Here is a 57,671-nt window from a genome sequence, read left to right as displayed (position 1 = left end):
AAATAACGGAATGTAATAATTAAATTCATCAGCCTGAACATCAAAAGAATAATACATTAACCCATGGAAAATAAGCAGCATTAAAAACCCCGGTCCCCAGATATACCGTATATTTTTCTTCTGCAACACCATGCAACAGGCAATAATGACTCCCGCAACCAACCCTGCAAGATTGAAAATATTAATATAAGAAATATGAAACGGATCCAGATGCAGCTCTGCAGCAAAGTAATTATTGACAATCCCTGATGCAAACCGACAGATATACATCACAAAAAGGATCAGCAGACCTACTTTAAAATTTCTGTATTTGAAAACACGCAAATCGACATAAGGTCTTTTGATCGCCTGCTGCCGGAATATTGATATTCCTGCCAATCCAACAATCCCGATGATACTTCCCAGAATCCTGTTATCCTCAAGCCAATAGTATTCCTGACCAAAAATGGTTATATATCCGATAAGGACCAACATAGCGCTGAATAATCCAAAGCTTTGCCAGTCGAGTTTATAGAGATGAAATCTTGCATGGGTTCTGTAGTTGCTCATTGCAAGAGTCAGGAAAATAAGTCCCGGAAGGTATGAGAAAATCGCAGTTTTATAAACAATATTAAAGTTGTAGGAATCAATAAGATCTGCGGTAATCAGATTATTGAATGGTAAAGCACAGATCAGAATCCCGAAGAAAACTGAAAAACTGATTTCTCTCCCTCTCTCGCTGTTCAGTCTCGTAAAAATAAGAGTAAGCGAAAGGTTTACATTCCCGGCAAACAACATTCCCTGTATAAAACGGATAGGAAATAAAATATAAATTTCACGGGTAGAATAACATATCAGGCAGGCAAGAATCTGTAAAGTGGTAAACAGAAGAAAATATTCCTTTGCAGCCAGAAAACTGAAAAACCTTCTTTCCAGACTATAAAATCCTACATAACCTGCGTAAAACAATGCTACAGAAAACTGAATATCCGCAGGCTCGCTTCCGTAATATCCGGCAGCAGCATTCACATTGGCCAGCGGAAGAAAAAATATAATAATTCCCGGCAGCGTCATTGAGAAAAGAATGATTTTAACAAGCCATTCCGGAGCCCATTTTTTAAAATAAGGCATCTGTCTTTTAACCATTGGAATGCTTTTTATCAGCGTATACATTCACATTCATTCCTACCTTCAGAACATCGATTTCTCTTCTTTGTCCATCGACTCTGATTCTTACAGGAATACGCTGTACAATTTTGACATAATTCCCGGTGGAATTATCAGGAGGAAGCAATGAAAAGCTTGATCCTGTGGCAGGAGAAAGGGAAATAATTGTTCCCTGGAATTCTTTGTCCGGATAGGAATCTGCTACAATTTTCACGTGGTCTCCAATGTGCATATCTCGGATCTGAGTTTCTTTGTAATTGGCTACTACCCATTTATCCGTTTCATTATTGACAATAAATGCCAGCGTTTCCCCTGCATCAATCATCTGCCCTACTTCTACAGTTCTTCGTCCCATTCTTCCGTCATAGGCCGCTGTGACTGCTGTATAGCTGACATCCAGTTGGTGACGGTCCAGCAATGCCTCCAGTCTGGCAATTTCTGCCAGAACCACTGTTTTTTCTGCACGGATATCATTAATTTTAGATACCGAAGCGGCGTAAGTATCCTGTGAAGACTTGTAGTCACTTTCATTGACAGCCAATGTTGCTTTCACATCTTCAAGACGCTGTTTAGTCGCAGATTCTTCATCATAGAGCTTTTTATACCGGTTATAATCAAGCTGCTGTTTCCAGACTTTTGCTTTACTGGCATCTACCTGGGCCATTGCTGCTGCTGCTTCCTTCTCTGTTGTACCTGTAGTACTTTCCAGCACTTTCAGCTGGGCACGGGCTTTCTGAAGAGCTGCCTGAGTCTGCTTTTCCTGAAGGATATATTCACGGTTATCAATAATCAAAAGAGTATCCCCTTTTTTTACTTCCTGATTTTCCTCAAACTTTACCGCTACAATAAATCCTCCGGCTCTTGAAATAATAGGATTCACATATTCCTGCACCTGTGCATCGTTGGTCTGTTCATAAGCATAGTAATTTTTCAAGGTAAAACCGCCCCAGACAGAAAGTGCGGCAACGATGACAACTGAAATCCATCCTGTGATCTTCGTGATCATTCTATCGGTGGGAGTATATTTTTTTTTCATTGTATTATAAAACGCCTGTAATGTTTTGTAGTAAATAATAATTGTTCTGTGCCATGATTTTGGCGGCTTCCAGCTCAAATTTTGTCTGAAGCAGCTGTATATCTGCATCCAGCAGTTCTGTAATAAGTGAAGTCTGGCTGAAGTACGTATTCCTGATAATACGTGCATTTTCTTTTGCCTGAGCGACATTAGCTTCTGCAACTTTGATCTGTTCCAAAGCTTCCTGATATCGCAGATAAGCTTCTTTTACCTGTTGTCTTACTTTATCCTCCGTATCCTTGTGAACTTCCTCTTCTTTCTCAAACTCCAGCCGGGCTGCCTTTACTTTATGGGTATTGTGGTAAAGGGAGGAGATGGAAAATGAAGCTTTAATCCCAACGATTCCCAATGAATACCAATAAGGATTGTAGGGATAAAGGAAAATCTGTGGATTGGCATAATAAAATTCACCGTACATCCCAATTTTAGGCCTTACATTAGCTTTTACCTGTTTCAGTTTGATCATACTCAGTTCTGTCTGCTGTTCAGAAACATGGTAATCAAAAGAATGTTCTAAAGCCAGTTTGAGATAGTCATTATATGTTGTATTCTCATTCCACTGATTAAAAGGTGCTTCAGGAATAACAGTCTGCTCATCCGGAATTCCAAGAATAATATTCAGCTTCTGCATCGCGATAAGGATATCATTTTCTATGGTCACCAGAGCCATTTTTCGTTTTGAAAGCTCTAGCTCAATCCTTAAAACATCACTTTTTAAAACCACTCCGTTTTTATAAAGGGTCTGTATTTCTTTCAGCTGTGTTTTCTGATCAGTGATATCCTGTTTGATAAGATCTCTGAAGATTAATGTTTTCTGTAATTCAAGATAAAGCGCTGCCGTTTTGTAATGAATATCTGAAACAGATTGTTCTTTCTGAATATCCTTAATTTTCTGAAGCGTCTGATTTTCCTTAATCTTAAGGTTCAGTTTGTTTCCGTTATAAATATTCAGGTAAAAATCCGCTCCGGCTCTGTAAAGCGTATGGATGACTTCATGCTGGGTGGGTTTGGAAAAAATTCCGTTTTCATAGATAGGAATGTTGGAAGCTTTTTCTGCAGAACCTTTAACTTCAATTTCCGGGAGACGTTCTCTTCTGGCGTCTTTTACTTCGGCTTCGGCAATGTCTACATTGATGGTATTGATTCTGATATGACGGCTGTTTTCTTCCGCTTTTTGCCATGCGTCTTTTAGGGAGAGTCGTATGGTATCCTTTACTGGATTGCCGGGCTGGGCTGATATCGTGGAGGAAATTCCAAGCATCAGCAATCCGGCGACATAAATTTTCATTTGAATTTTTGAATTATTGCACTGCAAATTTATTGGCAATCCGGAAATTTTATTTATCTAAAATAGTCAACTTTTACATGATTCCGGCCAAATGATTATATTTGTATTTTCATTGGTATTCTAAACTTTTGTATGGGACTCATTGCTGCACTTCCTGATATTGATAAAGATGACAAAAGTGTATTTGTCATGCACGAAAAATCCGAAAAACTGATTCCTTTTCACAAACACACGAAAGGACAGCTGAGTTATGTGGAAGGTGGTATCGCCTATATTACGATTGATAACAGAACTTATGTGGTTCCGGCAAGGCACTTCTTCTGGATTCCGCAGGGAATGGAACATATTTTAGAGATCGGACATACAGCAACGGTTCTGCGCTCTCTCTATTTTTATGCTCATGATGATGCTTCAGATCCTTTCTATGGCAGACTGGGGATCTATCCTGCCTCAGAACTTCTGATCCAGATGATTAAATATTCTGAAATCTGGGATGAAAAACATGTTACTGCTCAGGATGAAAATTTCGAATTTTTAGTTGCTCTAAAAAAAATCCTTCCAAAAACCCATCAACAGCCCTTACCTATTATTCTTCCGGCAACCCATAATAAACAGATGATGCGGATTGTATCATATCTGGAATGGAATATCAGTGAGAAACTTACACTGTCTAATGTCAGCAGCAGATTTGGTTTGAGTGAGCGTTCTCTATCCCGTCTTTTCAAAGCTGATATGGATATTTCTTTCCTTCAGTATTTAAAAACATTAAGAATTATCAAAGCCATTGAATTACTTTTGAATACAGACAAACCGATCAATGAAATTGCCGATGATGTGGGCTATAGCTCTATCAGTGCCTTCAGTGATACCTTTCATGAATTTACCCAATCAAGACCATCAGATCTTAGAAAAAGTAATAAAGCTACCCAAAATATGATAGGCTAACCCTTCTGGATGATCTTCATCAGATTTAGAAAAAATAAAAGACTTATTTATCTTTTATTAAAAATATCTTTCTATCTTTGTCACATAAAACTCAGTACAATGTTTTCAAAAACCTGTGAATATGCCTTAAGAGCTTTAATCTATATTGCCCAGCAGTCTAAAAATGACAGCAGGGTCGGGATTAAGGATATTTCAAAAAGCATTCATTCGCCGGAACATTTTATTGCCAAAATTTTACAGGACTTAAGCAGAAAAGGTTTTGTGCAGTCTGTTAAGGGACCGAACGGAGGTTTTTATATGGATCAGAAAAATCTGAACACTTCCATTGCTGATATTGTTAAAGAAATTGACGGTGATAAGCTTTTCTCCGGTTGCGGACTTGGACTTGAACAATGCTCGGAAACGCATCCATGCCCTCTTCATGACCAGTTTAAAAGCATCAGACAGGATCTTCGTATTATGCTTGAAACTTCAAAAATACAAGCATTTGTAGATAACCTGGACTTAAAACTGACCCATTTAAAGGTGTAAAAAAAAAATTTAAAACAATAAAAGATAAAAAGGTATTTATATATTAATTTAATCATAAAGTAATGCATACAGAAAATATTGAAAAAATGTCCGGACACTGGTTATTAGCCAGAATTGGTAAAAAAGTTTTACGTCCTGGCGGTGTTTTCCTGACTCAAAAGATGTTGTCGATGCTGGACATAACACCTGCTGATGATGTAGTGGAATTTGCGCCTGGTCTCGGTTTTACAGCACATCTTACGCTCGAAAAAAATCCTCACTCTTATACAGGGATTGATGCTGAACAAAATGCTGTAGATCATCTGAACAAAAAATTTAACCATACTTCTGCCCTGTTTCAACTGGGAAATGCAGCACAGAGTTTTTTGCCTGGGCAATCAGTCAGTAAAGTGTATGGAGAAGCCCTACTGAGCATGCATGCAGATCACAGAAAAGCAGAAATTATTCAGGAAGCTTACAGAATTTTGAAACCGCAGGGATATTATGCCATTCATGAGCTGGCTTTAAGACCGGATCATCTGGACAGTAATGTTAAGCTGGATATTCAGAAAGAGTTGGCATTAGCCATTAAAGTCAATGCCCGCCCGCTCACTGTTTCCGAATGGACAGGCTTATTAGAAAAGCAAGGATTTACTATTTTGAAAGTTGAAACTGCCCCCATGCATCTCTTAGAACCTGATAGGATTATAGATGACGAAGGGGTCACCGGAGCCATTCAAATAGCTAAAAATATATTATTCAATCCCTCTATCAGAAAGAGAGTTTTTCAAATGAAAAAAATATTCAGAAAGCATGAAAAAAATATGTGCGCAGTCACTATTATTGCAAGAAAAGAATAATTTTTGAAAGTGAAAAAATAAGGTGATAAAAGTCAGAATAAATAAAGTCAAAATACTCTTTTTTCATAAAAATAGATTCTATATTTGTACTGAAAAAAAGAATTAAGTACTCAAAACCAATACATTCTGTTGGTTATCTGCAATTCAGAATTGATGTAATTGCATACCTATTGTAAGTATTAATCACAACAATGTAAAAGACCTTTCTCATTATTGATTTTTTAAAATCAATTCAATAAAAGATAAAAAGGTATTTATATCCTAATAATAAAATAATGAAACTGCATGTAAAAAATCCTCTTGTGCTGATGATGCTTTGTCTGATGACTGGTATTTTTATCACCATCAGTTTTCTGGAAACACCTATGAAGTTTCAGGTCACCGGAATGACTCTTCCTGTAGCGCTTGAGCTGGGAATGATGATGTTTGGAATATCCACCAAAATACAGTTCATTTTTCTTATTCTGATCACTGGAGTAATGTTCATCAGCCGGAAAAGTTATACAAAAACAGATTTTATGATGGTTCTCCTTGTATTGATTATTTTGCTGCTGGAAAACTTCTGGTTGCTCCCTGTTCTTGACACACGGGCTCAGTTGCTATCCGCAGGAAAGCCAGTTCCGTCTTCAGAAATGCATAACTATTTTATCTATGCAGAATCTGTTAAAGCGCTCTTTCTGTGTATCATTATAGCATTGCAATTTACCAGACAAAAAGCAAATGCTGAATAAATTCTGATGGTATTTATCCGGCAAAAAGATTCAAATCATTAATACTCGCATTATGAAAAAGACCCTATTATTTACCGCAGCTTTATTGACGGTAATAACTCTCAGCGCCTGTAAACAGAGTTCTTCAGGAGATACCTCCGATATCACCAATACCGAAAACATCAAAACAGATGGAACAAGTGAAGAATTAAAAATGCCAGCTCCACCCTTGGTTCCGGCACCTGTAGGAAACCGCGCGGCTAAAAAAATTATTGTAAAACTGGAAACAATAGAAAAAACAGGTGAACTCGCAGATGGAACAGAATATAATTTCTGGACTTTCAACGGAACAGTTCCGGGAAGTTTTATCCGCGCAAGAGTTGGAGATGACATCGAACTTCACCTTAAAAACCACGAAAACAATACCTTCCCACACAATATAGACCTTCATGCCGTGAATGGACCTGGTGGCGGAGCTGAAGCAACATTTGTAGCTCCCGGCAAAGAAGCTGTTTTTAATTTTAAAGCATTAAATCCCGGACTGTATGTTTATCATTGTGCTACGGCACCGGTAGGAATGCACATTGCCAACGGTATGTATGGACTCATTCTTATAGAACCTGAAGGTGGTCTTCCAAAAGTAGACAAAGAATTCTACATCATGCAGGGAGATTTTTATACCAAAGGAAAATTCGGGGATAAAGGACTGCAGGAATTTGATATGGATAAAGCGATTGCTGAGCATCCCGAATATGTAGTCTTCAACGGCAATACAGCCTCCCTTTTAGGCGATAAAGAACTCCAGGTAAAAACAGGGGAAACAGTAAGGTTTTTTGTGGGAAACGGCGGCCCGAACCTGACCTCCTCATTCCATATTATCGGGGAAATTTTTGACAAAGTGTATATAGAAGGAGGCAGTAAAATAAACGACAATGTACAGACTACCGTTATCCCTCCCGGAGGAGCATCAATAGTAGAATTTAAAGCAACAGTTCCCGGAGAATATGTGATTGTAGATCATGCCATCTTCAGGGCATTCAACAAGGGAGCTTTAGGTAAGATTAAGGTAACCGGACCGGAAAATCCGGCAGTGTATAAAAAAAGTCAGTAATGAATTGAGATTCATTGGATTTCAAAAAAGAAACAATGAGAACTGTTGCAATTATTTTATGTTGGTTTATTTGTTCAGGAATGATATCCTGTTCTGAAAAGATGAAAAATCCTGAGGGTAAAACCTATGCACAAAAGCAATTAAACCTGATTGTCAGCCAGAAAAAAATGATAAAAATACAAGGTGGAACCTATAAAGCATTCGTAGGAAAAGATTCAGGAAGGATTGTAAAAGTACAGACTTTCTATCTGGATGACAGCCCTGTTACAAACAGGGAATATCTTGAGTTTCTTAAAGCAAATCCTCAATGGACAAGAAGCAAAGTAGTAAGACTTTATGCAGACAGCAATTATCTGAAACACTGGAAAAGCGATTATGAAATTCCGGAAGGAATAAGTCCGGATGCTCCAGTCACTAATATTTCATGGTTTGCAGCTGAAGCCTATGCAAAAAATACTGGAAAAAGGCTCCCCGATATTGATGAATGGGAATATGCTGCATTAGCTGATCAAAAAACGACAAATGCCTCTGAAGACCCTGCTTTTACCGATTATATTCTGAAAGCCTACCAAAAAAAGGATAAAAACAAACAACCTATAAAACAGGAACCACCCAATTATTATGGAATCTACAATATGTACGGAATGGTTTGGGAATGGACTTATGACTTTAATTCAGTAATGATGAGTGGAGAATCCAGGAAAGACAATACGGTGAATGACAACCTTTTCTGTGCCGGAGCAGCAGTAACTTCTTCTGATTTAAGAAACTACGCTGCCTTTATCCGGTACGCATTAAGAGGAAGTATAAAAGCAAATTACTGCCTTAATAATCTCGGATTCAGATGTGCTAAAAACAAAAATTGACCTTTATGAAAAATATAACCCTGATAGTACTGGCCCTGATCATGATATCGTGCGGTAAGAAAAATGAAGAAGTAAGCCCTGATTCTATCTATAATGTACAGACAAACTGGGAAAAACAGGATGGTAAAAACATTAAATTCTCAGATCTGAAAGGAAAAGTACTGGTAACCGCAATGATTTTCACTTCCTGCAAAACAGCCTGTCCGAAAATGACCGCGGAAATGAGAACCATTTCCCGGAAAGTAGGAAAAGTAGATCCAAAGGATATTCAATATGTATTAATCTCCATTGATCCGGAAAATGATACTCCAGAAGTCATGAAGAGATACCTGTATATGAACAGGTTTGATGAAAAAGAATGGACTTTCATCCGTGGTAGTGAAGAAGATACCCGGGAACTGGCCAATATAATGGCTGTAAAATATAAACAGATCTCTCCTATAGAATTCTCCCACTCCAATATCATTACAGTGTATTCAAAAAAGGGAACTCTGGCTTTTCAAAAAGAAGGTTTAGATAGCAGTTACGAAGCTATTGTACACGAAATAAAAAAACAAATACAACTTTAAATGGATAAGATTATGAAAAAATTACTTGTAACAGCTGCGCTGTTTTCACTTGCTGTAACTTCATGTTCAGATAAAAAAGATACAGATCCCATTCCTCAGGCATCAGAAACCAATGTAATGCTGGAAGAGCCTAAACCTCAGGAAGCAGCCCCGGCAGCCGCTCCTCTTTCGGGAGCTGATGCAGAAATCACAGAAGGAAAATCCCTTGTAGAAGGAACAGACTGTTTATCATGTCATAAAATTGATTCAAAACTTGTTGGCCCCGCCTATCAGGAAGTGGCAGCAAAATACAAAGAAGCAGATGTTGATATGCTTGCACAGAAAATTATTGACGGCGGTAAAGGCAACTGGGGAGAAATTCCTATGACACCTCATGCAGGATTAAGTAAAGATAATGCCAAACTGATGGTAAAATATATCCTGTCCCTTAAGAAATAGGTAAAAAAATTTAAAATAATAAAAGACAAAAAAGTATTATATTATGAATACAAGAACAGACTTTATAGGAAATATGGTTGCTGAAGATTTCAGAACGGCCGCAATTTTTAAAAGACATGGCATTGATTTCTGCTGTAAAGGCGGAAGAACAATTGAAGAAGCCTGCAGCAATAAAAAACTGGCTCCGGAAAAAATTTATGAAGAACTGGAAGCCCTGCCAAAAAATGAAGGTTCTTCAATTGACTTCAACAGCTGGCCTCTCGACCTCCTGGCTGATTATATTGAGAAGACCCACCATCGTTATGTAGAAGAAAAAACTCCCATTTTACAAGCTTTTCTTGATAAATTATGCAAAGTTCACGGAGACAGACATCCTGAATTATTCGAAATCAATACCATCTTCAATGAATCTGCACAAGATCTGGCCGCTCACATGAAAAAGGAAGAATTGATTCTGTTTCCATTTGTAAGAAATATGATCAAGGCAAGAATATCCGGTGAAGCTCTGCCCCAGCCTGCTTTCGGGACCGTTGAAAACCCTGTGAATATGATGAAACATGAGCACACGGTGGAAGGTGACCGCTTCAGAAGAATCGCTGAAATTACGGATGAATATCTGCCACCTGCAGATGCCTGCAACACCTATAAAGTAGCTTTTGCCATGCTTCAGGATTTTGAAAATGATTTACATCAACATATTCATCTTGAAAATAATATCCTTTTCCCAAAAGCAATCCGACTGGAGAAAGAATTTGCTGTTGAATCTTAAAAACTAATACAGAATGACACCTAAAAAACTTTGGATATGGCTTGCTGTAGTAATGGTTGCTTCGTTTGCTGTTCTTATTTTCTATGGAACTGAAATTTACAGAAAAATCCCCCCGATTCCTGAGAAAGTAGTAAGCACAGACGGAACTGTGATCGCTACCAAACAGGATATCAAAGACGGGCAGAACGTGTGGCAGTCTATTGGAGGACAAACGGTAGGAAGTATCTGGGGACATGGTGCTTATATTGCTCCGGACTGGACGGCAGATTACCTTCACAGAGAATCTGTTCTGCTGCTTGATGAGCTGGCGAAAAAGGATCATAAAGTTTACAAAGAACTTCCGGATGATGAACAGGCTAAATATCAGGTATTGCTTAAAAAGGAACTTCGTACCAATACCTTTAATGAAAGTAAAAATGAAATTGTATTCTCTCCTGAACGGGCAGAAGTACAGAAACAGCTTTCACAGTATTATTCAAAATTATTCATGAATGATACTTCCATGGCTCAACTCCGTGATCAGTACGCCATCCCGAAAAATACCATCAAAGATACTGATAGAATGGCTAAGATGAATGCCTTCTTCGCATGGAGCACATGGGTATGTATCACGGAAAGACCAGGAGATGATGTGACCTATACCAATAACTGGCCGCATGATGAACTGGTAGGAAACGTTCCTCCGCCCTCACTGCATTTATGGTCCGGGTTCAGTGTATTGCTCCTGTTGGGATGTGTGGGTCTCCTGGTATTTTATCATGCAAGAAATAAGGAAGAGGAAATCAGTGAAACACTTCCGCTGGAAGATCCGCTGCGAAATATGAAGCCTACTCCTTCCATGAAAGCTACATTAAAATACATCTGGGTGGTTGCTTTACTTATCCTTGTTCAAATGCTTGCAGGAGTTGTTACCGCTCACTATGGTGTAGAGGGAAGCGGGTTTTATGGCATTCCTCTGGATCAGTTTTTACCGCAGTCGGTTTCCAGAAGCTGGCATGTACAGCTCGCGATATTCTGGATTGCTACCTCATGGCTCGCCACAGGACTGTATATTGCTCCCGCAGTTTCGGGACATGAACCAAAGTATCAGAAACTGGGAGTGAATATATTATTCGGAGCCTTACTGATTGTTGTATCCGGATCTTTAACCGGGCAGTGGCTTGGTGTTATGCAAAAGCTTGGGCTGGTAGACAATTTCCTTTGGGGACATCAGGGGTATGAATATGTAGAACTGGGAAGAGTCTGGCAGATCTTGCTGCTGGCTGGCCTTATTCTATGGCTGGTTTTAATGGTTAGAGCCCTTCTTCCGGCATTAAGACGTAAAGATGATGACCGTCATTTATTGACACTGTTTACCCTTTCAGCCGTAGCTATTGCATTATTTTATGGAGCAGGATTAATGTATGGCAGACAAACCCATATGGCTATTGCAGAATACTGGAGATGGTGGGTAGTTCATCTTTGGGTAGAAGGTTTCTTTGAAGTATTCGCAACCGTAGTCGCTGCATTTTTATTTACAAGATTAGGATTATTGAGATTAAAACATGCCACCAATGCGGTATTGTTTTCTACCATTATTTTCCTTGCCGGAGGTATCCTTGGAACCTTCCATCATCTGTACTTCAGTGCAACGCCTACTGCTGTATTGGCATTGGGAGCCACTTTCAGCGCCCTGGAAATTGTACCGCTTGTATTGATTGGGTATGAGGCGTATCAAAATTATCAGTTGAGTAAATCAACGAAATGGATTCAGGCCTACAAATGGCCGATCTACTGTTTCATAGCCATGTGTTTCTGGAATTTTCTGGGAGCGGGAATCTTTGGATTTGCCATCAATCCTCCTATTGCATTATACTATATTCAGGGATTAAATACCACCGCTGTACACGGTCATGCTGCCTTGTTCGGTGTATATGGAATTCTGGGGATAGGATTAATGATGTTTGTTCTGAGAGGACTTTATCCCGACAGACAATGGAACGACAAATTAATTGGCTGGGCTTTCTGGATGATTAATATCGGACTGCTGGTCATGGTAACGATAAGTCTTCTTCCAATCGGTATTATGCAGTCTGTAGCCTCTATAAAAGAAGGTTACTGGTATGCACGTTCTGCAGAATTCATGCAGACAGACATTATGCACTTCCTGAGATGGATGCGTGTTCCGGGAGATATTTTACTGGCTGCAGGTGAGCTGCTTCTGGTAATTTTCATCATCGGACTTAAATTGGGTTGGTCGTTGAAAGAAAAACGTTAGCATTCTTTATTCAAGCCTCATGAGTTAACTTGTGGGGTTTGATTATTTTAAATAAAAATTCATGAAACGTAATGAAAATATTGTCCCCCTTTCCAAAGATCATCATTTCGGGCTTCTCTGCAGCTGGAAAGTAAGACAGGGACTGAAAAAAGAAACTGAAGTTTCCCGGATCAGAAATTATATCCTGTATTTCTGGAAACAGCATCTGAAGCAGCATTTCAGAGAAGAAGAAGAAATTCTGTTTCTTTATCTTGAAGATGAATATACAATTCGTATACAGAAAGAACATAGAGAAATTGAGGATATTATTTCAGCAATGAGTTCCTCAGAAAATACAGATCTTATCTCAGATTTTGCAGACCTTCTGGAGCAGCATATCCGTTTTGAAGAACGTGATTGGTTTCCCCATCTGGAGGAAAAACTGGATACTTCTGCTCTTGAGAAAATAGGATCCGGACTGCAAGAAATTCATAACAAAGAACAGGACGATTATGAAGATGAATTCTGGAAATAAACCTGCAGTATATTAAAAAGCCTTTAAACATTAAATTTAAAGGCTTTCTCATTATTATTTATTGTGTTACACTGATCATCGCATCTCTAATTTCAATTTCTTTTTTCCTTGAATATGCAGAATCAAACGGCTCCATGACATTGAATAAATATTGATAAAAAGGAGCGATCTGGCGTACGTTTTCAGCTGCCTTACCCGCTTTTTCTTTGCCCATCTGTTGAAGTCCCTTTATAAAAACACTGAATTTCTTATCTACAGGATCTATTGATTTTAAAAGGTAAGCATGGGCTTTTTCATTCTGACCCAAAGTTTTATAAGCATCTGTAACAGCTGCAACAACAAGCGCATACTCCATCGGTTTTGATCTCATTTGTCTTTTGGCTGCTGACTTAAATGAAGGAGAAAGATTTTGATAATAATCATATTCTTCAAATATTCCTTTTTTGAGCTTTTCTGCCAACTGAAGTCCTTTCTGTTCCTTTCCTGCAACAATATATCCGTTCACCATAGCACTTAATGAACGCGGGTCATTGTATTTCTCAACAGGGATTTCTTTTGCGGCAAGATCCAGTAACTCCAGCGCTTTAGCTTTCTGCCCGCTTACTACAAGTGCTGATACGGCCCTGCTTACTGACGTTCTATAGCCCAAAATATTGGAAGTAGCCGTTTCATCATAATGAATACTCAGATCTTTAAAATTTCCCCATCTGAAATTTTTCACCACCTGGTAAAGAGAATTGGGATCCACCCTTCCTTTATCTCCATCCGGACTCTGAGGAGTATGAATAGGAACCAGCCTGTAGCTGAAGCCATCAAACTGAAGATATTCATCCAGATAAAAGATATTTTCGCTGTCATACATTCCTCCTGACGAGAAATTGACAGGCCGTTTCCACTCGAAATTGGCCAGCATATCCAGCATCATCAGATTGCTTTTGTAAAGAGTATTGGCTTCATAGTTGATCATAATCCTGTCTACTGCTTTTGGAAGATCTTCCTGGGTAATAATTCCCGATTTCACTGCATTTTCTTTGTTGACTGGAAGGATAAATTTGCTCACCGGAAGAATGTTGTATTTTTCATATTGCTTTTCTCCAAAATACATCTTCAGCAATTCATCTTTTTCGGATGATTGTAATTTCAGGAATTTCATGGCATCCTTCAGGGTCATTGAATCCTCAGTCAGGTATTTTCTGAATTCCTGGAAAGCAGTATCCGGAGCTCCCTGTTCTTTCAGCATCTGGAAAAGTCCTTCCCAATCATCTTTTTTCATCAGATAGACCTGATCATTAACGCCATCTCTATATTCTTCATGCGTTAATTCACCCGGAATTCCCATGGCATTGTAAGTTCTTCTTTTCATCTGATCAATATTCCATGGAGTGGCTAAAAGGGTAAAGTTGACCGTTTTCACATCATCCCTGAATCTTTCTGTTTCCTGAATGGCCCAGACCGGAAAAGTATCATTATCGCCATAAATAAAAATAATATCATCTTTAGGCAGCGATCGTAAAAATGACCAGGCATAATCGCGGGCTGCTGTCTTCTTGCTTCTGTCATGGGAAGTATAATTCTGGAATCCCATCATAAAAGGAATTCCCAGCAATACAACTCCCAGCATTATATTGACCGCATTGGATTTAATCTTAGACTGAGCAAGCCAAAGTATTGCTCCTGCTCCCAGACCTATCCAGATGGCAAAGGCATAGAATGAGCCTACCATAGCATAATCTCTTTCCCTTACTTCAAACGGTTTTACTCCGGTGTAGAAAACAATTCCTATACTTGTCAGAACAAACAGCGAAAGCATCGCATAAAATCTTCCGAAGTCTCTGTTCAGCTGGAAAAAGAAACCAATCAACCCCAGAATCAATGGTAAAAAGAAAAATCTGACGGTACTTTCATTTTTAAATTGGGCTGGCATACGATCCTGGTCGCCCAGCAAAGCATTGTCAATAAAAGAAAATCCTGAGATCCAGTTCCCATTGGTATTTTCCATATGTCCCTCAAGATCGTTCTGTCTTCCTACAAAATTCCACATCAGATACCTTACAAAGTAATATCCGTTCTGAAATGATATAAAATAATCCATATTCTGAGCAAAAGACGGGCGCTGCACCTTGATCAAATCATAAGGTTTCACTTTCAGATAATCTTCTGCCGTGATAGAATCGCCTTCATATTTTGCTCTCAGTTCTTCGAAAATCCTTTGTGCTTCCGGATTGTCTGCAACGTCTTCGTTATCGTAATTGAAAGTAAAATCTGGAGCTCCGTACAAAGAAATATAGTTAGCCATCACCTCTTTATCTTCATTGAACATTCTTGGCATAAAACTGATGTGAGACTTATTAAAAACATAATTGAATCTTTCTCCGGTTTTTCTGTAAGTTCCGGTTTTTTCATCTTTTTCGTAAATATCTCCGGTGATGTCTCTTTTGTAACTTCCGTCTTCATCTTTTTCCATTCCGTTTTTATCAAGAAATGCGGTGTAATTCTGTCCGTACATGGTAGGCCAGTCACCGTATTATGCTCTGTTATAGTAATCTCTCATTCCAATGGCTGTATCGGGATCATTAAGGTTCATTGGAGGATTAGCATTAGCTCTGATGGGAATTACGAGCCAGCATGAGAATCCAATAATCATATAAACAAGGGATAAAACTGCAGTCTGGTATATCTTCTTTTGGGTTTTTCCAGCATACTTAATAAGGAGATAGCTTATTACAGCCATAACAACAAATGCCACAATTGTTCCTGAATGGAAAGGAAGTCCCAGCCCGTTCACAAAGAAAATTTCAAGCTTTCCGAACATTGTCATAATCAAAGGGAAAATAATCTTGAATACGAAGGCCAGAATTCCAAGCGTAATCAAATTCGCCACTATAAAACCCTTCCACGAAAAAGTATAATTTCTTGCATAATAAATCAGACATATGGCCGGAATAGCCAGCATACACATCATATGCACTCCCACGGAAAGCCCAATGATGAAGAAAATAAGGATGATCCATCTCTCATTGTCAGCTGATTTATATTCATTTTCCCATTTGGTAATGAGCCATACCAGCAACGCTATAAACATAGAAGCCATTGCATAGACCTCTCCTTCTACTGCTGAAAACCAGAAAGTATCTGAAAAAGTAAAACATAAAGCACCAATCACTCCTGCAAACAGCACCGATATTTCCTGATGTTTTGTAATTTGTTCAACATCTTTATGTAAAAGTCTTCGTAAAAAATGGGTAATTGTCCAGAATAGAAACAAAATAGTAAAAGCACTGAATAATGCTGACATGGCATTGATTACAATAGAATAATTTTCAGCATTTCCCAACGCAAAAATACTTGCCACAGCTCCCATAATCTGGAATAAAGCGGCTCCCGGGGCATGAGTTACCTCCAGCTTCACGGCTGAAGAGATATATTCTCCACAATCCCAAAAGCTTAAGGAATGTTCTATTGTTGAAAGATAAGTAATAAGCGCAATAGCGAAAAGAAACCATCCCAATACGGTGTTCCATTTTTTAAAAGACCAGTTTTTCATATCATATTTTCCAATATGTATATGACAATTGAGCGAAAGGGTTTATTACATTTATCTTATTTTATTCTCAAGTCACAAAAGTCTTAGTATAGTTTAATTAAGTTTAAAAACAATGCTGCAAAAAGTCGATATAAGGAGTAAATCAAAGATTTCAAATAACTTAAGTGTACTTTAACACTCAAAATAGAAAGCTTAGAAACAAATTCAAAAACTTTTGTAACTTTTGTTGTTTAAAGGAATTTATATTTCTTAAATGGTAAAATTTTAATACGTATTATTCAATCCTCCATCCAAAGGAATACTTGTTCCGGTAAGATAATTTGAATATTCTGAAGCCAGGAAAGCCACCAGATGACCATATTCTTCAGGCTGTCCGAATCTTTTCATCGGAATCTTATTTTCTCTAGCCTTTTTTATTTCCTCTGCTGCTGTACCACTTTGCTGAGCTTCATGAGCAACGAGTTTTTGAATCCTTTCAGTATCAAAATATCCGGTTAGAACATTATTTACCGTGATATTGTGTTGTGCAATTTCATTGGAAAGCGTTTTTGCCCAGGCGATTACTGCGGAACGGATAGAATTGGACAGGGCCAGATTTCCGATGGGTTCTTTTACGGATAAAGAAGAAACATTAATGATACGCCCTTTTTTCTGTTGGATCATATGAGGCAAAGCCAGCAATGTTGTTTCACAAACCGTTTTAAAGAGAAGATCAAATGCTTTCTGATAATCATCTGTACTTTTATCCAGTGCTAAACCAGGTTCAGGACCATTGGTATTATTAACCAGAATATCTATCGAATGATCATTGAAAAATCCCGCTATAATTTTCTTATAACTTTCAAAATCCGAAAAATCAGCTACCAGATATCCATGTTCCTGTTCGGGATTGATGACCGGCAGTGAAGAAACGAAATCTTTAAGTTTGGCTTCATTGCGGGCCATAACGGTAACATTAGCTCCACATTTTGCCAGTTCGAGGGCAATTCCGGCGCCTATACCTTGTGTAGCTCCCCCTACTAAAGCATTTTTTGAAAAAAGTTGAATGTTCATAAGACCTTTGGATATAATAATTGATATAGATAAATGTAAGAAAAAACCTCCGGATTATATTTTGAAAATTTAATTTTTAAATTCATTGCTGACAGAAAAAAGCATTAAAATACAAACGGATACACCTCGCTTAATTGAGGATGAACAGTATTCAGGGCTTTATCAAACTCCTGCCGAACCGGTTCCGGGATATGGTCGTATTCATCCAAACAGTCATCCAGCTGACGGATAATGAACGCCATTTGCAGCCATTCTTCAAAATTAATAGGCATCGGTTTCAGTTTCTCATCATCATGATCATAGAAAAATATCTGATGATCTCTGTCCATAAACCATCGGTCACCTTGTCCGTTAGCGGCAAAACACCAGTAATCTGGTAAGTTACTTTCTTTATTTTCATTGACTGCATCTACTGAATTATACAGAATAGTCTCAGAAGAAATTTCCATTGTTTTTATTTGAGTAACCAAAGTTTTATACCTTTCAGAGAAAGGAAACACTATATTCTTTGGAAAATTCTGCACGCTGCTTTTTTCTTTCAGGATTTCAGTTTCTATTTCTGTAAGAGCAGGCAGGATAAAGGGAATCATCATTGGATTGCAAATTATGGCTTTTGGTTCAACAGTTCATCAATCTGTTTATAAAATGAATCTTTACTGTAATCAGCAAGTCCTTTATGATGCAGACGGATTTCTCCTTTTCTATCCAGTACAACGGTTGTTGGTAAAGATCCACTATACAATACATCAGGAATATTTCCAGCTGGTGTAAGAAAAGGAACCGTAAAGCCCTTCTCTTTTAAATACGATTTTCCCAGGCTAACATTATCATCCAGATTTACGGTAAGAAATACCATATCCGGATTATTTTTGTATTGATCATACAGTTTCTGGACAGACGGAAATTCTGCACGACACGGAGGACACCATGATGCCCAGAAATTAATAAAAACCACTTTATTCTGTAATGCAGGAGAATCTATTATCTTTCCTTCCTCATTTTTCAGCATAAATCCGGCATAGGAAACTTTAGCTGAAACATTTTGCGTTTCTTTTGACTCTGATATACTGGAATTAAGGAATCCTGTAGAAGCAACCTGCCTCATCAGCCATGCCTTTGCATCCTTATTTACTAAAATGATAATAAACAATAGTGTAAGTACTACAGTAGAGCCATTTTTTCTTGACCAGGTCTTCATATTTTCCATATTCTTCCGCTTAATTCCCTGCCAATATAAGGTTAATATTTTGATCAAAAGCCATAAGAACAGTTTTTAAAGCCATAAGCATTAATCCCGGGGATTTAAACAACAATAACCTGTAATTACACCCTGTTAGTAATAAAATTCACCAGACAACCGTTAATAATTTAGTTTTTAATATAATCAATGAAAAACAAAGAGATAATTCAATATACTATGCATAATATTATCTTTTATGCAACATACTTATTTTTTAATTGCTCTTTACATTTTCAAAAATCTGATTTTCTAACGGATTTATTTCATAATTAATACATTACATGTAACAAATCCCCTATTCATCCAACTCATTGAACATCTTTAAAATATTAACTCATAGACCAGAGATCTACTACTTTAAAATAAACTAATGCAAACATCCTTTCTAAAAATTACCGCTGCCACCGCTGCGCTCTGTTTCAGTACACTGGCAATGGCCCAACAAACGTATTCTGTAAGTGGAACCGTGAAAGACAAAAAAAACGGTGAATTGCTCATCGGAGTCTCTGTAAAAGTAAGTGAAGATCCCTCCATCAATGTTGTTGCCAACGAATATGGGTTTTATTCTCTTTCATTACCTGAAGGAAATTATACCCTGATTATTTCCTATCCGGGATATCAGGATTTTGAGCAGAAGATCAACGTGGATCAAAATATAAAACTCGATCTTCCCCTGCTTCCATCAGAATCTGTAGAAAAAGCCATTGATGAGGTGGTGATAACCGGCATTAAAAAGGATAAAAACTTAACATCAGCTCAGATGGGAGCAGAAACGTTAAGCATTAAAAATATAGAAAAACTTCCTGTTCTATTCGGAGAAAAGGATGTTATGAAAACCATACAGCTTTTACCAGGTATTAAAAGTAACGGTGAAGGAAGCAGCGGGTTCAGTGTAAGAGGTGGTGCTACCGATCAAAACCTGATCTTACTGGATGAGGCACCTGTTTATAATGCCTCTCACCTTCTTGGATTTTTCAGTACATTCAATAGTGATGCCCTGAAAGATGCCAGCATCATTAAAGGAAACAGTCCCGCACAATACGGAGGCCGCCTTTCTTCTGTATTGGATGTTAAAATGAAGGACGGAAACAACAAAGACTATAATGTAAATGGAGGAATTGGTCTGATAAGCAGCAGACTGAGTGTAGAAGGTCCTATTCAAAAGGAAAAATCATCATTCATTGTTTCAGGAAGAAGAACGTATGCCGATTTGTTTCTTAAAACCAATAAAGATTACAAAGACAACAAATTATACTTTTACGATCTGAATCTGAAGGCCAATTATCAGATCAACGAGAACAACCGTATTTACCTTTCCGGATATTTTGGAAGAGATGTTCTGGGATTGGGAGATACTTTCAATACAGACTGGGGAAATACAACAGCAACTTTGAGATGGAACAGTATCATCAGTAGTAAATTATTCTCCAATACATCATTCATCTACAGCAATTATGATTATAAAATCAGTCTGAAGAATGACGATACCGTATTTGATTTAAATTCAAAAATCCGTGACTGGAATCTTAAACAGGATTTTACCTGGTTTGCAGGAAACAAGCATTCTGTACGTTTCGGTCTGCAGTCTATTTATCATACCCTTACCCCAAGCAGTGCTTCCGGTACCACAGTGAGCAGTTTTGCTAGAAATCCGAGATACTCATGGGAGAATGCTGTTTACATCAATGATGATTATAAAGCAACGGAAAAGTTAACTATCAATTATGGAGCAAGACTTTCCATGTTCAGTGTACTGGGAGGCGATACATTCAACACCTATGAAAATGGTGTGCTCACCGACAATAAATTCTTAGAAAAAGGAAAATTCGGGAAAACCTATGTGAATATTGAACCTCGTATCAGTGCCAACTACCGTATCAACGAAGTAAGCAGTGTAAAAGGAGGTTATTCCAGAAACACCCAGAATCTTCACCTTTTGAGCAACAGCAACAGTGGAAACCCTACCGACCAGTGGATAGGAAGCAGTTACACGGTAAAACCGGAAATTGCAGATCAGATCAGCTTAGGGTACAGCAGAAACTTCAACAACAATAATTACGAATTGAACGCTGAGGTTTATTATAAAGACATGAAAAACCAGATCGACTTCAAAAATGGTGCTCAGATTGGTTTTGATACGGGAGCAGATGTAGAAAGCGAGCTGCTGTTCGGAAAAGGAAGAGCGTATGGGCTGGAACTTATTGCCAAAAAGAAAAGTGGAAGACTGACAGGATGGATTTCCTATACCCTTTCTAAAACGGAAAGAAAGATCAACGGCATCAATAATAATGAATGGTATAATGCCAGAATGGATAAAACCCACGATTTATCCATTGTTGCCACCTACCAGCTTAATCCGAAATGGAGTTTTTCAGGGCTATTCGTTTACAGTACAGGAAATGCTGTTACCTTCCCTACCGGAAAATATGAGCTCAACGGCCAAACCATATTCCAGTACAGCAACAGAAATGCAGACAGAATGCCGGCCTATCACAGAATGGATTTGAGTGCTACTTATGAACCAAGTACCAATAAACGATTCCGTGGTTCATGGACCTTTGGTATTTACAACCTATACGGTAGAGAAAATGCTTATACCATCAACTTTGAAAACAATCCTGATCGTCCCGGAACAACACGCGCAATGCAGACCTCTTTATTCCGTTGGGTACCTAACATCACTTATAATTTCAAATTCTAAATCATGAAAAATACATTTTATATCATATTATCTCTCTTTGCATTAACTTCTTGTGAAAAGGAGATCGATCTTGATCTGAATGATCAAAGCGGAAATATCGTCATTGAAGGGAATGTAACCAATCAGTCAGGGCCTTATACAGTGAAAATCACAAAATCAGTCGGGTTTTCCGAACCCAATCAGTATCCGGCAGTCACCGGAGCTCAGGTGGTTTTAAGCGATGATACAGGCCAGACTGAAACACTTCATTATACAGGAAACGGTATCTATCAAACCACCACTTTTGCAGGAACACCCGGCAGAACGTATACATTGAAAATACAGGCAGAAGGAAAACAATATACTGCCCAAAGTACAATGCCTGAGGTGGTCTATTTTGACGGCCTGGAGCAAAGTTCTTTTAAATTTGGTGATAAGACCACCTATACCCTTTTACCGCTTTTTACAGACCCAATGCCTTTAGGAAACCGTTATCTTTTTAGTTTTACCATTAATGATCTGCCTAAAAAATACATGAATACTTTTTCAGACAATGTAAATAACGGCCTACCAAACCAGCAGCCTCTCATTCTTCCCAATGACGATAACAAAGGCCGGGACCATGAAGTAGTGCCAGGAGACAAAATCCATGTGGAAATGCAGTCTATCGATACCAATGTCTTTACTTATTACAGTGCATTACTTCAGATTTCTGGCGGTAATGGCGGAAGCGCTACCCCAGCCAATCCTCCGAGTAATATCAGCAACGGAGCATTGGGGTATTTTTCAGCCCATACAACAGATACGGAAACTTTTGTGATCCAGCCTGTTACTCCATAAATTTAAAAAGGATATTCGCAACAACGGAATATCCTTTTTATTGTATTTCTATCTGAATTTTCTTTTCAAAGCGTAATACCTGTAAAGGAACTTATCATACCTTATTACGCCAAACAGTAATCCTGCAGTCACAAGCAGTGTTTTGAGCTGAATTATGCTATAAACTAAACCACCAATCATACCTCCTGCAAAAAAACAGGCAATAATCACCAGTTTCAGAGTAATATTTTTTTTAAGCTGCTTCTTTTCATTTTCCCTTTCTTTAAAAAAGAGTTTTGAAAGCTCTATTCCCAGATCAGTAAATAATCCCGTAAGGTGAGTCGTTCTTACCACAGATTGTGATACTCTTGTTACCAGAGAGTTCTGAACACCCATTGCAAAAAGTAAAAGCCCTGCAACTGTGTTAGGAGATATTGCGATTTCCAATCTTTCATCACCTGCTATTCCCACAAAACCTAATATCAGAATTTCGGTAATCAAAGGAATGAGATGGGGACGGAACATTTTATGTCCGGATGAAAACTCAACCATGAAACTGGAAGAAAATGCACCTCCCAAAAAGCAGATAATGAAGATAAAATAAGTGAAAGCTTTGCCATAATGATCGAGTAAAATTTCCTCTGAAAAGAAAGCAAAATGTCCGGTTATATTCGTCGTAAGGACTTTCACAGACAAAACACCGGCAATATTCACTATTCCTGCAACAAATGAAAGTACTGATGCAAGCTTAAGGTTGTGAAAATAGGTTCTGTTTTTTCCTCTGTGTCTGAACATTGTAAATTTCTGTAAGAACTTAACCTTCCAGGAAAAGGAACAGCTGGATACAATAAATAAGTAAAAAAAAATAATTAGAAATGTCAGCGTCAAACTGTGAAAAACATGTCCGCTTAAATATTTATCCAGTGTTCTTTATAGATCTACTCTTTCCCCTTTAACGTAAAATCCTATTCCCGTAATGAATGATTACCCTTAAAAGACATCTACAGACCTTAATAAATTGGTCTGTTTCTTATTTCAGAATCAATTTTATTACTTTTGTAAAAGTAATTCGTTCAGGAAAAAAATCTTGTGATTTAGATCGGTTTAAAATGTGATTTAAGTTAAAAAACTGAGCGTACATCCCATACCCTGTATAGAAAAATTATGATCTCAAAATTTATTTTTAATAATCAGTATCTTTTTGATGAACTCCCTGAATATGATAAAAACCTGCTTACAGGAGCTATGAAAACCAGGAACTATCGTAAAAATGAGCCGATATTTACTGACGGAACAAAACCAAATGGCGTTTATTACCTTAACGAAGGTAAAATAAAGAAATACAAGGTTGATAATGATGGAAGAGAGCAGATTATTTACATATACAGTTCCGGCGAATTTTTCGGATATTCTGCTATTCTGAGCAATGAATCTTACGGAGATACGACCTCAACCCTGGAAAATTCTGTCATCTCATTTATTTCAAAAGACAGTTTTCTGGATATTCTAAGCCAATCATCAGTGCTTTCAGGACTGCTACTGAAATCATTGAGTCATGAATTCAGTGTGATGGCCAATCTTATTGCGGTTTTATCTCATCGTACAGTCCGTGAAAGAGCAGCCCTCAGTTTACTGATACTTCATGATAAATATAAATCAAATGATGCCTCTGATGATGAAGTATTCATTTCTCTTTCCCGTGTGGATCTCGCCAATATGGTAGGAACTGCGAGAGAAACTTTAGCCCGTATCATTAATGATTTTAAGCAGGAAAAACTGATCAGATCTGAAGGACGGAAAATACAGATCACAGACTTTAAGCGTTTAATTCATATTGCTAATTTTTATTAGTACAGTCATTCAGAATAAAATCAATCATTTCTGCTGACAGCCTGTTGTCACATGTACCCATTATCTTTGTTTAAAATTAGTTTAAACAAATAAGCATCCTTATGAAACTTACCTCATTAAGAATTATCAGCAAAGACATTAAAGCAGCAGTAGCATTTTATGAACAGATCATGGGTATAACTGCCACATGGTATACGGAAGATTTCGCAGAACTCTCTACGGGTTCTATCACAATCGCTATAGGAAGTACCCGGACTATGCAAATGTTTTCGGAAGGTCTTACAAATTTCGCAGGTTCAAAGTCAACCATTATTGAGTTTATGGTTAAAAATGTTGATGAAGAATATGAAAGGATTAAAAGTATAGCTTCCAGAATTATTCAGGAACCGACAACGATGCCCTGGGGAAACAGATCTCTCCTGTTCTGTGATCCGGATGAAAATATGATTAACTTTTTTACTCCTGTAAGCGAAGAAGCTGTGAAGAAATTCAGCTAAGTTCCGATATGAGTAAAAAAACAAAGGCTCGCTGATGAACAGCGAGTCTTTTCGTTATAATTTTTAAGAACTCAATTTATTTCCCGAGGAATTCTGTAGCTTTCGCAACAAATGTATCGTGATACTGATAAAAAGAAGCATGTCCTGAATCCGGGAAAATCACCAGTTCTGCATGGTCTAAATGCTGAGCCATATTTTTTGCATTCTGAACAGATACGGGAAGATCATTTTCACCATGCACAATCAGTACCGGGTTTTTGATTTTTTGTATTTCTGTAAGGGCATCAGCATTAGGTTGAGCCCAGCTCAGTACCGCAGTAAACTGGGCACCGGATGCGGCATCACTTAGCGGAAGATCTCTATCCGTCATACGAAGCTGAACCCTTGCAAAGGATGCTTTTCCCTCCGCAATACTTTGAGCAGATTCTGTAAAACCAAATTTCAGGAATGAAGCCTCCGGACTTAAGCCAGCTGTTCCGGCAATAATATTAGGCAGATTAGATAACCCTATTGCTCCATGAGGACCTGTACCCGTTAAAATCACTTTATTGATCAGTGACGGATTGGTGAGCACTATTCTCTGCGCGATGAACCCTCCCATAGAAAATCCCATGATATTCACTTGGGTCAGATGTAAGGCTTTAATAAAATCTACTGCATCATCGGCCATTGCCTGAACAGTATTAGGGGTTGTTCCTTTTGAGGAAGATACACCTTTATTATCAAAGATAATGACTTTATAGTTTTTAGCCAGTCCATCGGTTACTGCAGGATCCCAATCATCCATAGAGCCCCCTAATCCCGGAAGGAGAACCAAAGGAATCCCGTCTTCTTTTCCTAAAACACGGTAAGCTATGGCATTTCCTTTTACGGTTATGAATTGGGTTTTGGCAGTTTGATGACTTCTGTTTTGTACCTCCTGCGCCGTGGGAGGCTCATTTTCCTCAGTGCAGGAAACTGTTACTACAGTAAAAAGAGTTAAACATAATAAGCTTAAGGCTGAGATTTTTCTAATTGTTTTCATTGTTGTTTATTTTTGTATGATTATGATGCAAACATAAAACACAAAAATTCGCAGAACACTTAAAAGCTGTATCAACAGGACATTTTAGCAGCTCAGATAGACATTTTAAAAGGTGAAAACAAAGAGCGAAAAAAATTCAAAACAATTTTTAAAACTGCTGAGCTGATCTCAAGGAAAAAAGGGCTTTCATCGCTCTTTCAGCATCTTTTTCAGCTACAAAAATATGATCGTGAAAATAAGCAGCTACCACATTACAACTGATATTCTCCTTTTTCAAGGCATTGGCAAAAGCAGCAGTAAGTCCTACGGCTTCCAGAGAAGAGTGAACCGTCAGGGTAATCCATGAAGAAATATAATTGTAATCCATATTCCATTCATCTGCTATTGTTTTTTCTACCACAATGGTAATGGCTTCATTTTCCCGGAAAAAAAACAGAACCTTTTCTATATCCGGTATTCCGCCTAAAGTTTCAACAGTACAGAATACATATTCTCCGGTATTCAGTACTGGTTCCATATTCTGAATCAGTAGCGCTAAGTCTTTTTCTCCTGACATCTTTTTGATACAAAACTAAGAGATAAATGCCAGCATTTGTTTATCAAATGATAAAAAACACAAAAGGAGGCTTAATGCCTCCTTCTTGTGTTTGTACTGTAACCTATCAACTGAACCTCACTATATGTGTTTGTGTTTTTTTCTGATCATTTGGCTTTTTTAAGAAGTCCGTTTAAGGTTATTCATACACTTCTTTAATTTCATCAGTGTTTATTAATTTTTCATCATTTGTGTTTCTATAACTATAGTTTATTATTTGTATAGTTATCATCATTTGTTGTTTTGTGTATGAAACTTCAGAAATTAAAAAGCATTTCTCAGTTGCTTTTTCATTACTTAAATTTCACATTACAAAGGAACAACATTTCCACATAAAATCTTCTACAAACCCCATCGATACATGTCGATCGACTTATAGATATTTATCGATGAAATATAATACGCTGACAATATGAAGTGGAGAACACCTTTAAAAAACACTATAGTTTATGGTGGGTTTTGACAAGGTCAACAAGCTCAACCATATTTTCAATCTTTAGTTTTTCAAAGATATTTTTTTTGATTGTGCTTACTGTATTCTGTTTGATATTCAAGCTGTTTGAAATTTCCAGATTTCCATATCCTTCCGCATAGAGCTCTGCAATCTGCATTTCTCTTTTGGTTAAACTGTTGAGCGGACTTATCAGATCCGGGTTGTAAACAAACTGTACCAATAGGTTACGTAAAAGATCGGAGAAGTACTCCCCTTTCTCAATGAAGGTGGCAATCGCTTCCCTTACCTCCTCCTCTTCACTCAGTTTACTCAGGTAACCGTCAGCACCTGCTTTAATAAATTTAAGGCCATGCAATTCTTCTTCAAGTCCTGTAAAAATCAAAATTTTAAGATCAGGATTTGCATTTTTCATCTGCGGTAAAATATGAAGACTGTTGCCGTCCGGGAAATGGGCATCAATGACAGCCATCTCGATTCCTTTTGATTCTATCAGTTCCAATACCTGATGTAAGGATGAGGTCTGATATACCTTAGCGTTAGGAACAATATCACTGATAACAATCTCCATTCCCTGGCGTACAATGCTGTGATCGTCTGCCAGAAGGAATATAATCTCTTTATTTTGTATTCGTGTTTCCATTATTATTACGATTTAAATTGATCCTGAATGTCACTTTAGTTCCTTTATGTAATTTGCTTTCTACCGATATATTGCCATCAAAAAGCTCTACAATTTCTTTTACGAGGTTCAGCCCAAGCCCTGCTCCCAGATTATCTACTTCATCAGAAACAATACCCTGATAATAAGGATCAAAAATTTTACCAAGATCTGATTCTGATATTCCTACCCCGGTATCTGCTACCGTTGTGATAAGGCAAATTGTATTTTCTCCAAGGGATTCTGTAGCCAGTACAAGATCAATCTGCCCATTTTCTGTAAACTTATTGGCATTCCCCAGAATATTCATAAAAATCTGATTGATTCTGATATTATCTGAATATACCACCAGATTTTCAGGGATTCTGTCTGTAACCACAAACCTGTTGTTTCTCGTTTCCAGATATGGGGTAATCACCTTTACAATGGAACTGATTTCATCTTTAAGATTGAAAACTGACTGTATAAGCTCTTTTTCAGCATTTTCGTTTTTGGTATATTCCAGAATCTGGTTAGACTGCAGAAGCAAAGTACTGTTGGTAAATTTGATGGATTTAAGGTAATCCTTTATCGTTTCATCTTCAGTTGTTCTGTGGATTTTATCAATGAAAATATTGATGATTTTCAAAGGTGACCTCAAGTCATGACTGAGCATTCCCAGAATTCTGTTTTTGAAATTAAGATTCTTTTTAATCTCTTTATTGGCAGCATCCAGTTTTTGTTCATAGACAAATGCCATTCTTGTAAAATACATGATCAGAATAGAAACAATAAACATCAGAATCATCAGCCCTAATACCAGGTAAGTCCTTATCTTGTTATTATTGGAACTCTGTTCATTGTACTCTCTTTCCAGTTCAGATTTAAAATCGTTGATGGCATTTTCGTATACTTCTATTAAATTATTACTATATACCAGCAGCTTACTGAAATTGCTGTAAAACTGTAAATTATTCTTCTGACTCAGGGCTGCAAGTAGCTGAACCTTTTTTACCTCAGCTGCATAATGCTTGTCCATAGATTTTATGGTATTATCCATTTTGGTTTTTACCTGAGAAAGATCCAGGGTTTTGTTATTGGTCATCGTGATTACAGTACTCTCCTTCTGAACATCCACTTTCCCTGTTACGGCATCTTTTAAACGTCCGAAAAAACCTTTCTTTTTTACAGTATCAGCATAAGTACGGGTTTGAATCTTGAAATCTTCAAAATCATTTTTATACTTGGCGGGCTCGTATTGATTATCTTCAATTTTTGTTGGCGGCTTCAGAGAAGTCTGGTACACTGAATCTATTAAAGTCTTCAGTTTTGCATTCTTTAAGGTATCCTGACTACGGAGAGCCAGATTTTTTTTCAATCTTGGACTCGTATTTTCGTATTCGCCAATTTTATCAAAATTAGTCTTAAGCTTTCTCAACGACTGGAAATAGAGCTGCAGATCTTTATTATCCTGAGTAGCCATATATTTCTGAAGATGATCCTGTGCATCCATGAAATCTTTCCTGGAATTATCAGTCAAACCTCCCAATGCACGGCTTTCCTCAAGCTGATCTTTAATAAATTTCAGCTTCTTCCCGTTGACAAATTCATTGTAGAAAAATATGGCAATAATGACCTGTATCAGTAAAATACAAAGGATCAATGAGTAATGAACAAGTTTTCTCAATTTAAAATTTAAGAATTTATTTTTCATATTTGTTTATCAGTTAAATTAATTTCCTGATGACGTAAGTCCATTAGATATTAGCCTTTAACAATATAGCATTATTTTCAATAATTTCATAATAAGCATATATCATTCAATTGGCAAAGTTAAAGTAATTTTTGTCTTCTTATAATAATGAATATTTGATTAAACTCACAGAATTTATTTTTTTTTACTATTAAAAAGCCTTGTACACATTCAGTTTTATGTATGTAAATCTTTTTTTTTAGATCAATTGCAAAAAGTTGAGGCTCAGTAAAATGTTCTTCTCCTGCTCATTTTATAGAAATAATGGATAATAAGCCCCCAAAAATGAGTTGGAAATCCAGAAACCACTTATTCTTTTCGCTCTTCTTCATTGTTGAAACTACCCTCCGGATATGGATTTTCTGTCATTCCGTATTTCTACTCAATACCACATTTGGTAATTTACACTCTAAGAACATATATGCTCTTGTTTGTTACTTTGAAATGCTTATTAATAGTGACAATATTCAATGGAAAACCAGAATATTCACATGTACCGGAAGATTCGTCTCTATACTTAACCTATCGTAGCAATAAGTACAGAGTATTAAAATCAGTAATGATGGTACATTCCTTCATATTGATGTCTTTACTTTTCTGTATTTCTTCTTACGAGTATAAAAAATAAAACAAATAACCTATGATTACAGAAAACTACGACGTAATCGTCATTGGCGGAGGAGCTATAGGTCTGGCTACGGCTTATCATCTTGGCCAGCGTCAGGCTAAAACTTTAGTACTGGAACAATATACTTTTGTGAATCAGCTGGGCAGCTCTGCAGGAGTATCACGTCAGTTCCGGATTCCGTATCCGGATGAATATATGGTACAAATGGCTCTGGATGCAGAGCCCTATTGGAATGAATTACAGAAAAAGACAGATACCCCATTGCTTGACAAAGTAGGCACACTCTGGTTTGGAGATCCTGAAGTACACTCCACTGAAGGAAATATTGCTGAAGCAGAGAAAGCATTACAGGCTTTAGGCGTTCCTTATACTACTTTAAAGTCAAAGGAAATTGAAGAAAAGTATCATTTCAAAAACCTGCCGGATAATTATACCGGCCTGTTTCAACCCGATGGGGCAAGCATTAATTTCAAGGCAACTATTGAAACACTTTTAAGCCTTTGTCAGAAAGAAGAAACCGTAGAACTCAGAGAAGATTCCCCAGTACTTGAGATTAAACAAAACGGTGATCTTTTTGAGCTTACCACTCCGAATGGAATTTATATAGCTAAAAAGCTAGCCATCATTCCCGGACCTTATATCAACAGTGTGATCAATCTTCTTGATTTTAAAATAGAAGCCACTTACTGGAATATGTCTTCTGCTTATTTTAAAAAGACAGATCCGGCAATACAATATCCAACCTGGTTTGTATTTCAGAACGCAACGGGAGACAATGGTAATCAGTTTTATGGTTTCCCTTCCGTGGAATGGGATCACCCGGAATACATCCGTGTAGCACCGGATTTTGTGATCAAACCTTTGGAAGAACCAAGTGACAGAACATTAATTCCCAACCCCCAGGAACTGGCCTACACTTCCGAATGGATAAAAAACCATATGACCGGCCTCAGCATTGTTCCGGAATATACTTCAACATGCCTCATCGCTTTAAGTACCATCCCTAATAAAGAACTGCTGATTGATTTTGCACCGCCTTATGTACCGAACCATAAAAATATTGTGGTGTATGCTACAGGATGGGCTGCCAAATTCACTCCTTTCTTAGGTAAAATCATGTCGGATCTTGCATTAGACGGGCATACTGATTTTGACATCACTCCATTTCGATTAGGATATAAATATTTCTTAGCACTTTAAAAATTATAAAACCATGAATCAAGAAAACGTCAATAAAAATACACCGCTGTATCCAGGTATGCAGCCCGACCTTAAAGTAGAAGTAGCCATTATAGGTGCCGGAACTTCCGGATTGTACACCGCTTTTCGCCTGGTAGCAGACCAGAAATACAAAGGTCATGAAGTACAGATCTTTGATATGAGTGACAAATTAGGTGGAAGACTGGAATCCGTAATTATGCCGGGAATGAATTTCTGGGGAGAACTTGGAGGAATGCGTTATCTGACTTCTCAGGAAATTGTAACAACCCTGATAGAAGGTTACCCCCTGAAAGAAACAGATCTGAGCAAAAGAACCCCTGTTCTGAAAGATAAGATGACTCCTATTCCATTCCATATGGGAGAACCTGAAAAACTGTTGATGTACATCAGAAAAGAACGTTTCAAACAAAATGCATGGACAGAAGAACAGAAACATGATAACAAACTGATTACCCGCTATTATCTGAATGAAGGGGATGAAGGTTTCAGTTCTGATCAGTTATTCAATAAAATCATTTATAATGTTTTAATGGCAGATACATGGGTAGCTGAAAATTATAAAGAACTGATTACTGCAGATCCTAACGGATATGATTATACATTTAAACTGACCAGCCGCGACTGGGATGTAATAAAACCAAGGCTGATGTACAATTTCCCTGGTTCTCCTTATGACAAGCGTCTGGTAAATGATATCGGTTTCTGGAACTTAATCAAAGATCAGGTTTCTCAGGAAGGGTATGAATTCTTAGCGAACGCCGGAGGATATTATTCCAATACCATCAACTGGAACTCTGCAGAAGCATTTCCTTACATGGTAGGAGACTTTTCTGCAGACACAACCTACAAAACCATTGAGGAAGGCTACGACAGCATTGCCTATGCAGTAGCCAACACGTATATGGAATATGAAGGAGCACGCATCTGGTCTGAAAACAAACTGATTACTTTTACCAAAGACCATCACTTGACCGCTACTCATAAATACGAATTGACTTTCCTGAATATACAGAGTAACACTACCTGGAAAGTATACGCCAACTCAATCGTATTGGGTATGCCGAGAAAATCACTTGAACTTCTGGATCAGAATAACTTCTTTTTTGATGCCAACAGACACCAGAAACTGAACGAAAATATCCGTTCCATCATCATGGAGCCCGCATTTAAAATTCTTATGGGCTTTGAACGTCCCTGGTGGAGAGATCTGGGGATTGATTCCGGACATTCCATTACAGACTTACCTATGAGACAGTGTTATTATTTCGGCACTGATACTGAGACCAAAAATTCAATGTTGCTGGGAAGCTATGGTGATATGGAAACAGAAACATTCTGGAAAGCACTTTCTGATGACAAAGTGCTGTTTAAGGTAAGAGCTGCAAGATCTGCCTCACTGGAAGAACTGCATAAGTTTGATGATGTTCAGGCTACAGAATTCATGGTGAATGAATTGATGAATCAGCTGAAAGAATTACACGGAATAGATATTCCTCAACCCTACGTAACCTATTTCAGAGACTGGACAGATGATCCGTACGGTGCAGGATATCATGCATGGAAAGCAGGTTTTTCCGTAAAAGAGGTGATGCCTTATATGAGAAAACCGTTGATGGATGAGCAGATTCATATTATCGGGGAAGCGTATTCTGATCAGCAAGGCTGGGTGGAAGGAGCCTTCTGTGAAGCGGAAAAAATGCTTCAGACCCACTTTAAATTAGACTGGCCCTACTGGTTAGATCCTGAATATTATTTAGGATGGTAACCATGTATCCATAGTAAGGTGATGTATATAGTAAGCTCCGGAATCATCCGGAGCTTTATTATTCCCGTATTTCCAGTAAACATTCCCCGGACAATCTTCTGTGAGATCTTCTATGACATTGTTTTAAATACAATTAAAATTTTAATTCAATTCTTTCTTCATGGTAATTATTAATTTATTACATTTGTATAACTAGTTATATAATCAATTATACTTATGGATTTATTTGAGAAAACAGGAAAGATTGCTTTGGGGAGCCGGTTGCGGTTTATGGCTTCAAATATTACAGAAGAAGCAGCAAAGATTTATGAACTTTATGGTGCTGACTTTTCACCAAAATGGTTTCCCGTATTCTTTGTCCTCTCCGAAGGTGGTTCAAAAACCATTACCGAAATCGCTGAAGAAATAGGACATTCTCAGCCATCAGTAACCAAAATTATCAAAGAAATGACCACTGCAGGATTGGTTAAAGACAATCAGCAGTCAGATGATAAGAGGAGAAATATTGCCGTACTTACAGAAAAAGGAAAAGAGCTTTCTGAAAATATAAAAATCCAGTGCACAGATATTGATCATGCTATTGATGAAATGATTGACCAAGCAACTCATAATCTCTGGGAAGCACTTGCAGAATGGGAACACCTTTTTGAACAGAGATCCTTGCTTTCAAGAGTAAAGGAACAGAAAAAAATCCGCGAAAGCAAAAATGTAAAAATCGTTGATTATGATCCGAAATACCAATCTGCATTCAAAGCACTTAATGAAGAGTGGATCTCCGCTTATTTTGAAATGGAAGATGCCGACTATAAAGCATTGGATAACCCTGAAGAATATATCTTAAATAAAGGAGGAAAAATACTGGTCGCACTCTATAATGAAGAACCGCTTGGAGTCTGTGCTCTTATCAAAATGGAAGATCCGGATTATGATTTTGAGTTGGCAAAAATGGCTGTATCACCCAAAGCACAAGGAAAAAATATAGGCTGGCTGCTGGGACAGGCAATAATCAATGCTGCTAAAGAATCCGGTGCATCAAAAATATATCTTGAAAGCAATACCATACTGAAACCCGCCATTAATCTGTACTACAAACTGGGTTTCCAGAAAGTATCCGGACGTTCAACTCCTTATCAGCGCTGTAATATTCAAATGGAATTAGATCTAAAAAAGTAAATTCTACAAGACTATTTAAAATGTACAAATCTTAATTTGTACATTTTTTAATATCAATCTATGGTAAGAATACTTTCAGAGTTTATCATAACAGCCTATTATATTCTTATTCCGTATCGCAATCATTAGTATTTTCTATTTCTCTAAGGGAATCTTAAAATGATATTTTCCTAACTTTTCAGTTTGAAACGAATTAAAGAATACTTCAGACAATTCATTCTATTTTCTGAATATTCAAAAGCAATTAACAGCAAAACCGCTTTATCATCTTATGACAGATAAAAATTTTAATCCCGGAAAAGGCTTTATATTCAGTAAACATGTGCCGGAGGAATTATCACATTTTGACAGGGTCTTTGATGTTTTCAAAGATTTGCTTACCCATACCTCCGGAGATATTGAAGAAGCCTTTGAGTGGCTGGACATGCTTGATCAGGAATATGATATTTTCAGTGATGAATATACCCTTCAGGATTTTGAAGAAGATTTGAAAAAACGAGGCTATATCAGGGAGAAAGATCCTGAAGAAGGCAATATGGGAAGTGGAAAAGGTAAAAATATATTAACCCCCAAACTGGAAGCTGCCCTTCGTGAATATGCCCTGGATCAGATTTTCGGAAAACTAAAGAAAAACGGAGCCGGAAATCACCGCACCAACAAAACAGGAATCGGGGATGAACGTGATGGCGAAAACCGTTCTTTCCAATATGGAGATGATCTTGCAGCCGTGAATATGACGGAAAGTTTAAAGAATGCACAAATCAACAACGGAATCTCAGACCTGCGGCTTACGGAAGAAGATCTCATCGTAGAGGAGACCAAACATAAGGCTCAAATGAGTACTGTTCTGATGATTGACATCAGCCATTCTATGATTCTATATGGTGAAGACCGGATTACTCCAGCCAAAAAAGTAGCCATGGCACTGGTAGAACTCATTAAGCGCAAATATCCGAAGGATTCCATTGATATTATTGTTTTTGGAAACGAGGCATGGCCCATCAAGATCAAAGACCTTCCCTATCTGAAAGTAGGCCCTTATCATACCAATACGGTAGCAGGTCTGGAGCTCGCTATGGATATCCTTCGCAGAAAAAGAAATACCAACAAACAGATTTTTATGATCACTGATGGAAAACCCAGCTGTATTCAGCTACCCAGCGGTGAGTTTTATATGAACAGCTTTGGTCTGGATGAAAAAATTGTTAACCAATGTTTCAACAGAGCAGCACAGGCAAGAAAACTGAAAATCCCTATTACGACCTTCATGATTGCTCAGGACCCTTATCTGCGTCAGTTTGTGGAAGAATTTACAGCTCAGAACAAGGGAAAAGCCTTCCTCACCGGACTATCCGGTTTAGGACAAATGATTTTTGAAGATTACGAAAAAAACAGAATAAGAAGAATATAAAGATCCGATTTTATATCATTTAAAAGTAAAAATCAGATTGTATAAATAGTATTACAAGACAATGAAAAACGATATTACATTCAAAGAATTAAAAAAATCCGGTTATACTCATAAAACAATTAATGAGGAAATTCAGGCCAACTTAATTGCGAGGATTAAAGCTAAAGAACCTGTATTTGAAGGCCTTTGGGGATATGAAGACACGGTAGTGCCCCAATTGAAAAAAGCAATTCTTGCCGGTCACCACATCAATTTATTGGGACTGCGCGGACAGGCAAAAACCAGAATTGCAAGAAGCATGGTTAATCTGCTTGATGAATACATGCCCATCGTAAAAGGATCAGAAATTAATGACAGTCCGTTTCATCCTATTTCAAAATATGCCAAAGATCTGATTGATGAACTGGGTGATGAAACCCCAATTTCATGGGTACACCGTTCTCACCGTTTCTACGAAAAACTGGCTACTCCGGATGTGAATGTTGCAGATTTAATTGGCGATATAGATCCTATTAAAGCAGCAACCTTGAAACTACCCTATTCCGATGAACGTGTTTTACATTACGGAATGATTCCACGTGCGAACCGTTCTATTTTTGTTTTAAATGAATTACCGGATTTACAGGCCAGAATTCAGGTTTCCCTGTTTAATATTTTGCAGGAAGGAGACATTCAGATCCGTGGTTTTCAGCTAAGAATGCCGCTTGATATTCAATTTGTCTTCACAGCAAATCCGGAAGATTATACCAACAGAGGAAGTATTGTAACTCCACTGAAAGACAGAATCGGATCTCAGATTTTTACCCATTATCCGAAAACTATCGCGCTTGCAAGACAGATTACAGAACAGGAAGCATTGATTTCAGCTGAAGATAAAGCACAGATCCAGATTCCTGATCTGGCGAAAGATCTTTTGGAAGAAGTTGCTTTTGCTGCCCGTGTCAGCGAATACGTGGATGCAAAAAGCGGTGTCAGTGCACGTCTTACGATCAGTGCTATGGAAAATTTAATCGCAGCAGCCAAATTACGTTTGATTGAATCCGGTGCAGAAAGAACAACGGTACGTCTGCTTGATTTTATGTCGATTATTCCATCCATCACAGGAAAAATCGAACTGGTATATGAAGGAGAGCAGGAAGGTGCAGATTATGTTGCCAAAATATTAATTGATAAAGCGGTAATGACCCAATTTGAAAGCCTGTTCCCACGTATTTCAAAACTGGAAAAAGAAGGAATCAAAACGCCGTACACTGATCTGATCAGATGGTTCAACAAAAATTATTTAGAGCTTAATTACAATGATACGGATGAAGAATTTTATGCTAAACTTGATAAGATTGAACCATTAACCACTGTAGTGGAAGAAAATACCTCCGAGCTGAGCAAAGAAGACCAGAATTTCTGCAAAGAGCTGGTGCTATGGGCACTAACCATCAGTAATAAAATTGACAAATCTGAAAATCAGAATGCTTTCACTTTCGATTCTCCTGGAATTGGTCAATTCTTACGCAACTAAAATCAGTAAGATAATATAAAAGTAAACCTTCAGTTCAGCTGAAGGTTTTTTATTTTGTTTCTGAAAGACTTCGTCTCCAGAAATCAGAAATCAAAAGTCTCATAAACTTGATTATCAAAACGATTATTTTAGACTTTATACCAGATTGTCATTTTTAAGCACAGCAGAACCGAAAGGGTTGTCCACCAGCCATAACCATTCTCCTTCTTCATTTCTTTTCATGATACAGGAAGTATTGCCTGTCATATGAAGAGGATGTCCATCCGGAGCAGTTCCTGTCATTTCCCACTGATCCTGCCACATGGCCAGATCATTTACAACAGTTATATGGGGAGTTTCGCCCTGGATATCCATTTTTAAGCGGCAAATCTCATTCATAGCCAACGCTATCTGATCAAGCCCTCTCAGCTCTCTCCCATCCCTGTCAATGTAGACAGCATCAGGATGAAAACAGCTTAATGCTCCCGCAGCATCTCCATTTTTTATACAGTGACGGAAATAGGCTACGGCACCTGCTTCTGTTTTTCTGTCAAAGTTTTGCATTTATTTTAGATTTCTGGAGTTTAACTCTTCGTCTAGCTGTTTTTTATTTTTATTCCAGCGGCTGGCAATAGAACCTATAAAAAATAATGGTAAGACAGTCAGAAACCCGAAACCGTCAGTTATTGTACTGTAAATCGAAATACCAACCATTACTCCCAGAAGTACAGCATTGAGAATATTGCCGGATTTAGCTTCTTTTTTCTTTTCTAATAATTCCTGGTCGGTTAATTGTGATAATTCTTTTTCCATGGTTTGTTTCAAGTTTTTTAGTTGTTTTTTGTTTTTAAAATGGTAAAAATTATGGTTTCCGGATCTATTTTTACCAGAAGCTAAAATACAATTTTGCTGAGATATTTTTTTATTTCTTTTATTTGTAATGAATTTCAGACTTTATTTTTCTGAAAACTTCAAGCGTATGGAAGACAGCCTGAATTGTATCTACAGAGTTATCAATTACATGGAAAAGAATTATGACCACCCTGTTTCTGTAAAGGAACTGGAAGATATTTCACATTATTCTTACCGGAATATCCAGCGTATTTTCAAATACAGCTGCGGAGAAACAATAGGTGCTTTCCAGCAAAGGTTAAAAGTGGAAAATGCCTATAAACGGATTCTGTACACTCAGGAAAATCTTACCTCCATTGCCATTGAAGTGGGTTTCGCCAATATCGCTTCCTTTTCCAAGGCTTTTAAACAACATTTTGGGATTTCCCCTAAAACTGCAAGACAAAGTAAGGAGCAGCTCCTTTGTGGAGATGCAATCCTCCCCATTACCTCAGAAGTAGTACTGAAACCCGAAATTGTTTATCTGAAGCCTGTGCAGGTATATTATCAGAGCATAAACACCTATTATAACAATGAAGAAATTGAAGTACTGTGGGAAAAATTTATGGAAAATGATTTCTCTGGCACCGGAGCAGAATATTTCGGGGTCATAGCCGACGAACCGTTAATAAAAACAGAAATCAACTGCCGTTATGACGCTTGTTCATCTGTTCAATCCGAAACTAGAAAGTTACCTTCAAAAATGATATTCGGAGGCAAATATGCCCGCTTTACCCATTCCGGAAGCTATGAAACAATAGACGATACCTATACAAAGATCTATGCCGGCTGGATTTTTAATTCAGGACTTGAATTTTCACACACTCCTATCATCGAAAAGTATGAAAATCATGCTGAAAACGAAGATGACCAGGAAAAACAGCTGACCTATATTTTATTACCTTTGAAGTAAGTTGTCAATTTGGGACAACTTTAAGAAAAACAATCGATCTAATTTTGCTCTGTAAAAATAGATCAGTTATGCAAAAAAAGAAAATCATGTTCCCATTATTACCTCTTCTTCTATTATCCTGCTCATCAGCGGACTTAACAGAATTACCGGGTATGGTACATCCGGAAACGACTGTTTACAAAATGCCTGAAGAATCAGCTCCCCATGAAGGAACCTGGCTTCAGTGGCCACACCAGTATCAATATGGAACTACCTACAGAAACCGTCTGGACGCCACCTGGGTAGCAATGACCAAAGAGCTTGTACAAAGTGAAAAGGTTCACATTATTGCTTATGACGGTACTGAAAAGAATCGTATTACAGGGCTTCTCAATACGGCAGGAGTTCCTCTTACCAATATCAACTTCAGAATTTATCCAACGGATGATTTCTGGGTAAGAGATAACGGTCCTATTTATGTAAAAGACCAAAACGGACAGTTATTTATTCAGGACTGGGGATTTAACGGCTGGGGAAACAAGGCCGATTACAGCCAATGCAATACAATTCCTTCTAAAATATCAGCAGATACCAATATTCCAAAAATCAATCTTAATTCAGTCATGATCAATGAAGGAGGAAGTGTGGAAATTGACGGAAACGGAGTGTTGATGGCCTGTAAAAGTTCTATTCTGAATAATAACAGAAATCCGGGTATGACCCAACAGCAGGCAGAAGCTATATTTACTAAAAATCTAGGGGTAACCAAATTTATCTGGTTGAATGGAAAAGCAGGTCTTGATATCACAGACATGCATATTGACGGGTTTGCCCGATTTGCCAATTCATCCACTATTATTACAATGAATCCTGATGATCTTGCCTACTGGCAGGTTCCTGATGGAGATATTGATAAACTGTACGATGCTACCACAAAAACCGGAGCGGCTTATCAGTTTGTAAAAGTGCCATTAACAAGAAATGATGTGATCACTACTTACGGAAAAAATGTAGGCCGCGCTTCATACATTAATTATTATATCGCCAATAACCGTATACTGGTTCCTAATTATAACGACCCGAATGATGCGGTTGCCAACAACATCATCCAACAGCTGTATCTTGGCAAACAGGTAGTTGGAATCGATTGTCGTAATTTATTCGCCAATGGAGGAATGGTTCATTGTGTAACCCAGCAGCAACCTCAATAAAATAACAGAAAAATAAAGCCTGCTGAAAATCAGCAGGCTTTACTGATTCGGGGCATCAGTCGTCAAAAAATAGCGTAAATTTGCTTTATCCATCTTGAAAAAGATGGTTTTCTATTATAAATATTATGAAAAAAACAGCACTTTCTTTATTGGTTCTTCTGAATATTGTTTGCCAGGCACAAAATTTTGATGTAATTCCCTTAGGAATATATGGTGGTGAGCAGGAAGACAATCTATCAGCCTATCTTGTAGGCGCTCCAAAAGACAATGCATTTCTCTGCCTTGATGCCGGTACTGTAAATGCAGGAATCCGAAAAGCGATTGAACTGAAAAGCCTTCAGGGATCAGCAGAAACGGTTTTAAAAGATCAGATAAAAGGATATTTTGTATCCCATGGTCATCTGGATCATTTATCAGGGCTTATCATCAATTCTCCGGCTGATTCCAGGAAAGATATTTTTGCGATAGCTTCTGTGATTCAGATTTTGCAGAATCATTACTTTATTACAGATACCTGGATCAATTTTGCAGATCAGGGGCAAAAACCAATCCTTGGGAAATACCATTATAATGAACTTCAGGAAGGAACTGAAATTCCTGCGCCTAAAACTCCGTTTTTCATTACAGGCTATGAACTAAGCCATGTAAATCCATATAAAAGCAGTGCTGCATTGGTAAGAAGAGATGACCACTATCTGCTTTATCTGGGAGATACTGGTGCAGACCGTATAGAAAAATCTGACCGTTTGGATCAACTTTGGAACATGGCAGCTCCTCTTGTTAAAAAAAGACAGCTCAATACGATATTAATTGAAGTTTCTTTCCCCAACAGCCAGCCGGAACATCTGCTGTTCGGACACCTTACTCCTGATCTGCTGGTTGAGGAATTGAGTAAACTCAAAGAAAAAACCGGACAAAACAGTCTTGAGGGGCTCAACATTGTGGTTACTCACAGAAAACCTACAGGTGATAATCCTGAACTCATCAAAAAAGAGTTACTGAAAAACAACCCTCTAAAAGTAAATTATATTTTTCCTGAACAGGGTAAAAAAATCAGTTTACCATAACTAATAAAAAGATGAAGCAGTAATAAGCTTCATCTTTTTTATTGCATGCGTTATTACCTATAACAAATATAACAAACTAAATTACAGATACTTACATGTAATTTATTAAAATTTTGGAGTTTTTTATTGTTTAATTGATTTATCATCGTAATATTGCAATATAAAAATAAAACAATGGGAGTTACTAAAACAGAAATTTATACTGAAGAACAAAATAAGCTGGCATCTCTGCTTAAAGTTTTGGGACACCCGGCAAGAATCGCTATTTTACAATATATCATCAATCAAAAGGCATGTATCTGTAATGATCTTGTTGAAGAACTTGGCTTGGCACAGGCAACTATCTCACAGCATTTAAAAGAGCTGAAGAATATTGGAATCATCAAAGGTTCCATTGAAGGAAAGTCTGTATGTTACTGCATCAATGAAAGCACCTGGAAGCAGTTTCAGAATGAATTCAACCTGTTTTTTAATCAGGATGTTACTATTAAACAATGCTGCTAAGCATTTTTTTGAGCTAACACATCGTAATATTGCAATATAACATTACAAAATTATAACACTAAATTTTACTCTACTATGAAACTATCAGAAATCAAAGAAATTCTCCCTACACTGGAAAATATTGAATTTCAATTAGAAAACGGAAATTTTGTTCCTGAACATTTCCATGTAACAGAAGTGGGCCAGATTGTAAAAAACTTCATTGATTGCGGAGGGGTAATCAGAAATGAAAAAGTGGTCAACTTCCAGCTGTGGGATGCAGATGATTATGAACACCGTTTGAAACCAGAAAAACTACTTCATATCATTCAGCTTTCTGAAGAAAAGTTAGGAATAGAAAACTCGGAAATTGAAGTTGAATATCAGGGGGAAACTATTGGCAAGTATGATCTGGAATTTAACGGAAAAAATTTCATACTGAAAAACAAAACAACAGCCTGCCTTGCCCAGGAAACCTGCGGAATTCCTACTGAAAAACAAAAGAAAAATCTTTCTGAATTACCTGTAAGCCCAACATCAGCTTGCACACCGGGATTAGGATGCTGCTAATTAATTGTATTAAAATCTTATGTATCCAAAATTATTAAACACGATTCAATCTCTTAAATGGGAAAATATAGAGAGTCATAGAAAAGAGATTCTGGCACCATTGATTCATTTTATCCAGCAAAAAGTGGATGACAACACAGAAATTAACCTGAATTTTATCTGCACTCACAATTCCCGCCGAAGTCATCTGGCACAGATCTGGGCACGGGCAGCAGCTTCTTTCTTTACGATTCCACTAGTTCACTGCTATTCGGGAGGAACGGAAACAACTGCATTATTTCCTAAAATTGCAGAAGTCTTGACAGAACATGGCTTTTCAGTTTTCAGCATTGCTGATACAGCCAATCCTGTATATGCTATAAAATATGATGACAATAGTCTTCCTATCATTGGTTTTTCAAAAAAATATGAGAACCCATTCAATCCTATATCCGGTTTTGCAGCAATTATGACCTGCTCACAGGCAGATGGCGGATGCCCTTTTATTCCAGGTGCGGAAAAAAGAATTCCGATCACATTTGAAGATCCTAAAATTTCAGATAATACCCCGGAACAGACTGCAGTATATACTGAAAGAAGTTTACAAATTGCAGAAGAAATGTTGTACGCTTTTTCTCAAATCAAAAGATAATCATGCAGCCAAAATTAAAATTTCTTGACCGTTATCTTACCTTATGGATCTTTCTGTCTATGGGGATAGGGATTGCTTTGGGGCATCTTTTACCGTCTATTCCTGACTTTATCAATTCACAGTCGGTTGGAACTACTAATATTCCTCTCGCAATCGGACTCATCTTGATGATGTATCCACCACTAGCCAAGGTCGACTACACTCTTCTGCCATTGGTTTTTAAAGATAAAAAAGTAATCGGTATTTCTTTATTGCTCAACTGGATTATTGGTCCGGTTCTTATGTTTGGTCTTGCTATCCTTTTTTTAAGACATGAACCCGATTATATGTCCGGATTAATCCTCATTGGACTGGCGAGATGTATTGCTATGGTGATTGTCTGGAATGATCTCGCCAAAGGAAACAGAGAATATGCCGCTTTGCTGGTTGCTTTAAACAGTATCTTTCAGGTATTCACCTATAGTTTTCTGGTGTGGTTGTTTATCAATGTACTTCCTGGTCAATTAGGCCTGGCAAGCTTTAATGTTAATGTTTCTATGCAGGATATCACAGAAAGCGTATTGATTTACCTTGGCATACCTTTTCTGGCAGGTTTTATCACCCGTTATGTCATGATGAAATCAAAAGGTGCTGAGTGGTACAACAGAAAATTTGTACCTAAGATTTCTCCTGTGACATTGTATGCTCTGTTATTGACCATCGTACTGATGTTTAGCTTAAAAGGCTCTAAAATACTGGAATTGCCAATGGATGTCATTAAGGTAGCAGTCCCCTTGGTTATCTATTTTGTTTTGATGTTTTTTGTAAGTTTTATGATCAATAAAATACTAAGAATCCCTTATGATAAAAATGTATCTATAGCTTTTACCGCTACGGGAAATAATTTTGAACTGGCTATTGCCGTTGCCATCTCAGTTTTTGGTATTCATTCGCCGCAGGCATTTGTAGGAGTGATAGGACCATTGGTAGAGGTTCCAGTGCTAATACTGCTGGTAAAAGCAAGTCTATTCTTGAAAAAGAAATGGTATCATTAATCTCATTATAAAATAAAAAGCATCGCCGAAACAGGGATGCTTTTTTATGGATATCAGTTCTTAATCAATTTATAATTTCCACTGCCTTCATCTTTAGTTATCACATAACCATCTGTCAGTTCCAGGGTCCATCCGTCACCGGACACTTTTTTATTTTCCGTTTTCACTGGATTTGATATTGAAATTTTATCCCAATTCGGGCTCATTAATGCCCCGTTTTCAATTGTAAGAATACCCCACAAATCAGTAATCCGGATATTGGGGTATACCGTCCCCTTATCTTCTAAGGGCACAATATTTCTTGGATCAAATGAAACATTCATTTTTTCAAATTTGATTTCAAAATGAGGTTGTTGAATGAATTTCAGTTTATATTCAGCAATAAGCCTCTTAGTCTGTTCTTCTCTTTCGGTTTCCTCCTTTATAATTGATTGTCCGTTATAATGATCAGATCGTTTTTTAACTTCTTTTTGCAGGTCAGCCTCAATTCTTATATCGAATGCTTTACTGAAATAGCTGGCCAAGTCAGTTTTTGCATCAATTGTTTTATTCCAGTCCGGATCTTTTTGATACAGCAAATATCCATAAACAGGTGTTGTATAATAAGCAAATGAACGTACAAATGTGGGATTTTTCATAAAACCATCAATGCCATTCAAAAGAGATGATCTTGCCTGCTCTTTATTTCTTCCGCTCACAATGAACCCCGTAAACTCAGCAATTCCTTCATTCAGTTCCAGGAGGTTTTCTGTAGTCTCAGAACCTTTGTAAAGCGTATTCCTGTATTTTCTAAAGATCAATGCATCGGTAAGGTGCTGCTTCATATCTTTTTCTGAGGATGATCGGAGCGTCTGCTTTAGCGCTTCCAGTTCAAGACGTAGATAAATCCTGCCCTCCTTCTGATCCAGATGATTATTTTCCGCATTGTTAAGCGTAAATCCCAATGAAGGCTGAATGCTATGAAAAGATTCATGAGCTAAAAGATTAATTCTGTTTTCTTTATTTTCAGAAAGGGGGAGCATAACCATTGCCCATCTTTTTCCACCCCAATTGACTGCAGTATTGGCAATATTGACAGCAGCAGGTAAAATTCCAGAATAAATAGTGCCATTACCTTTCAGAATGCCCTCCGAATCTGGCTCATTGGCAAAAAGCTCTCTGGTTTTCGGATCAATTAAAATCATAGGACCATATAAATCTTTGTTCCAAAGTCCGATATTCTTCTTTGAAGCTGTTTTTAACTCATCGAAAAAAATAGAAACAGTATCAGGGGAAATAGATTGCTTTTGTGCTTTTACACCCAATACAAATAAGAAAAAGAAAGCTGTAGCAACGGTCTGCTTCATGGTTAAATTCTTTATGGTTAAGTTTTTCTCTAAAATAGATGGCTGCATCTACAATAATACGCACATGATAAATGCAAATTAAATACTTTAGAAAGCTAATATAATGAATTACAGCAATCAAGAACAATTACAGCCCCAAAAAACATCTGTAAGAAAATGGCCATCCGGTTGTGGAAAAATTATTACAAACCGGAGAACGAAGAAATAAATATTTATTTGTATAAAAATAAATCAGAGCCCATTAAATGTTGTATCGAATTATGGACAAATAAGGACTTTATCTCAGAAATAGATTATCTTTATAGGGAACGAAATTTTTATTAATAATGAAGTTAGAATTATATCAGATAGATGCTTTTACAGAATCTGTTTTTCATGGAAATCCTGCCTGTGTTGTTCCTTTAAAAAACTGGTTACCCGATGAAACCCTTTTAAAAATAGCCCGTGAAAATGCAGTAGCAGAAACCGCTTTTTTCATTGATAACGGTGATACCATTCATCTGAGATGGTTTACCCCCGAAATAGAGATGGATTTATGTGGCCACGCTACCCTTGCTACTGCCCACTGTCTTGTTTCCATCCTCAATTATCAGCGTGATAGAATCATTTTTGACACCAAAAGTGGTGACCTGACAGTAGATGTAAAAGATGGAGTTTATTATATGGATTTCCCTTCCAGAATGCCCGAATCCTCTACTCTTCCGGATATCATATCCAGATCACTGAATATACAGCCTAAGGAAGTTTTCAAAGCAAGAGATTATGTTCTGGTATACGATTCTGAAGAAGATGTAAAAAATATCAACATTGAAAGATCCGTTTTTGATCTTATTAACCTGGACCCGGGCGGTGTTATTGTGACATCAGCAGGTACTGACAGTGATTTTGTATCAAGATACTTTACCCCGCAGTCCTCTATTCTTGAAGATCCTGTTACAGGCTCTGCACACTGTTCACTGATTCCCTTCTGGTCATCAAGATTAGGGAAGGAAAAGCTTTTTGCACGCCAGGTTTCAGAAAGGGGCGGCCAGCTCTATTGTGAAAATAAAGATGAAAGAGTAATTGTGGCTGGGAAAGCCCAAACGTATTCTGCAGGGCATTTCTGGATAGAATAGATTTTCTGGCAGTTGCCGGATATGCTACAATTAAAGATCTTGAATCATTCGATTTAAAGATTTAAGTTAATCTGCCCTTTCAAAAATTATAAAAAAAATTGGCTGCTTTTTAGCAGCCAATTTTGTAATTATTTTTCTATGATATTTCAATCATTCTTGGAGGCTTCTGCTTCGCATCTTCTTTTTTCGGGATGGTTAACATTAAAAGGCCATTTTCATATTTTGCATTAATGTTATCCTGATCCACCACATCTTTTGGAAGCTCAAAACTTCTCTGGAAGGATTGGTAACTGAACTCTCTTCTTGTGAAATTGTCATCTTTTGACTCTTTTCGGTCTTCCTTCGTTGATGAAATAGTAAGCAGGTTACCATCCAGTCTGATCTGAAAATCATTTTTATTCATACCTGGTGCTGCGACCTGAACTTCGTAAGCATCTCCATTCTCCTTTATATTTACCGATGGTACGGTTGTACTGGTAGATGAGTAATTGTTATTGCCCCAGTTAAAAAGTTCACGACCAAAAAAATCGTCAAAGACATTTGAAAAGCCCAAGTTGCTGTTTCCGTTTTTTCTTATTAGATTATTCATTGTAATCATTTTAATTAAGTTTAACAATCATTAAAAACACGTCAGCTGGCCAGCTGTATATAAAAAATTACAAAAAAAATACCATTTGACCGAGTGTGAAATTTTTTCCGGTTTTATGTCATTTTTTCAGTACCACTGACACAAAATCGTGGTACTGAGAACATTCACCACCCGTTTGTTTTTTATTCTTTATTCTAAATACAATTTTTTTTTACGAAATCTGAAAAATGTACCACAACTGATCCATATTGTGGACAATAAAAGTGATAAGCAGGTAATACCCAGCCCTGCTTTATAGAGATCGTACTCTACCATACCGGTTTTGTAAGCAATAGAAATCGCCAGTATTCCGAATTCACCTGTTTGAGAAAGCAGAGCGCCCCCATAAAAACTATCCTGCCATTTAAAATTCAGCATTCTGAAAAAGAGAGCAGACATAATACTGTTGCTTATCAGGACTATTAAAGTTCCTATTGTGATAAGCTTATAATTGGATAACAGATAATTGATGTCCAGCCGTAAACCAATGGACACAAAAAACAGTGCCACAAAGAAAACCTTAAATGGAAGCAGAGAATGTTCCAGCCATCGAAATGCCTGAATTTTTCCAACTAAGACCCCTGCAATAAAACTTCCCAGGGCAGCACTCATACCGACGGTTTCTGCTATAAGACCAAAGCCAAGACAGATCAGTAAGCCGGAAAATACCTGAAGCTCATGGTCATTTTCAAGAAATGTACTTGAGAATTTAATTTCCTTGAGATGTCTGATTTTCCGGAATATCAAAAAAATACCGAGACATATGGCAATGGGAAGCATCATATTCCATACACTGAACTCTTTGCTATTCCAGAATTTTAACACCGTGAGCACCGGAGCCAGAAGAAGATCCTGTAATAACAAAATATTGAGGATAATAATTCCAAAGGCAGTATGCAGCGTTCCGTGCTTCTTCAAGAACTCGACTACAACTGCAGTACTATTGAACATAAACAGAATGGCGATGAGGAGCACACTTTCAATATTCAGATGGAGTAACTCACCCACAAAATACGCAAATATACAACTTAAGAGTACTTTCATTCCCTGAGCCAATAATGGCTTAATGATAAGGCTCTTTTTATTGGGAATATTGATTTCAACTCCTATAAAAAACATCAGCAGTAATATTCCTATTTCGCCAATCGTTTCTATTTCTTCCGGTTTGTTAAATAGCTTTAGTACATAAGGACCTAATAACACCCCGGCAATAATATAGGCAATAAGATAGGGCTGATTAATTTTTTTCAGTACAAACATCAGTCCTAAGATAGTCATACACAAAATACATACAGTCCAAAGCATATTGATAACGTTTTAGATTGAGATAATTTCGTTTTTTAATATTAGTTATGATCTGTTGTCTTATTATTGAATGATGCCGGATTTCCTCTGACTTCCTGTTGGAAGGCTATTGAACCCAATACTACCCTTCTGGTAAACCATCAATTCAACTCTACCGTTTTTAATTTGGAAAAAACAAAGACGGTCGCCATCTTTATTGCACATGGCTTCTTTAGAAAAAAAGCCACCATATTCTACATCGAACTCCAGTAAAAAATTTTCATTAATTATCATAAAAAATTAATAATAATAAACTCTAACTTATTACACATTCTGGTTATTAATTATTTTCAAACCTGAATACAAAATCCAGACCAAGCTACCCGGAAATATAGCCGACAGGAAATCAAGCAATAACTGTTTAATTTCCTAAACTAAAGTGTGATGCATTGTATTTTTATATTTCAAAAGTATTTTATCTTCATTTTATTTGTAATTTAACAATCTGAGCTAAGTATCAAATATAGAATGACTTGGTGCAAACTGAGATATATCCATATTGCAACAGGAAAAAAGATACTTAAAAGATTGCAATAAAATAATACCATGCTAAAATCTGTCAATATCAAATTGTTATTAGTCCTTCTTGCCATTGTTTTTGCATTTGATTTAGTATTTATAGCTATGGATCATAGTTCTTGGCGGTTTTTTACCAAGCCACTGTTGTTACCTATTATTATCTGGTTTTATTTTACTTATTCTCAACAAAATGTCTTTCGGATCAACCAATGGTTTTTGTCCGGATTAATTTTGAGCTTTTTGGGTGATGTGTTTTTATTATTTGAATGGGGATTTATGCCTGGTTTGGGAAGCTTTTTGTTGGCTCATATTTGTTACATTGTTTATTTTTTTAAGATCAAAAAGAAAAATGCATGGAGTTGGCTACCCTTTGTTTTTCTATATTTAGGCTCATTTATTTATTATATATATCCTTATTTAAACGACATGACGATACCCGTGGTGATTTACGGAATTACCATTGCTGCGATGCTGTATTTTAGTATAAGTACTTATTCTTCATTATTAATCCTGGGAGCTATTTTATTTGTAATATCAGATTCTGTATTGGCCATTAATATGTTCGTAAAGCATAGTACTGAGAAAGAACTTGTTGTGATGATTACTTATGTTTTAGCCCAATTGATGTTGGTGTCGGGAGTGGTTGGTATTGAAAAAAAGAACAGAATTATTCAATAAAATGAAGGCTTATGAAAAGAAAAGATAACCGATTTTTTCATAGTATTGCCCTATTCTGTCCATTGGATTTTACTGATCCTGTTACGTATTTTATTCCTGTATTTATCTTGTTGATAGCAGGGGAAATATTTTTGTATCAAATTCCTCAAAGAGTATTCACCAAAAGACTCATCAAAGATAATGTATCGAGTATAGGATTGGGGATTGGGGCGGTAATGTTAGACTTTGGGATGAAAGCTATTTCATTATCCTACTTTTTTTGGATTTACAATCATTTCAGACTTACCGATATTTTCGGGATCAGAGATTTCAATAAATTCTTCACTTTAAAATGGCATGCAGATCACTGGTGGCTTTGGGTATTGGTTATGATTGTTCAGGATTTTGGCTTTTACTGGCATCATCGGTTGAGTCATAAGATCAGATTATTCTGGACAGGTCATGTCAATCATCATTCGGCTACTCATTTGAGTCTTGCTATTGCATTGCGTCAGGGATGGTTTGAAATCATATATCGGGACATTTGGTATATCCCTTTTATCATTATTGGTTTTCATCCTATTATGATTGCAATGATGCATCAATTTAACTTGATTTTTCAATTCTGGCCGCATACCAATGCTATTGGAAAATTAGGGTGGTTCGATAAAGTATTCAATTCTCCATCCAACCATCGGGTGCATCATTCCCGAAAAGTTGAGGATTTAGATAATAACTATGGGGGCATTCTGATGATTTGGGATCATCTTTTCGGCACGTACAAAGCGGAAGAAAAGAAAACGACGGATTACGGAATCTATCATAACATTCATACTTATAATGTTTTTCATATCGTCTTTGATGAGTTTGGAAATATGATAAAGGATATCCGGAATGCACCTACATGGAAAGCGAAACTGGGGTACATATTCAATGCTCCGGGCTGGCATCATCGTGATAAAGATGAGCGGATTTCTACTTTGAAGCGGGAATTAGAAGAAAAGATGAATTGACCGGAAATCAAGCCATTTAGGACATAAAAAAAGGAGACGTTAAAAAATCAACGTCTCCCTAAGCGGAGAGAGAGGGAGTCCTGTCGAACTCCTAATACCCTTTTTGAGTTTTCTTAGCAACATTAAATAACTGATTTACTTACATCTTAATTCAGTAAAATACCAAATCTTTTTTTAATATAACACAATTATTACATATACTTATAGGCTCATATTTGACGTGCTTATTAAAGAATAATTGAGACGCGATAGGTTCCAACTACCTCATCATATAAATTAAGACAATCAATGTTGTGGCTACCCTTTATGGTATGTCTCAACAGAGAAACAACGAATATTCGACGAATATGTGTTGTGACTACCCTTCAAACTGTGCTATGTCCCAACTTGATTTAATGCAAAGGGAATTTTTCATGTATTGTGAATATCTTTCAAATTGTGATACTTCCCAACACACAGATAGTTATTATGCAGATGAATATTGTTGTGAATACACTTCAAACTGTGATATGTATCAACTTAATGATGTTTTAGCATGGGTACCAAATTGTTATGAATACTCTTCAAACTGTCATACTTCCTAACTAAACAAAGCAACTTTAACCAATAAATAATGTTGTGATCATCCTCCAAACTGTGATATGTCCCAACAGATCATTCTGCGTCAAATTATAAAAAAGGTTGTGAGTACCTTCAAATTGCGATATGTCCCAACCCGGAAAATAACTTAAACTTTTTATCAATGTTGTGAATATCCTCTAAACTGTTATGTCTCAACATTTGCGAATAATTTATGAGCAAACATATAGTTGTAACTACCTGCAAAATATGATACGTCTCAACTTAGCGATATTTTCGCATGGGTACCGAATTGTTGTGAATACTTTTCAAGCTGTAATACGTCCCAACATTTCAAACAATTAAATCAAAAATATTATGATTGTGAATACCCTTCAAACTGTGATATGTCCCAACTGTTGAATTACCAAGCACAGATGATGAGTGGTTGTGAATACCCTTCAAACTGTGATATGTCTCAACGCCTGCGATCTAGTCCAAAATGAACAGCAGGTTGTGAGGTACCCTTCTAATTGTGATACGTCCCAACGAAAACAACGCACTCAAAGAAGAGTTAATCGTTGTGAGTACCCTTCAAATTGTGATACGTCCCAACATTGATATGATTAATTGTTGTTGAATTACATTGTAATACAAAATTTACCTATATCATCACCTTTTTAAATTCATTAATCGCATACTTTGTAAAATTCAGGTAAACTAATGCTACAGAGGGCTCGTCTGCAAATCCATATTTAGCCCTAATATAAAAATAAAATTCTTTTGCCGGAAGTTGATTGTGAGCAAATTTATTTCGAATAGCTGTCACTAAAAAAGCCAATTGTACCAATTCAGACTTAGTTTCTAAAACATCTGCATCAAGGTTATTAAAATCGGCATTGTATTCAAACCAAATATCTTCACCTTGACTGTATAGTCCTGCAGATTTTCTTAAAATTCCATTAACAATATACATCTTAAACTTTGGGTTCCTGTTATCTTCCAATTGAGCGGGATGATTAATGCCATCCCACCCTGATCGAAATAAAATTTCAGATTCGAATTGCTGAATTTCTTTGAATAGTTTTTCCCGTCTTATTACCTCATAAGAATTTTCGCCAATAGAAAACTCATTTTCCAATGCAATCTTACTCCAGGGTTTTGCATCATCATAAGATAAGAGCGTCTGCACTTTATCATCTAATGATAAAACATTTAACTTTCCGATGTCTTTTAGCTTAACAGCATTCTCAATTATCTGTCCTTTTTTATATGGAATCATTTTGCTCCATATAAAATTGTCTTTTATGATGTTTGGGCTTTTGTCACCTTCCTCCCGTACATTTTGTAGAGCGGCCATATTTTCTTTTTCCATCCTTTCTTCCTGGGTTAAGTAGAAATCACTTAAAGGAAGTTTTGCGGAATACTTAAAGACTTTTTGAAACAAATTCTCAGCTATAAGTCTTAGAAACAGATCCTGTATCTTAATTTTCTTAATTTTAAGATCCTGTTTTATAATAATACGCTCTTTTAACTCCTCCATACCAAGAGTTCTCCTATCACCATTATTAATAAAAGGTTTTCCAAGATGTTCTAAAAAAACATCACTGTAATCACGTTTCCAATCATAAAATTTCTGAAATTGATGATCTTTTTGATAACCATATTGATACCAGTTTGCAAAGGATTGTGTGTATCATAATAGGATTGCCATTATCAATGAAAACTGCCTAGTCTACATTTTTACTTTAGATATTTATAAGGCGTAGGGCTCTAAAAATTTAAGAGTTACATAAATAATAAAAGTATCACTACCAATAAATATGTACTCAAGAAATATGTAATAATTTACAGGGAAGAATTAAACAGATTTGTAATCATAAAGGTGACACCTTATAGTATTCTAATCATCCATCGTATTTAAGAAATCAAAAAACGCACTAGTAAAATTCTTATTTTCAAATGTTTAAAAAATGTGATATATATGTGATATGAATATTTTTGGTATTTTTTTGATATTCATTCAAATTTGCAATTACTTTAAAATATGTATTGTATTTTTTATCAGAGTATTAATTCATCTATTGATTAAACACTTTCAGGGATAGTAAACAAAAGTTTCTATCAACTTATCAAATAACTTCTAAAGAAAAACGGAGAAAATTCTATTCTTATGTAACAAAAGGTACAAGAATAGCTTCGGAAAATATACATGGAGAATTAGTAAAAGTCTTAAATATAAAACTCAAAAAAATGCTTAATTAAATAAGATGTATAAATAAAAGACAGAAAGGAAACTATAAGGTACAAGTAATTATATTTATACCATTTTTCGATTCTAAATACACAATTCATCATCCATACCTCCCTATAATTACTCTCCTTTTCCTTTCTGCATTTTATGCTAAACAGCAAGTAAAAAAATAAAAGCAATGATATAATTTCAGATTAAAATGAATGATAAACTTACATTAAGTGTTAAAAAATTAATGGTAATAATAAAATTAACATAATATTCATAAATACAAGATATATCATCTGTAAAGACTAATAAATATTGCTGGTAATACTGCCACAATCCCGAGCAATATAAGCCAGATATAGCATACAGGCAGTGCAACTTTAGCAATTACAATTCTGCTTATCATGTGGCCAAAATCTTATAGTAACTATGTGGAAGCTTAAGCCACCAGTTTATAAAGTATTCTTCATTTGCTAACTCAAATATTTTATCAAGTCCGAAGAAGCCTTTACACGCTAAAGAAAGCAAACAACATAAAATATCACATATAATAACATGGATGATCTTTATACACTCATCTTCTAAAATAAAGATATAAGAACAATGAATCTCAAAGAAATACACATCGGAAAATTAATAGAACAGCGTGTTAAAGAAACGGAAATTGAATCTTCGAGGGTTTGTAGTTTTTTTGGATGTACGGAAAATGAAATAATCCAAATGTATAAAGCTGAAAACCTATATACCGATGTCATTATAAAGTGGTGTAAACTACTGGAATACGATTTTTTCAGAATATATACTCAGCACTTGATTTTATATTCACCAATCGCACATGGAAAATATAAAAATGAGGCAAAGAATCTGAAAATTCCTGCTTTTAGAAAGAATATATACACCCGTGAAGTCATTGATTTTATGTTGGAACTTGTCCAAAGCGGCAGTAAAACTAAAATACAGATCATCAATGAATATAATATCCCGAAAACCACATTATATAAATGGCTGCAAAAATATGGTACAGGAGATTAGAATAGGCCTGATGCAATTAAGAGTAAATGTAATACAGCAATAGTTTTAAAACCGTCTCTAGGAAGAAACAATCCGTGGATTAATCAATTACCATTTAACATTATGATCAAGATTATTATGAAACAACCAAACTATAAAAAGATCTATACCGATATGATCAAAATGAATTTTCCTGACAAGCTGGAAGTTTGCGCGTATATACTGGACAAAACGAAAATTACCAGTATGGATATCATCACTATCCAGGAGAAACTCTTCGGTATTCAAAACAATTTCACCGAGCAATCTAGTAAGCGTTTTAGATCCTACGACAAATCCACAATACTAACGATCTTGGACTATCAAAAAGAACATAGGATAAATAACAGTGAGCTGGCCAGACACTTTAAACTTAGCAGGAATACTGTAAGCAAATGGAAAAAATTATTTGTGTAAAGCTATTATTTTGTGTAATTCAGACGTAATAATTGAAACGAGTTTCTTTTTAATATTCTTAATTTTTTAATCCACACTTTCCTTTTCTGTTTATATTTGCTTAGTTAAAAAATAATTTCACCCAATTTAACCTAAGGAATATTCAATAGCTTTTAAAGTAAGTCCTACCAAAATAAGTTTGTGTCATAGCTTAATATTTATACAAAATTTGTTTTTAATACATGCCAAAATATATTATGACAATTCTAATTAAATTTGATTTAATTGAAAAATGCACAATAAAAATATTATGTACATTTTTCTTCTTCTTCTTTTCCTTTACTTACGCACAAGTAGATATTCGTATTCAAAATATGCTTGAATTATCTATCAAGCAGTTTAGTGAGCATAAATATGTCGCTTCATTAAAGACAGCTGATCAGACATTGCAACTATCCAAAAAAAAATCTTATTCCAAAGGTATCACGGTGGCAAATATTTATATTGCCAAAGTACTTCAAGAAACAGGATTCTATAAAAATGCATTAGAATATCTGGAAAATGCTGAAAATGAGCCTTATTATTCGGAAAATATCACTACACAGATAGAAACGCATCGTTTACGGGGACAAGTCTATGGTAAACTAGGTTTAAACGACTTGGCAATGAGAGAGTTTTCTAAACAACTTAAACTTTCTGATGGTGTAAAAGATCCTTTAACTCAAAAGAGATGTATGTCTTGGGCTCATGAAAATATAGCAGCATCCTTTTCGCAGATGAATCGACATGAGTCTGTTTTCAAACATCTTATGATTCAAAAAGATATTTTGAAAAGTTATCCTAAAAATAGTTCTAACGATGTTTTTTACGATGTAGTTAGCAATTATATCGCGATAGGAAATGAATATCTGTTTCGTAAAGAAACTTTCACAGCTCGCAAATATATTGATAGCGCAATGAGCATACTTTCGGAAAATCATAGTCCTTATCTCCATGAGGCTTTGAAAGCTTATGGAGATTTAGAGGATGCTAGTGGAAATACAAAAGGAGCAATTAAATATTATCGTAAAGCGCTTCAAAATGCAATATATCTTCAAAATAGAGAGGAAGAAAAAGTTAACTATAAAGTTTTAGCAGATTATTTTAGCAAAAATAATTTAGACGATAAAGAGGAGAGTATTTTTCTCAAAAGGTATCAGGAACTCAATGATTCTTTACAATCGGAAAATGATGGAATATCGGAACTTATCCTCAATAACTTTATAAAAAAAAAGGATGTGGAATTAAAGAGTCATAAGGCAACTTACCTGAAGGGAATTGCCTTGTTCCTAATTCTAGTTACAGTAATTATTCTTTTTTTATCTTGGAAAAATCGTAAAAAAAAGATAAGAATACTTCAGATTGAAGATGCTCTGATCGAAAAAGAGAACCAAGTACAAAATTTAATCCAGAGAGGAAACAATAATAAATTAAATGAACTGATTGAGCTTGGAAGACGTAATGACCCTCAATTAATCGTCCTATTCAAAGAACTCTATCCTGATATTATTTCTAAACTACAGGACAAGGATTCCACCATAAAAAATTCAGAATTAACCTTCCTTGCAATGATTTTTCTGAACTTTAGCACGAAAGATATATCGGAATATACTCACGTTACAATAAGAGCTGTTCAAATACGCAAAAACAGAATCCGTAAAAAATACAATATAGAATCAGATATAGATTTATCAATATGGATACAAAACTTGTAAAGTTTAATTAGATTAAGAAATTCAGTATGTATCAAACTCTTTGCTTTTAGATTAAGGATCAGTTTGTAGTAAGTGATATAGTTAACATATACCTTTTTTCTGTTTGAAACTCATCAATTCTTTATGTAAGTAAATATTAATATTATACTAAGGGATACAATAACTCATAACATGCTTTTTTTCAAACATTTAAAAAATGTGATAGCTATGTGGTATGTGTTTTTTTGGTGTTTTTTTTGATATTGATCTAGATTTGAATAAAAATCAAAAAGTAAAAACGCAAATGGTAATTTTCACAGGATTAATAAGAACTTGAATTGTTTTTTTATGTTTTATTGAAATTATTTTTTTAAACCAAGACAACAACAATAAGTTACTCATCAGTAATTTAGATACACACATTTTAATTTATCAAAAAAGAATTTTAAATGGCAAAATCACCCGTTAAATTAACCCTCTGCAAAGAAGATAAGACAAATAAATTTTATTATTTGGGGACAGGGACCCAACCTTGAAATCTATAGCCCGATCATTCATACTTTCAAAAAATTGCTCCTTAAAATTTCTTGAAAAAAGTATAAAAGTTCTGCAGAAAAATTTGTTAGTCCCAATTGCTATTTAGTAGTTAAAAAAATAAAAACACATTTTTTATACTGCTTTTACATTTTCGCACTTCTAATATTCTGAGAGGGCCTTAAAAAGAATTTTCCTATCCCAAAGAAAATTTTAGGGTTTCGCATCATTCTTTACACATGTATCGGACTAGTTAAATTAGAAAGGTACACTTTTAATGAAATAACATATTTTAAAATAAACAAAATGAAAACAAAATTATTGCCTATTGCTGTTCTATTCATTAGCACCTTAGGCTATTCACAAGTCGGAATTAATACAACTACTCCCCAATCCACTATGGATATTGCTGCAAAGAATTCTATTGGAACTTCAACGTTAGTAGATGGATTGCTGATACCACGTGTAGATAGACAACGGGCTGTTAATATGGCCTCTGTCCAACCTTCAACTCTTATTTATGTAAATAATATTGCCACTGGTAGTGCTATAGGACAGGGATCAAATATAGATAGTATTGGATTTTATTATTTTGATGGATCCACAAGCAAGTGGACTAAGTTAAATTCAGGTGGAATGATGGGGGATCCTACTCCAGATGCATTTATAGATGATACTGCTAATACAATGGTTAAACTCGGAGCAACTTCATCCGGTGCTGCCAGATCAGTGGGTTCAGATTTTGTTATCAAAGATAACGGGCGAGTTGGCTTGGGTACTTCAGCTCCTATACAACAGCTTGATGTTAGAGGAAGTGGCAGGTTTGAGTCTGATAACACAGCTCTTGATATGATTTCTG

At 36.5% G+C, this 57,671-nt stretch carries 49 protein-coding genes and 3 pseudogenes (2 of these 52 cut by a window edge); 34 read left to right on the top strand and 18 right to left on the bottom strand.

Annotated features, from left to right (window positions below):
* The 3 genes in view from J2786_RS02815 to J2786_RS02805 are tightly spaced (at most 4 nt apart) and all read right to left on the bottom strand, a layout consistent with a single transcriptional unit that may run on beyond the window.
* Positions 1–1,125 carry the 5' portion of an efflux MFS transporter permease gene (locus J2786_RS02815; RefSeq protein WP_047433322.1) on the bottom strand. It extends 468 nt beyond the left edge of the window, so 1,125 of the gene's 1,593 nt are visible here — the first part of the coding sequence; it begins with the start codon at positions 1,123–1,125; its stop codon lies off the left edge, out of view.
* Positions 1,118–2,182 (bottom strand): HlyD family secretion protein, encoded by a 1,065-nt coding sequence (locus tag J2786_RS02810; protein ID WP_047431678.1) that lies wholly within the window; start codon positions 2,180–2,182, stop codon positions 1,118–1,120. Before J2786_RS02810 ends, J2786_RS02815 begins: the two co-directional genes overlap by 8 nt.
* A 4-nt stretch (positions 2,183–2,186) precedes the next feature.
* On the bottom strand, positions 2,187–3,509 hold the full coding sequence (locus tag J2786_RS02805) for a TolC family protein (RefSeq protein WP_047431680.1): 1,323 nt from the start codon (positions 3,507–3,509) through the stop codon (positions 2,187–2,189).
* Positions 3,510–3,641: 132 nt separating this feature from the next.
* Between J2786_RS02805 and J2786_RS02800 the strand changes: the two genes are divergently transcribed.
* The 11 genes and pseudogenes from J2786_RS02800 to J2786_RS02750 all read left to right on the top strand — a co-directional run bounded on the left by J2786_RS02800 (position 3,642) and on the right by J2786_RS02750 (position 13,058).
* The gene (locus tag J2786_RS02800; RefSeq protein ID WP_047431682.1) at positions 3,642–4,454 is read left to right on the top strand and encodes an AraC family transcriptional regulator; all 813 of its coding nucleotides are present in this window, start codon (positions 3,642–3,644) and stop codon (positions 4,452–4,454) included.
* 99 nt (positions 4,455–4,553) lie between these two features.
* On the top strand, positions 4,554–4,985 hold the full coding sequence (locus J2786_RS02795) for an RrF2 family transcriptional regulator (RefSeq protein ID WP_047431685.1): 432 nt from the start codon (positions 4,554–4,556) through the stop codon (positions 4,983–4,985).
* A 62-nt stretch (positions 4,986–5,047) separates the two neighbouring features.
* Positions 5,048–5,824, top strand: coding sequence for a class I SAM-dependent methyltransferase (locus tag J2786_RS02790; protein WP_310023891.1), 777 nt, complete (start codon positions 5,048–5,050; stop codon positions 5,822–5,824).
* 275 nt (positions 5,825–6,099) lie between these two features.
* Positions 6,100–6,555 (top strand): hypothetical protein, encoded by a 456-nt coding sequence (locus tag J2786_RS02785; RefSeq protein WP_047431690.1) that lies wholly within the window; start codon positions 6,100–6,102, stop codon positions 6,553–6,555.
* A gap of 52 nt (positions 6,556–6,607) precedes the next feature.
* Positions 6,608–7,630: pseudogene (gene nirK / locus J2786_RS02780) on the top strand (copper-containing nitrite reductase); the annotation flags it as partial.
* 116 nt (positions 7,631–7,746) lie between these two features.
* Positions 7,747–8,511: a formylglycine-generating enzyme family protein gene (locus J2786_RS02775; RefSeq protein ID WP_310023886.1), complete on the top strand. Its 765-nt coding sequence runs from the start codon at positions 7,747–7,749 to the stop codon at positions 8,509–8,511.
* 5 nt (positions 8,512–8,516) lie between these two features.
* Complete coding sequence (locus J2786_RS02770; RefSeq protein WP_047431704.1) at positions 8,517–9,080, top strand: SCO family protein; 564 nt, start codon at positions 8,517–8,519, stop codon at positions 9,078–9,080.
* A 12-nt stretch (positions 9,081–9,092) separates the two neighbouring features.
* Positions 9,093–9,518, top strand: a complete 426-nt coding sequence (locus J2786_RS02765; protein ID WP_047433323.1) for a c-type cytochrome — start codon at positions 9,093–9,095, stop codon at positions 9,516–9,518.
* Between the two features lie 43 nt (positions 9,519–9,561).
* A complete protein-coding gene (gene ric, locus J2786_RS02760) occupies positions 9,562–10,287 on the top strand; it encodes an iron-sulfur cluster repair di-iron protein (RefSeq protein WP_047431706.1) in 726 nt (241 codons plus the stop codon).
* Between the two features lie 13 nt (positions 10,288–10,300).
* Positions 10,301–12,544, top strand: coding sequence for a nitric-oxide reductase large subunit (locus J2786_RS02755; protein WP_047431709.1), 2,244 nt, complete (start codon positions 10,301–10,303; stop codon positions 12,542–12,544).
* A 61-nt stretch (positions 12,545–12,605) separates the two neighbouring features.
* On the top strand, positions 12,606–13,058 hold the full coding sequence (locus tag J2786_RS02750) for a hemerythrin domain-containing protein (protein WP_047431712.1): 453 nt from the start codon (positions 12,606–12,608) through the stop codon (positions 13,056–13,058).
* 58 nt (positions 13,059–13,116) lie between these two features.
* Here J2786_RS02750 and J2786_RS02745 read toward each other — a convergent pair.
* The 4 genes and pseudogenes from J2786_RS02745 to J2786_RS02730 form a co-directional block, all read right to left on the bottom strand.
* Positions 13,117–16,602: pseudogene (locus J2786_RS02745) on the bottom strand (glycosyltransferase family 117 protein).
* Between the two features lie 264 nt (positions 16,603–16,866).
* Positions 16,867–17,655: an SDR family oxidoreductase gene (locus J2786_RS02740; RefSeq protein WP_047431718.1), complete on the bottom strand. Its 789-nt coding sequence runs from the start codon at positions 17,653–17,655 to the stop codon at positions 16,867–16,869.
* Between the two features lie 104 nt (positions 17,656–17,759).
* Positions 17,760–18,248, bottom strand: coding sequence for an SMI1/KNR4 family protein (locus J2786_RS02735; protein ID WP_052186987.1), 489 nt, complete (start codon positions 18,246–18,248; stop codon positions 17,760–17,762).
* An 11-nt stretch (positions 18,249–18,259) separates the two neighbouring features.
* On the bottom strand, positions 18,260–18,853 hold the full coding sequence (locus J2786_RS02730; protein WP_310023879.1) for a TlpA family protein disulfide reductase: 594 nt from the start codon (positions 18,851–18,853) through the stop codon (positions 18,260–18,262).
* 412 nt (positions 18,854–19,265) lie between these two features.
* Between J2786_RS02730 and J2786_RS02725 the strand changes: the two genes are divergently transcribed.
* Both J2786_RS02725 and J2786_RS02720 read left to right on the top strand, forming a co-directional pair.
* Positions 19,266–21,596 (top strand): TonB-dependent receptor, encoded by a 2,331-nt coding sequence (locus J2786_RS02725; protein WP_047431722.1) that lies wholly within the window; start codon positions 19,266–19,268, stop codon positions 21,594–21,596.
* Between the two features lie 3 nt (positions 21,597–21,599).
* Positions 21,600–22,415, top strand: a complete 816-nt coding sequence (locus tag J2786_RS02720) for a DUF4249 domain-containing protein (RefSeq protein ID WP_047431725.1) — start codon at positions 21,600–21,602, stop codon at positions 22,413–22,415.
* 48 nt (positions 22,416–22,463) lie between these two features.
* Here J2786_RS02720 and J2786_RS02715 read toward each other — a convergent pair whose 3' ends face one another.
* On the bottom strand, positions 22,464–23,189 hold the full coding sequence (locus tag J2786_RS02715; RefSeq protein WP_047431728.1) for a YoaK family protein: 726 nt from the start codon (positions 23,187–23,189) through the stop codon (positions 22,464–22,466).
* 369 nt (positions 23,190–23,558) lie between these two features.
* Between J2786_RS02715 and J2786_RS02710 the strand changes: the two genes are divergently transcribed.
* Both J2786_RS02710 and J2786_RS02705 read left to right on the top strand, forming a co-directional pair.
* Positions 23,559–24,245: a Crp/Fnr family transcriptional regulator gene (locus J2786_RS02710; protein ID WP_047431731.1), complete on the top strand. Its 687-nt coding sequence runs from the start codon at positions 23,559–23,561 to the stop codon at positions 24,243–24,245.
* Positions 24,246–24,346: 101 nt separating this feature from the next.
* Positions 24,347–24,742 carry a VOC family protein gene (locus J2786_RS02705; RefSeq protein ID WP_047431734.1) on the top strand — a complete coding sequence of 132 codons (396 nt, stop codon included), beginning with the start codon at positions 24,347–24,349 and terminating at the stop codon, positions 24,740–24,742.
* A 76-nt stretch (positions 24,743–24,818) separates the two neighbouring features.
* Here J2786_RS02705 and J2786_RS02700 read toward each other — a convergent pair whose 3' ends face one another.
* The 4 genes from J2786_RS02700 to J2786_RS02685 form a co-directional block, all read right to left on the bottom strand.
* Positions 24,819–25,766, bottom strand: a complete 948-nt coding sequence (locus J2786_RS02700; protein ID WP_047431737.1) for an alpha/beta fold hydrolase — start codon at positions 25,764–25,766, stop codon at positions 24,819–24,821.
* Positions 25,767–25,914: 148 nt separating this feature from the next.
* Positions 25,915–26,322 (bottom strand): ACT domain-containing protein, encoded by a 408-nt coding sequence (locus J2786_RS02695; RefSeq protein ID WP_047431740.1) that lies wholly within the window; start codon positions 26,320–26,322, stop codon positions 25,915–25,917.
* Positions 26,323–26,801: 479 nt separating this feature from the next.
* The gene (locus J2786_RS02690) at positions 26,802–27,455 is read right to left on the bottom strand and encodes a response regulator (RefSeq protein WP_185097541.1); all 654 of its coding nucleotides are present in this window, start codon (positions 27,453–27,455) and stop codon (positions 26,802–26,804) included.
* The gene (locus J2786_RS02685; RefSeq protein WP_047431743.1) at positions 27,433–29,166 is read right to left on the bottom strand and encodes a sensor histidine kinase; all 1,734 of its coding nucleotides are present in this window, start codon (positions 29,164–29,166) and stop codon (positions 27,433–27,435) included. Before J2786_RS02685 ends, J2786_RS02690 begins: the two co-directional genes overlap by 23 nt.
* A gap of 679 nt (positions 29,167–29,845) precedes the next feature.
* Between J2786_RS02685 and J2786_RS02680 the strand changes: the two genes are divergently transcribed.
* The 5 genes from J2786_RS02680 (at position 29,846) to J2786_RS02660 (ending at position 36,919) form a co-directional block, all read left to right on the top strand.
* Entirely contained in the window at positions 29,846–31,033 is a 1,188-nt protein-coding gene (locus tag J2786_RS02680) for an FAD-dependent oxidoreductase (protein WP_047431746.1), read from the top strand.
* 13 nt (positions 31,034–31,046) lie between these two features.
* A complete protein-coding gene (locus J2786_RS02675; protein WP_047431749.1) occupies positions 31,047–32,819 on the top strand; it encodes a flavin monoamine oxidase family protein in 1,773 nt (590 codons plus the stop codon).
* A gap of 216 nt (positions 32,820–33,035) precedes the next feature.
* Entirely contained in the window at positions 33,036–33,992 is a 957-nt protein-coding gene (locus tag J2786_RS02670) for a bifunctional helix-turn-helix transcriptional regulator/GNAT family N-acetyltransferase (RefSeq protein ID WP_047431752.1), read from the top strand.
* Between the two features lie 271 nt (positions 33,993–34,263).
* Positions 34,264–35,403 carry a vWA domain-containing protein gene (locus J2786_RS02665; RefSeq protein ID WP_047431754.1) on the top strand — a complete coding sequence of 380 codons (1,140 nt, stop codon included), beginning with the start codon at positions 34,264–34,266 and terminating at the stop codon, positions 35,401–35,403.
* Between the two features lie 61 nt (positions 35,404–35,464).
* The gene (locus J2786_RS02660) at positions 35,465–36,919 is read left to right on the top strand and encodes a sigma 54-interacting transcriptional regulator (RefSeq protein WP_047431757.1); all 1,455 of its coding nucleotides are present in this window, start codon (positions 35,465–35,467) and stop codon (positions 36,917–36,919) included.
* A 135-nt stretch (positions 36,920–37,054) separates the two neighbouring features.
* On the opposite strand, the gene J2786_RS02655 is transcribed toward J2786_RS02660, so the two are convergent.
* Positions 37,055–37,462 (bottom strand): YybH family protein, encoded by a 408-nt coding sequence (locus tag J2786_RS02655; RefSeq protein ID WP_047431760.1) that lies wholly within the window; start codon positions 37,460–37,462, stop codon positions 37,055–37,057.
* Positions 37,463–37,711: a hypothetical protein gene (locus tag J2786_RS02650; RefSeq protein WP_047431762.1), complete on the bottom strand. Its 249-nt coding sequence runs from the start codon at positions 37,709–37,711 to the stop codon at positions 37,463–37,465.
* Between the two features lie 127 nt (positions 37,712–37,838).
* On the opposite strand from J2786_RS02650, the gene J2786_RS02645 reads away from it, so the two are divergent.
* The 7 genes from J2786_RS02645 to arsB all read left to right on the top strand — a co-directional run bounded on the left by J2786_RS02645 (position 37,839) and on the right by arsB (position 43,677).
* Positions 37,839–38,702: an AraC family transcriptional regulator gene (locus J2786_RS02645; protein WP_052186988.1), complete on the top strand. Its 864-nt coding sequence runs from the start codon at positions 37,839–37,841 to the stop codon at positions 38,700–38,702.
* Positions 38,703–38,770: 68 nt separating this feature from the next.
* Complete coding sequence (locus J2786_RS02640; RefSeq protein WP_047431765.1) at positions 38,771–39,892, top strand: agmatine deiminase family protein; 1,122 nt, start codon at positions 38,771–38,773, stop codon at positions 39,890–39,892.
* 125 nt (positions 39,893–40,017) lie between these two features.
* On the top strand, positions 40,018–40,959 hold the full coding sequence (locus J2786_RS02635; protein ID WP_047431767.1) for an MBL fold metallo-hydrolase: 942 nt from the start codon (positions 40,018–40,020) through the stop codon (positions 40,957–40,959).
* A gap of 174 nt (positions 40,960–41,133) precedes the next feature.
* The gene (locus tag J2786_RS02630; RefSeq protein WP_047375646.1) at positions 41,134–41,463 is read left to right on the top strand and encodes an ArsR/SmtB family transcription factor; all 330 of its coding nucleotides are present in this window, start codon (positions 41,134–41,136) and stop codon (positions 41,461–41,463) included.
* A 75-nt stretch (positions 41,464–41,538) separates the two neighbouring features.
* Positions 41,539–42,012 carry a DUF6428 family protein gene (locus tag J2786_RS02625; RefSeq protein WP_047431772.1) on the top strand — a complete coding sequence of 158 codons (474 nt, stop codon included), beginning with the start codon at positions 41,539–41,541 and terminating at the stop codon, positions 42,010–42,012.
* A 19-nt stretch (positions 42,013–42,031) separates the two neighbouring features.
* Positions 42,032–42,643, top strand: coding sequence for an arsenate-mycothiol transferase ArsC (locus tag J2786_RS02620; RefSeq protein ID WP_047431775.1), 612 nt, complete (start codon positions 42,032–42,034; stop codon positions 42,641–42,643).
* Between the two features lie 2 nt (positions 42,644–42,645).
* Positions 42,646–43,677: an ACR3 family arsenite efflux transporter gene (arsB, locus tag J2786_RS02615; protein WP_047431777.1), complete on the top strand. Its 1,032-nt coding sequence runs from the start codon at positions 42,646–42,648 to the stop codon at positions 43,675–43,677.
* A 53-nt stretch (positions 43,678–43,730) separates the two neighbouring features.
* Here the strand turns inward: arsB and J2786_RS02610 are convergent, their stop codons facing one another.
* Entirely contained in the window at positions 43,731–45,023 is a 1,293-nt protein-coding gene (locus J2786_RS02610; protein ID WP_047433327.1) for a hypothetical protein, read from the bottom strand.
* A gap of 326 nt (positions 45,024–45,349) precedes the next feature.
* Between J2786_RS02610 and J2786_RS02605 the strand changes: the two genes are divergently transcribed.
* Positions 45,350–46,138, top strand: coding sequence for a PhzF family protein (locus tag J2786_RS02605; protein WP_047431780.1), 789 nt, complete (start codon positions 45,350–45,352; stop codon positions 46,136–46,138).
* Between the two features lie 136 nt (positions 46,139–46,274).
* On the opposite strand, the gene J2786_RS02600 is transcribed toward J2786_RS02605, so the two are convergent.
* Both J2786_RS02600 and J2786_RS02595 read right to left on the bottom strand, forming a co-directional pair.
* Complete coding sequence (locus J2786_RS02600) at positions 46,275–46,727, bottom strand: Hsp20/alpha crystallin family protein (RefSeq protein WP_047433328.1); 453 nt, start codon at positions 46,725–46,727, stop codon at positions 46,275–46,277.
* A gap of 189 nt (positions 46,728–46,916) precedes the next feature.
* Positions 46,917–48,071, bottom strand: coding sequence for a cation:proton antiporter domain-containing protein (locus tag J2786_RS02595; protein WP_310023864.1), 1,155 nt, complete (start codon positions 48,069–48,071; stop codon positions 46,917–46,919).
* A 585-nt stretch (positions 48,072–48,656) separates the two neighbouring features.
* Here J2786_RS02595 and J2786_RS02590 point away from each other — a divergent pair.
* Positions 48,657–49,307, top strand: a complete 651-nt coding sequence (locus J2786_RS02590) for a lysoplasmalogenase (protein ID WP_047431790.1) — start codon at positions 48,657–48,659, stop codon at positions 49,305–49,307.
* An 11-nt stretch (positions 49,308–49,318) separates the two neighbouring features.
* Positions 49,319–50,299 carry a sterol desaturase family protein gene (locus J2786_RS02585; RefSeq protein ID WP_082001971.1) on the top strand — a complete coding sequence of 327 codons (981 nt, stop codon included), beginning with the start codon at positions 49,319–49,321 and terminating at the stop codon, positions 50,297–50,299.
* A 1,222-nt stretch (positions 50,300–51,521) separates the two neighbouring features.
* Here J2786_RS02585 and cas13b read toward each other — a convergent pair.
* Positions 51,522–52,532 (bottom strand): annotated as a pseudogene (cas13b, locus tag J2786_RS02580) (type VI-B CRISPR-associated RNA-guided ribonuclease Cas13b); the annotation flags it as partial.
* A 1,170-nt stretch (positions 52,533–53,702) separates the two neighbouring features.
* On the opposite strand from cas13b, the gene J2786_RS02575 reads away from it, so the two are divergent.
* The 4 genes from J2786_RS02575 to J2786_RS02560 all read left to right on the top strand — a co-directional run.
* Positions 53,703–54,131, top strand: coding sequence for a transposase (locus J2786_RS02575; protein ID WP_310023857.1), 429 nt, complete (start codon positions 53,703–53,705; stop codon positions 54,129–54,131).
* 102 nt (positions 54,132–54,233) lie between these two features.
* Positions 54,234–54,566 carry a helix-turn-helix domain-containing protein gene (locus J2786_RS02570; RefSeq protein ID WP_310023855.1) on the top strand — a complete coding sequence of 111 codons (333 nt, stop codon included), beginning with the start codon at positions 54,234–54,236 and terminating at the stop codon, positions 54,564–54,566.
* Positions 54,567–54,787: 221 nt separating this feature from the next.
* A complete protein-coding gene (locus J2786_RS02565) occupies positions 54,788–56,299 on the top strand; it encodes a tetratricopeptide repeat protein (RefSeq protein ID WP_310023852.1) in 1,512 nt (503 codons plus the stop codon).
* A gap of 819 nt (positions 56,300–57,118) precedes the next feature.
* On the top strand, positions 57,119–57,671 hold the 5' end (the start) of the coding sequence (locus tag J2786_RS02560; protein WP_310023850.1) for a phage tail-like protein. 926 nt of this gene lie beyond the right edge of the window; only the first 553 of its 1,479 coding nucleotides appear in the window; the start codon lies at positions 57,119–57,121; its stop codon lies off the right edge, out of view.

Origin of the sequence: Chryseobacterium vietnamense, assembly GCF_031454475.1 — a bacterium.
GTDB classification, from domain to species: Bacteria; Bacteroidota; Bacteroidia; order Flavobacteriales; family Weeksellaceae; genus Chryseobacterium; species Chryseobacterium vietnamense.
This window is presented reverse-complemented; position numbering and strand designations above follow the sequence as displayed.

Bases quoted from the DNA above. Each gene is read 5' to 3' on its own strand.
- J2786_RS02810 (WP_047431678.1), bottom strand. From the start codon at position 2,182: ATGAAAAAAAAATATACTCCCACCGATAGAATGATCACGAAGATCACA.
- J2786_RS02805 (WP_047431680.1), bottom strand. From the start codon at position 3,509: ATGAAAATTTATGTCGCCGGATTGCTGATGCTTGGAATTTCCTCCACG.
- J2786_RS02800 (WP_047431682.1), top strand. From the start codon at position 3,642: ATGGGACTCATTGCTGCACTTCCTGATATTGATAAAGATGACAAAAGT.
- J2786_RS02795 (WP_047431685.1), top strand. From the start codon at position 4,554: ATGTTTTCAAAAACCTGTGAATATGCCTTAAGAGCTTTAATCTATATT.
- J2786_RS02790 (WP_310023891.1), top strand. From the start codon at position 5,048: ATGCATACAGAAAATATTGAAAAAATGTCCGGACACTGGTTATTAGCC.
- J2786_RS02785 (WP_047431690.1), top strand. From the start codon at position 6,100: ATGAAACTGCATGTAAAAAATCCTCTTGTGCTGATGATGCTTTGTCTG.
- J2786_RS02775 (WP_310023886.1), top strand. From the start codon at position 7,747: ATGAAAAATCCTGAGGGTAAAACCTATGCACAAAAGCAATTAAACCTG.
- J2786_RS02770 (WP_047431704.1), top strand. From the start codon at position 8,517: ATGAAAAATATAACCCTGATAGTACTGGCCCTGATCATGATATCGTGC.
- J2786_RS02765 (WP_047433323.1), top strand. From the start codon at position 9,093: ATGAAAAAATTACTTGTAACAGCTGCGCTGTTTTCACTTGCTGTAACT.
- ric (WP_047431706.1), top strand. From the start codon at position 9,562: ATGAATACAAGAACAGACTTTATAGGAAATATGGTTGCTGAAGATTTC.
- J2786_RS02755 (WP_047431709.1), top strand. From the start codon at position 10,301: ATGACACCTAAAAAACTTTGGATATGGCTTGCTGTAGTAATGGTTGCT.
- J2786_RS02750 (WP_047431712.1), top strand. From the start codon at position 12,606: ATGAAACGTAATGAAAATATTGTCCCCCTTTCCAAAGATCATCATTTC.
- J2786_RS02740 (WP_047431718.1), bottom strand. From the start codon at position 17,655: ATGAACATTCAACTTTTTTCAAAAAATGCTTTAGTAGGGGGAGCTACA.
- J2786_RS02735 (WP_052186987.1), bottom strand. From the start codon at position 18,248: ATGATGATTCCCTTTATCCTGCCTGCTCTTACAGAAATAGAAACTGAA.
- J2786_RS02730 (WP_310023879.1), bottom strand. From the start codon at position 18,853: ATGAAGACCTGGTCAAGAAAAAATGGCTCTACTGTAGTACTTACACTA.
- J2786_RS02725 (WP_047431722.1), top strand. From the start codon at position 19,266: ATGCAAACATCCTTTCTAAAAATTACCGCTGCCACCGCTGCGCTCTGT.
- J2786_RS02720 (WP_047431725.1), top strand. From the start codon at position 21,600: ATGAAAAATACATTTTATATCATATTATCTCTCTTTGCATTAACTTCT.
- J2786_RS02715 (WP_047431728.1), bottom strand. From the start codon at position 23,189: ATGTTCAGACACAGAGGAAAAAACAGAACCTATTTTCACAACCTTAAG.
- J2786_RS02710 (WP_047431731.1), top strand. From the start codon at position 23,559: ATGATCTCAAAATTTATTTTTAATAATCAGTATCTTTTTGATGAACTC.
- J2786_RS02705 (WP_047431734.1), top strand. From the start codon at position 24,347: ATGAAACTTACCTCATTAAGAATTATCAGCAAAGACATTAAAGCAGCA.
- J2786_RS02700 (WP_047431737.1), bottom strand. From the start codon at position 25,766: ATGAAAACAATTAGAAAAATCTCAGCCTTAAGCTTATTATGTTTAACT.
- J2786_RS02695 (WP_047431740.1), bottom strand. From the start codon at position 26,322: ATGTCAGGAGAAAAAGACTTAGCGCTACTGATTCAGAATATGGAACCA.
- J2786_RS02690 (WP_185097541.1), bottom strand. From the start codon at position 27,455: ATGGAAACACGAATACAAAATAAAGAGATTATATTCCTTCTGGCAGAC.
- J2786_RS02685 (WP_047431743.1), bottom strand. From the start codon at position 29,166: ATGAAAAATAAATTCTTAAATTTTAAATTGAGAAAACTTGTTCATTAC.
- J2786_RS02680 (WP_047431746.1), top strand. From the start codon at position 29,846: ATGATTACAGAAAACTACGACGTAATCGTCATTGGCGGAGGAGCTATA.
- J2786_RS02675 (WP_047431749.1), top strand. From the start codon at position 31,047: ATGAATCAAGAAAACGTCAATAAAAATACACCGCTGTATCCAGGTATG.
- J2786_RS02670 (WP_047431752.1), top strand. From the start codon at position 33,036: ATGGATTTATTTGAGAAAACAGGAAAGATTGCTTTGGGGAGCCGGTTG.
- J2786_RS02665 (WP_047431754.1), top strand. From the start codon at position 34,264: ATGACAGATAAAAATTTTAATCCCGGAAAAGGCTTTATATTCAGTAAA.
- J2786_RS02660 (WP_047431757.1), top strand. From the start codon at position 35,465: ATGAAAAACGATATTACATTCAAAGAATTAAAAAAATCCGGTTATACT.
- J2786_RS02655 (WP_047431760.1), bottom strand. From the start codon at position 37,462: ATGCAAAACTTTGACAGAAAAACAGAAGCAGGTGCCGTAGCCTATTTC.
- J2786_RS02650 (WP_047431762.1), bottom strand. From the start codon at position 37,711: ATGGAAAAAGAATTATCACAATTAACCGACCAGGAATTATTAGAAAAG.
- J2786_RS02645 (WP_052186988.1), top strand. From the start codon at position 37,839: ATGAATTTCAGACTTTATTTTTCTGAAAACTTCAAGCGTATGGAAGAC.
- J2786_RS02640 (WP_047431765.1), top strand. From the start codon at position 38,771: ATGCAAAAAAAGAAAATCATGTTCCCATTATTACCTCTTCTTCTATTA.
- J2786_RS02635 (WP_047431767.1), top strand. From the start codon at position 40,018: ATGAAAAAAACAGCACTTTCTTTATTGGTTCTTCTGAATATTGTTTGC.
- J2786_RS02630 (WP_047375646.1), top strand. From the start codon at position 41,134: ATGGGAGTTACTAAAACAGAAATTTATACTGAAGAACAAAATAAGCTG.
- J2786_RS02625 (WP_047431772.1), top strand. From the start codon at position 41,539: ATGAAACTATCAGAAATCAAAGAAATTCTCCCTACACTGGAAAATATT.
- J2786_RS02620 (WP_047431775.1), top strand. From the start codon at position 42,032: ATGTATCCAAAATTATTAAACACGATTCAATCTCTTAAATGGGAAAAT.
- arsB (WP_047431777.1), top strand. From the start codon at position 42,646: ATGCAGCCAAAATTAAAATTTCTTGACCGTTATCTTACCTTATGGATC.
- J2786_RS02610 (WP_047433327.1), bottom strand. From the start codon at position 45,023: ATGAAGCAGACCGTTGCTACAGCTTTCTTTTTCTTATTTGTATTGGGT.
- J2786_RS02605 (WP_047431780.1), top strand. From the start codon at position 45,350: ATGAAGTTAGAATTATATCAGATAGATGCTTTTACAGAATCTGTTTTT.
- J2786_RS02600 (WP_047433328.1), bottom strand. From the start codon at position 46,727: ATGAATAATCTAATAAGAAAAAACGGAAACAGCAACTTGGGCTTTTCA.
- J2786_RS02595 (WP_310023864.1), bottom strand. From the start codon at position 48,071: ATGCTTTGGACTGTATGTATTTTGTGTATGACTATCTTAGGACTGATG.
- J2786_RS02590 (WP_047431790.1), top strand. From the start codon at position 48,657: ATGCTAAAATCTGTCAATATCAAATTGTTATTAGTCCTTCTTGCCATT.
- J2786_RS02585 (WP_082001971.1), top strand. From the start codon at position 49,319: ATGAAAAGAAAAGATAACCGATTTTTTCATAGTATTGCCCTATTCTGT.
- J2786_RS02575 (WP_310023857.1), top strand. From the start codon at position 53,703: ATGAATCTCAAAGAAATACACATCGGAAAATTAATAGAACAGCGTGTT.
- J2786_RS02570 (WP_310023855.1), top strand. From the start codon at position 54,234: ATGATCAAGATTATTATGAAACAACCAAACTATAAAAAGATCTATACC.
- J2786_RS02565 (WP_310023852.1), top strand. From the start codon at position 54,788: ATGCCAAAATATATTATGACAATTCTAATTAAATTTGATTTAATTGAA.